This is a genomic window from Reichenbachiella faecimaris, assembly GCF_900176375.1.
In the GTDB taxonomy this organism is placed as follows: domain Bacteria; phylum Bacteroidota; class Bacteroidia; order Cytophagales; family Cyclobacteriaceae; genus Reichenbachiella; species Reichenbachiella faecimaris.
In genome coordinates this window covers 1-57,671 of the sequence record NZ_FWYF01000002.1, presented here as the reverse complement: position 1 = coordinate 57,671, position 57,671 = coordinate 1, and the positions used below count along the sequence as shown (strand labels likewise).

Genomic DNA, 57,671 nt, shown 5'->3' with positions numbered 1-57,671 from the left:
TCAGAAGGAGACGGCCTCTTTTTTTGATAGGAGGGGAAGTATTGCTTTCTTTGTGAAAAATTCATCGTCATGTCTAAAAAAGGAAATTTCAAAAACCGGATTGGGGTCGTGTACTCCACAAGCGAAAGTTTTGATTATATAGAGGAGTCTGAATTAGAAGAAGAAACATTGGCACCCAAAGACCAAAAATTACGAGTAGAACTCGACAAGAAAAACCGCAAAGGGAAACAAGTCACTTTAGTCACTGGTTTTACTGGTATGACAGGAGATTTGAAAGAATTGGGCAAGTTGCTCAAAACGAAATGCGGCGTTGGAGGTAATGTGAAGGATCGTGAGATCATCATTCAAGGAGACTTGAGGGATAAGGTGGTAGAGATTCTACTCAAAGAAGGTTATCAGGCGAGGAAGATTTGAACCAGTTCAAAATTCAATAGTTAAAGTTAAAAATTGACTTTTGATCGGATTAAAGACATTTAAGAGTCATTTTTAGATAAGATCGAATCTTAAACCTTAAATCTTGAATTTATTTCACAGTGGGCTTTTACAAATGCTAAAGTTTTATCTATATTTGCACTCCGATTTTTTAAGGATCGCTAAAAGACTAGAAAAATGTCGAAAGTTTGTCAAATAACTGGTAAGAGACCACAAAGCGGAAACAACGTTTCCCACGCTAATAACAAAACAAAGAGAAGGTTCTATCCGAATCTATTCAAGAAGAGATTTTATCTTCCTGAAGAAGATAGATGGATTACTTTGAAAGTATCTTCAACAGCATTGAAAACCATCAATAAGAATGGTTTGGCTGCTACGTTGAAAAAGGCTAAAGAAAAAGGAACCCTTTCATTATAATAATTTAGAACGATGGCTAAGAGAGGTAATAGAGTTCAGGTAATATTAGAATGCACCGAGCATAAGACTACAGGTCAGCCAGGTACTTCTAGATATATTACGACAAAAAACAGGAAAAATACTCCTGACAGAATGGAATTGAGAAAATTCAATGCTGTTCTTAAGAAATATACTGTTCACAAAGAAATTAAATAACCATGGCTAAGAAGGTAGTTGCAACCCTGAAGAATAAGGATGGTGTAAAATATGCTAAGGTAATTAAGGCGGTGAAAACCAAATCAGGAGCATATTCATTCAGAGAAGAAATTGTCACTGAAGACAAAGTGAAAGAAGTATTGGCTGCGAAATAATTCAGCCCTTTAAGATATCTTTGAAAGTCTCCTGATTGTGTCAGGAGACTTTTTCTGTTTTTTACCTATCCACCAAACTGATTATGGGATTATTCAATATTTTTTCTAAAGAAAAGAAAGAGACACTTGATAAAGGTCTTGAAAAAACAAAAGAGAATTTCTTTTCTAAATTGGGTAAGGCTGTAGCTGGGAAATCTACAGTTGATGATGAGTTGCTCGATGAATTGGAAGAAGTATTGATTACCTCAGATGTAGGAGTAGATACTACAGTCAGAATAATCGAAAGGATAGAAGAGCGTGTAGCTAAGGATAAATACCTGAATGCTACTGAGCTTAATGTCATTCTTCGTGAAGAAATAGCTGGACTGCTAGAAGAAAACAATTCTGGTAATGCTGCTGAATTCGAATTGCCGGCAGATAAAAAACCTTATGTGTTGATGGTGGTAGGCGTGAATGGTGTGGGTAAAACAACGACCATTGGCAAACTGGCCTCTCAGTTTCAAAGAAGAGGCAAATCGGTTGTGCTAGGGGCAGCAGACACCTTCCGTGCAGCTGCAGTGGATCAGCTCAAACTTTGGGGTGAGCGAGTGAACGTGCCAGTGATTGCCCATGGCATGAATACGGATCCTTCAGCTGTAGCTTACGATGCAGTGAAGCATGCTGTGGAGCAGAAAGCTGATATTGTCATCATTGATACTGCAGGTAGATTACACACCAAAGTCAATCTGATGAATGAATTGACAAAGATCAAAAGAGTCATTCAGAAATTTGTAGCTGATGCTCCTCACGAGATCATGTTGGTGCTAGATGGTAGCACTGGGCAAAACGCCTTCATTCAGGCTCAGGAATTCACTAAGGCCACAGACGTTTCTTCTTTGGCCATCACCAAATTGGATGGAACGGCTAAGGGAGGTGTGGTCATTGGCATCTCTGATCAATTCAAAATCCCAGTCAAATACATTGGTGTGGGTGAAGGTATTGACGACCTTCAGGTTTTCAACAAGCATGAGTTTGTAGATTCCTTTTTTAATTAATAAAATCAATTCAACTTCTTATTGAGATCTTTCTAAATATTCATTGGAATTAACGGCTCTATTCATTTTATCTAACGTCAGCTGATTATATTGGGTGTAAGTTTAGCTCGATAGCACATGGCTCAGAAAGAAGAAATCCAACTCATAAAAGACGACCCTTGGTTAGCTCCCTACCAAGATGATATTGCCCAACGTATGAATTTTTTCAAACAGCGTTTGGATGATATGGTAAGTCATTCGGGTTCATTGTACGAGTTTGCAAATGGACATCATTATTTTGGTTTCAACTATGATAAAAAGGAAAAAGGCTGGTGGTATCGGGAGTGGGCGCCAGCTGCGGACGCACTTTCATTAATTGGTGATTTTAATGGCTGGAATGCTGAAAGACACCCTTTGACTCAGGATGAAAATGGTGTCTGGGGCATTTTTGTTCCAGACGGCAGCGAGTATCCTATGTCATCTTTGAGTCTCGTAAAAGTGAAAATCCAAAATGGATTAGCGGATCGAGATCGATTGCCGGCTTATATTCAATGCGCTATTCAAGATCCCAAGTCTTATGACTTTGCTGGACAGGTGGTATCCGAATCTAAATACAAATGGAAGGACTCGAAATTCGAGCTTGATATTAAAAATCCCATCATTTATGAGTGCCATGTGGGAATGGCTTTGGAAAAAGAGGGAGTAGGTACTTTTCGAGAGTTCACAGATTTGATCTTGCCCAGAATCGCCAAACAGGGATACAACTGTATTCAGATCATGGCTATCCAGGAGCACCCATATTATGGGTCTTTTGGTTATCATGTATCAAATTTTTATGCCCCATCTTCACGTTTTGGTACACCTGACGACCTGAGGTACATGGTTGATCATGCGCATCGGTTGGGTCTGGCAGTGGTCATGGACGCTGTTTATTCTCACGCAGTGAAAAATATTGCTGAAGGGTTGAATGACTTTGATGGATCTGATAATCAATATTTCCATAAAGGAGGTCGTGGTTATCATACAGGTTGGGATTCAAAACTGTTTGATTATGGAAGGACAGAAGTGCTTCAGTTTTTGCTATCCAATATTCGATACTGGATGGAGGAATTTCATTTTGATGGATTCCGTTTTGATGGTGTGACATCTATGCTTTACCACCACCATGGAGAGGGGGTGGGCTTTGATCATTATGACAAGTATTTCAAAGAAGGTGTTGATTGGGATGCCATTTGTTTTTTGCAACTGGCTAATGAATTGATTCATGAAATCAAAACAAATGCGATCTCTGTAGCGGAAGATATGAGCGGAATGCCAGGTATGTGTCGTCCAGTATCTGAAGGAGGGATTGGGTTCGATTATCGTTTGGGAATGGGGCTGCCTGATTATTGGATCAAACTGCTTAAGCATTCATCTGACGAAAATTGGAACATGAATGAACTTTGGGGAGTCATGGCCAATAGGCGCTACAAAGAAAAGACCATTGCCTACGCTGAATCTCATGATCAGGCATTGGTAGGGGACAAGACCTTGGCCTTTTGGCTCATGGACAAAGAGATGTACTTTCACATGACTAAATCAGACCATGATTTAGTAGTAGAACGAGGTATAGCCCTGCACAAAATGATTCGACTCATCACAGCAAGCCTAGGAGGAGAGGGTTATCTCAATTTTATAGGCAATGAATTTGGCCATCCCGAGTGGGTCGACTTCCCAAGAGAAGGTAATGACTGGAGTTATAAGTATGCACGTAGGCAATGGTCTCTGGTGGATAATGAAGACTTAAAGTATCAATGGCTCAACGATTTTGATCGGGCCATGTTAGCCATGTTAGATCAGGATAACGTGCTTTCTGCTTTGCCAGCGAATCAGTTGAATATAGATGAGGAGAACAAGGTCATCATCTTTGAACGTAACCTTTTAATTTTTGTGTTCAACTTCCATCCTGACAAATCCATTGCAGATTACAAATTTCATTTGCCAGAAAAAGGAGACTACAAAGTGATACTTAACACTGATGAACCTGAGTTTGGCGGCCACAGCAGGATTGATAGTTCCATTACATATCCAGCTATGCCCTACGAGCATGGATTTCAACTGTCTGTTTATTCGCCAAGCCGCACGGCCATGGTTTTAAAGAAAGTTTAGAGTTTCAAATGAAGATCACTCAGTATGTTGATGAGTGACTGGTACACATTGTAGCTGTTGTTTGTTTCACCTTGATCCAGATCTGGATTGAGACTTTTCAAAACCCCAATTGAGCCGAGTCTCGACCACTTCTTCTGTAAAGCTTCTGGTTTCTTGACCAACGAAGCTTCTAATCCATAGAGCTGCTTGATCCAACTTTCTTGAAGTGGGTAGTTTTTCAATTGATCCAAATCGACAGAACCATAGGCAGCACTGATGGGTTGCCGAATATTGTAAGTTTCGGTAGTAGAGGTTTTCATCTGTTTATTCAATGCCACTAACTCGGCCTTGGTCTTTGTTTTTCTGATCAGTTCATTCCAGCCACCAAAATCTTCCAGTTGCTGGCTACCGAGTTGCATGAAATTATTGACAACCTCATGGTCATGAAATAGTGTATCTCCTCCATCATGATTGACAAGCATGAGCATGAAGCCCTCATTGGATTTAGAACTGAAAACCCTTTGATTTTTTTTGTCTCCCAAATACCAATCTATTGCACCAGCAAAGGTTGATTTAAAATCAGAACTTTCAAGTTGTAATGCCAAGTCATTGAAATAGATATTTTCAGTATTGAAAAAATATATGGGCTTCACCCCAAAAAGATTTTTAACTAATTTCTGGTGCCAACTGACCTCTCTTTCGAAATGAGACTTTGAATATAAACTGGCTAATGAGTGATGATAAGTTCCGCCCAGGATGTTTATGTGTTTGGCAGACTTAATGGACTTGATTCTAGTGGGGTCGCAAATGGCTAACAGCTCCAAAAAAGAGCCGGAAAAATAAACAGACACAGGATGTTTGGCATCTATGACTTCGTCTAGCTGATTACTGATGCCCGAGATGTACCACTCATTAAACAGATTTTCCTCATCCTCTGCAAAATAAGATTTGCCCGATCTGACATCAAAAAATGAAAATTCTGATAAAGGACATTCCCAGTCATAAACTAAAACAAGTGATAGTAATTTGCTCATAATATCTTATCAACTACTGAAAGTACTTCAGCTGCTGACTTCTCCCAACTCAATTTTTTAATTTTTTCTCTATTGCTTTTAACCTGTAGTTTGCTCATGTTTTCATCTCCCAAAATGGCAATGATTTGATCTGCAAAATCATCAGTTGATGCTGGGTTAGCTTGATGTGCATCAGGCAACAATTCAGCTGCTCCGCATTTATCAGAAAGCACCAAGGGTACACCTGCATCAGCGGCTTCTACAGCTGCCAATCCAAAGGGTTCTGAAAAAGAGGGCATGCAATATACATGGGCTATAGCGTATAGTTTCTGAAGTTCTTCATGTTCAAGATAGCCTGTAATATGAAAGCGATCAGCAATTTCGCTTCCAGCACCAGCTTCAATTAATTTCTTGTACAACTCACCTTCTCCTGAAATGACAAATCTTGTGTCTGGATTTTGCTCAAAAACTTTCTCAGCAATTTCAAGAAATTGCATAGGGCCTTTTTGCCCTGATAATCGTCCTACGAAGAGTACTATTTTTTCGGCAAACGGACTTTTAGCTTTTACAGGATCAGTATGCGTATGTCCATGATAAATCACCTGAATTTTGTCTGGAGAAATACCATATTCACTTATCATCACTTGCTTGGAATATTCGCTGACTGCAATGATGGCATCTGCAGCCTGCATGGTTTTTTGTTCTAAATCGAAAATCCAAGATTTGGTCTGACCAAAATTTCTGTCAAAATCCAGTGAGTGGATATGCAACAACAAGGGCTTGCCAAACCTTTCTTTCAATTCCAGAGCCGCTTTGAACGTGATCCAATCGTGGGCATAGAGTACGTCGTAATCTATTTTTTCTCCTTCCAAAACCAGTTCGTCTGAATAAGTAGTCAGTTGTTTGTGTAGTTTCTGACTTTCTACTTTCTCCATGGTATGCGACTGAGTCACTTCATGGTAATCATAAGCAGAAAGCTGTGCTTCTATACTTACAGTAGCCAATTCCTTCAGTACGCTTAAATCCGAAAAAGAAGATTCCAGATTGACTTTAGGTTTTCCGAATTGATCGAATGACTTCGGCTCAATAATTTTTAAGCTTGTCTTTTTAGACAATTCTTCGGCAAGTTTTGCAGTGGCGACTCCCAAGCCACTAGTCAGACGACCTGGTGCGCCAGGTCCAAACATTAACAATTTTACGCTCATAGTTTTAGGTGTTTGATTTAGGTTCCTAGTGGGTCGTTCTCTATTGTTTAATGATTAATTGTTTAAAATTTTTGTCTATGGATAAACTCACTATGCCAGACTCAAGCTTAGCATTGGTGGTCACGTCTTCATTATCTACTACTACTTGTGATGGCATTTGTTGCAGTCCATGCAGTCTAATTTCATAGGTCTGATACGTAGAGGCAAATTCGCCATCCAGCACTTGAGAAATGAGCCAATAATTTCCTTCAATTGCAGATGTCAGTTGCTTTTTTACAAAGCCTTTGGACTCCAAATAGTCATAGCCATCTCCACTGTCTTCGTAAATGTAGGAAGCAGTGCTAGATGCCGGTTTGTAGCATTCCAGTGTCAGTTCGTCAAATACAAATTCATCTACATACTGCATCTTAGGCTGCTTAGGTATGATAGCTCCTTGTCTGATGAATATGGGTATCTGATTCAAGGGCGTGTCGACTTTGATCTCTAATCCACCATCGATCAGTTGATCAGACCAGTAGTTGTACCATTGACCTGACGTCAGATACATTCTCCTGCTGGATTTACCTGGCTCTGATACTGGGCATACCATGAGGTGATCTCCCAAGAAAAATTCCTCTTCACGATAAAATGTTTCTGGATCAATATGTCCTTCCAAGTGCAAGGAGCGAATCATTGGAATACCTGTTTCGCTATGATTTTGAAATACAGAATAAATGTAAGGCATCAATTCGTAGCGCATTTCGATAAAACGACGAACAATGTCTACATATTTTTGATCGAACTTCCAGGGTTCTTTGTCTCCGTGATCTCCAGAAGAGTGCGTTCTGAAGAATGGATGAAATACAGCCATCTGAATCCAGCGGGTATATAATTCGCCATCAGGTGAGCCAATAAATCCTCCGACATCTGATCCTGCGAAAGAGATACCTGAGGCAGCCAATCGCTGACATTGGATATTGGCAATTTTTAAGTGTTCCCACGAAGCCATGTTATCTCCCGTCCACACAGAGGCGTACTTTTGAATGCCTGCATAAGCTGATCTGGAGATAGTAAATGGTCTTTTGTTTTTCATGTACTGCTTCTGACCTGCCCATGTGGATTGTGCCATGAGCGAACCATATACATTGTGCCCTTTTCTGTGGCTACCTGGATGTCCGTCGAAATCATGGCGAACGTCATTCGGAAAGGTGCCATCTTCGAAAGTGGCTGGTTCATTCATATCATTCCACACCCCATCCACGCCATTTTCAATCAAACCATCAAACAGTGTAGCCCACCATTCACGTGTTTTCTTCTGAGTAAAGTCAGGGAAATGGCACAACCCAGGCCATACGCTGGCTTTGAGTAAGTCGCCATCCATTCTCTGGCAAAAATGATTGCCCTTCATGCCTTCTTGATAGACACGGTAATTTTTATCAATCTTGATCCCTGGATCAATGATCACCACAGTTTTAAATCCTTGATTTTTCAGATCACTGATCATCTTTTTTGGATTAGGGAATTTCTTATCATCCCACGTGAAGCACCTAAATTCGTCCATATAGTCGATATCTAAGTGGATGACGTCGCATGGTATCTCACGGCTTCTGAACTCGTCTCCAAGCTTTCTGACCACAGATTCTGGGTAGTAGCTCCACTTGCTTTGGTGATAGCCCAAAGCCCATTTTGGAGGAAGCTGTGGCTTTCCTGTCAGCCTGGCGTATTTGCTTACTACATCAATTAATTTTGGCCCATGGATATAGTAGTAGCGCATCTCACCTCCCTGTGACCAATAACTACAGACTGTTTTTCTTTCCTTTCCAAAATCGAAAAAGCTCCTGAAAGTGTTGTCCATAAAAATGCCATAACCCACCTGGCTGTGCTGTCCCATATAGAAGGGTATATTTTTGTAGACAGGATCTGATTCATTTCCATAGCCATAGCAATCTGTCCCCCACAGTTCTCGCTTGGTGCCAATCAGATTAAGATTTCCAGTTTTGTCACCCAAGCCATAGAATTTTTCACCTTCGTGCAGCACCCGAGTGCAAATACTGATATGACCACCATAGTGTTTGTGGTCTTGCCAGTGAAATCCCTTTTCATCTTCCAATACTGCCGTGCCGTCAAGCGTGACAATTTTGGTTTGCAGTGTAGTTTTACTGATATAGCATTTGAGTATATCAGTTTTGATGACAAAAGTGGCTTTTTGATCTTCAAACTTGTAATTCAGTTCTTCAGGCTGAAAAGAGGGATCAATGGAGTAAGAAAAATCATCTTCAAAATAGCCGCTTATTCCATGTCTAAATTTTAATATATCAGCAGCAATCACTCTGATTTCCAGAGAAGCCAATTCACCATGAAAGAGAAAGGCATCTTCTTGCTTTTCCCAAGTGACCAATGCGCCAGAGAAGAACTCCTCTACATTTTTGTCTTGGAATTTTTCTATATAATTACCAGAGAAGTCTGTTACGCCCTCTTTTTTGTTTTCTTCTGTAAGATTTTCCATTTCTTATTTTATCATGGAGAAATTTAAACTATTTTGAATGCCAATGGCCGTTTCTAAATTGAAGTTTAGCATAAACATGCCATCTTTCAGTTGATCAAAATATTTGTATGCAAAAATAGTTATGATTAACAACAAAAGGCTCTTTTTGCAAACTGCTTTTTAACAGATTGTATATTTTGTTAATTTTGCTCCAATGAATTATGCAATTTATTGAATATATCGTAATTCGCATTTGACTAATATTGCATTTCAAAAAATAGAATACTGCTGACCATGGCTCCAAAAACAAAAACTGTAGTTAGAAAAAACACAACCTTAGTGGAGGTAGCCTGGGAGGTTTGTAATCAGGTAGGAGGGATTTATACGGTAATCCGATCCAAAGTGCCCACAATGGTGCAGGGTTGGGGGACGAATTATATCCTTTTAGGCCCTAATGTGCATGCCAATGTGAATGCAGATTTTGAACCTGACGAATCTATAGACTCACCTGCAGTAGCCATTGTTAGAGAACTCAGGGCTATGGGTTGGGATGTGCAAATTGGATCATGGCTGGTATCAGGTCGGCCTACTACCGTGCTATTCAATCCTAAAAGTGTGATGGATAAGCTAGGTGATATCAAATACTTCTATTGGCAGAATCATCATATTTCTTTCAATCAGCACGATCCTCTAATGGATGAAGTGCTTGCTTTTGGATATATGGTTAAGGAATTTTTGTCCAGATATGCGCGTGTCTGTCTGGATCAAGATCATGATCTTTTGGCGCATTTTCATGAATGGATGGCTGGAACTGCGATCCCTGATTTGAAAAAGGAGCAAATACCTGTTCAGACCGTATTCACAACGCATGCGACTTTATTGGGAAGGTATTTGGCTATGAACGATCCTTTCTTTTATGATCATTTACCTTTTTTGGATTGGGCTTCAGAAGCGAAAAAATTTAATGTAGAGCCAACCGTACAATTGGAGCGTGCTTGTGCTCATGGAGCAAATGTGTTCACTACAGTCAGTGACGTGACTGCCAAGGAGTGTGTCCACCTACTGGGAAGAAATCCTGATTGTATTTTACCAAATGGCTTAAATATTGAGCGGTTTTCCGTATTGCACGAAGTGCAAAACTTGCACCACACATACAAGAAGCAGATAGAGCATTTTGTGATGGGACATTTTTTTCAATCCTACACTTTTGATCTCAACAATACGCTTTATTTTTTCACTTCAGGTCGGTTTGAATATAAAAACAAAGGGTATGATTTGACACTTGAAGCGCTCGCAAGATTAAATCATTACATGAAAGAAAAGAACATTAATAAGACAGTAGTGATGTTCTTTGTGACCAAACAACCCTATAGCAGCATCAATCAGGATGTACTCACCTCACGTGCGATCATGGAAGAGATTGATCACAACTGTGATGCAATCATGGAGCAGCTCAAAGAGCGCTTATTTGATGCTGCCGCAACAAATACAGATCATCGCCTGCCTGCACTCAATGAATTGGTAGATGATTATTGGAAATTGAGATACAGAAGAACGATTCAATCTTGGAAATCAGATCGATTGCCGAGTGTGGTTACGCACAATCTGGTGAATGATGCAGAGGATCCAGTGCTTAATTTCTTACGCGGAGCCAATTTACTCAATCATAAGGATGACAAAGTGAAAGTAGTATACCATCCAGACTTTGTGACTTCTACGAATCCATTATTTGGTATAGAGTATGGCCAGTTTGTGAGAGGATGCCACATGGGCATCTTTCCTAGTTATTATGAGCCTTGGGGATATACTCCTGTGGAGTGTTTGGCTCGTGGCGTTTCTGCGATCACTTCAGATCTGTCAGGCTTTGGCAATTATGTCAAAAAAATAAAAAAAGGAAATGAGGCACATGGGATGTATCTAATCGACAGAGAGGATCAAGATTTCCATTCGGCTGCAGATCAATTGGCCAACAAGATGTTGCAATTTGTGAATACAAATAGGAAATTTAGAATTCAAAGTAGAAATAAGGCGGAGGATCTTTCCGAAGAATTTGATTGGAAGAACCTCATCAAGCACTATGACAGAGCTTACGACAAAGCTTTGAATAATTATCCTACTAAATAAAAATTTAAGTATAAAGACAACTAAAAATGTTTTCAACTGACCAAGAGGAATTAATTGTATCTAGAGGAAGTGATATTAAAGTTATTGAAAGACAGATTATGGATTTTAAAACCGGATTTCCGTTTTTGAATCTTGACAGACCAGCTACGATTGACGATGGAATTGTGCGACTCACTCTCGAACGAATAAATACATTTTTAGAGCAATATGAGACGCTGACGTCTGGGAAAAAATTATTAAAATTTGTACCAGCTTCTGGTGCTGCGACCAGAATGTTCAAGGATTTATTTGAATATCTATCTACTGGTGAACTAAATACAGGCACAGAAAAATTTATAGAAGGACTCGGCAATTTTGCTTTTTATGGCGAGCTATCTGCATATCTGAAAAACCAGGGTCTTGATATAAAGGAATTAGTAGCATCAAAGGATTATAAAACGATTGTCAGTGCTTTGCTTAATGAAAATGGTCTTGGATATGGAAGCTTGCCTAAAGGACTTCTTACTTTTCATAAAACTGAAAATGGGGTTAAAACCCCAATAGAAGAGCATTTGGTAGAAGGAGCAAAATATGCCTCACAAGAGGGTCTGGTGTATTTACATTTTACGGTTTCGCCAGAGCATCAGCCAAAATTTGAAATTAAACTGCAGCGTGTGTTGTCAAAATATGAAAAGGAGCTAGGAGTAAAATATGAAGTGTCTTTTTCTCAGCAGAAGAAATCAACAGATACCATAGCAGTTGACTTGTCCAATGAACCCTTTCTGGACAATGACCAGATATTATTTAGGCCGGCCGGGCATGGTGCCTTATTAGAAAACTTGAATGAATTGAACGCTGATATCATTTTTGTAAAGAATATTGATAATGTAGTGCCTGATCATTTGAAAGAAGATACGATCACATACAAAAAGGCGATTGCTGGTATACTATTAGCTTTTCAAAGTGATTCGTTTGATTGGCAAAAGCGAATAGTGAGTGGTGAAGATTGTTTGAATGAGGCACTCAATACATTAAAATCCAAATACGGAATAGCACTTAACTTAAATAACACAAAAGAGTTGACTCAATACTTGAACAGACCTGTTCGTGTGTGTGGAATGGTGGAAAATACTGGCGAGCCAGGAGGAGGGCCATTTTGGGTGAAAGGAGATCAAAGTACTTCTCTTCAAATTGCAGAAACTGCACAGATTGACATGACTGATTCAGCACAGACTGAGATTTTAAAAAAATCCTCCCATTTTAATCCTGTGGATTTGGTATGTGGAGTAAAGGATTATAATGGAGAAAAATTTGACTTGTTAAAATACCGAGACGACAGGACTGGTTTTATTACACAGAAATCCAAGAATGGAAAAGACCTTAAAGCCATGGAGCTACCAGGTCTTTGGAATGGCGCCATGGCAGACTGGATTACACTCTTTGTGGAGGTGCCAATATCGACATTTAACCCAGTGAAAACTGTGAATGACCTGTTGAAACCAACTCATCAATAAGACTTAACAATTTTTAACAGCAACATCTGATCGATATCCGTCTTGGGTTTTAAAACTTACCCAAAGTGGATTAGTTTTGTTTGGTTAGAAAAGAATAATCTTCGAATATGGAAGCAACTGCAAGTGTAGATAGTAAAAAAGTGCATCAGGAAAAAATCAAGCAGATTTATACTGAAGTAAATAAGGTAGTAGTCGGTCAGAAGTATATGATCAATCGGCTGATGGTAGGCTTATTTACACAAGGACATATCCTTTTAGAAGGTGTCCCTGGTTTGGCAAAAACATTGACTGTAAATACGCTGGCTAATGTACTGCACCTTGATTTTAAGCGAATCCAGTTTACACCTGATTTGCTACCTGCTGATCTCTTGGGAACCATGATTTATAATCAAAAGGCTTCCAATTTCGAGGTGAAGAAAGGGCCGATTTTTGCCAATTTGATTTTAGCAGATGAAGTCAACAGATCACCAGCTAAAGTGCAGTCAGCATTGCTAGAATCTATGCAGGAGAAGCAGGTCACCATTGGTGAAACTACTTTCCAGCTGGATCGCCCTTTTTTAGTGTTGGCGACACAAAACCCAGTAGACCAAGAAGGAACCTACCCACTCCCGGAAGCACAGGTAGACAGGTTCATGATGAAAGTACATGTGGGCTACCCATCCAAAGATGAAGAGCTGGAAATCATGCGCAGAATGTCAAATATGACATTTGATAGTAAGGTGGATACCATATTGACCAAGGATGATATTTTTGCCATTCGAAATGAAATCAATAGTGTCAACTTATCAGAGTCGCTGGAGAAATATATTATTGAGTTAATTTTTGCTACCAGAGATCCTCAGGCCTATGGCATGAAGGAAGAAGCACATTACATTCAGTTTGGAGCATCTCCTAGAGCTTCCATTAATTTGAATTTGGCAGCTAAGGCCATTGCCTTCTTAGAAGGCCGTGATTTTGTGCTTCCCGAAGACATTAAGGAAGTGGCTCCAGATGTTCTCAATCACAGGATCATTCTTAACTATGAGGCAGAAGCTGATGGTATTACTACACATGATATTATCAATACCATTTTAAGTAAGGTCAATATCAGTATGGTCAAGTAATTGGCATCAACAAAAAGGAATTAAAAAGCAGCTTCAGCAACGGAGCTGCTTTTTTGCTTTATGTACTTCACATTCTCTTAACATTGTTAAAATAGCAATAACACCATTTGCTATTCTTTTAACAGAAAGGTAACTACTACTTCCACACCTGATAATATCACTTGTACAGTTTTGCAGTACAAATTTTGAAAAACATAATATCAGAATACTTAAAAGAAAAGAAATGAAAAAATTATTAGCACTATTATTCGTGTTTACTTCAATGGGATTGATGGTTTCATGTGATGACGATGATGATGAAATTGAGAAAACAGTAGAGGAATTACAACAAGAAGCAGTTGATGCTGCAGCTGTAGCAGTAGCTGCTGTTGTTTCTTCAGACGAAACAGCCACAGGAGCATCTGATGAAAGCGTATTTGACGATTGGACTTTAGTAGACCAAGCGGGTCAAACTGGTGGAAGAGTGAGAGATATTGCTGAAGAAATTGAAGTAACTGCAAATATCGAGCAAGATACTGAATGGACTAGCGACAACATATATGTGTTGAAGACAAGAGTAACTGTATTGGATGGAGCTACCTTAACTATAGAAGCAGGTACAGTTGTTAAAGGTGACGCCTCTTTATCTGGTGCAAATGCTGCCGTATTGATGATCGCCAAAGGCGGTAAATTGATGGCAGAAGGTACTGCTACTGCTCCGATTATTATGACTTCTACGGATGATGATATCCAACCAGGTGAAATAGCAGGAAGCGAGCTTGATCAAGACGACAAAGGAAGATGGGGTGGTTTGGTGATTTTGGGTAAAGCGCCTGTAAGTGCTAAAACTGAAAACCCTCAAATCGAAGGTGTAGATGCTGAAGATAGCAATGGTCAATATGGCGGAAGTGATGCAGCTGACAACTCTGGTGTAATCAAATATGTTTCTATCAGACATGGTGGAGCTGAAATTGCTGAAGGTAGCGAAATCAATGGTTTGACATTGGGTGGTGTAGGTACAGGAACTGTTATCGAAAACATCGAAGTTTATGCCAACTCTGATGATGGTGTTGAGTTTTTTGGAGGAACTGTGAATGTGACTAACCTTTTGGTTTACGCAGTAGGTGACGATGCAATTGATATTGATCAGTCATACGCTGGTACAGTTTCTAACTTCGTAGTATACGTTGATGAAAACTCTGATGAAGGTCTTGAAATTGATGGAAGAGAAGGTTCTTTAGACAAGTCATTTACTTTGATGAACGGATCTATTAACTCAATAGATGGTACGAATACCAATGCAGATTTTAAATCAAAAGCTAAAGGTTCAGTAACTAACGTAGTATTTGAAGACGGTAAAGTTAAGCTTTCAGCTTCTTTCGATTCAGAGACTTATCAAGAGTCTGAAGACGCTGCTTTAAACGTGGTGAACGAGTCCTTGACATTTAGCAAGGTAAGTGTTTCTTCTTTCGAAGTATACACGACTAGCTTTGACGAGTAATAGACTTCGTCATCAGATAAAAAATCAAAGATTCATTTTCTGAATATAGAGGCTCCGGCAGAAATGTCGGGGCCTTTTTGTTTCAAACTATTTTTTTCTGACTTGTTGAATTTAACATGAAATCCGGAGATCAAAAGTTAATCCAATGTTATCATCGTTAAAAAACGATTAAGACGATTGTGCAAGTATAAATGCGTGTTTTTGAATTCTGGCTATTCAGAGTCGATTTTTGTGTTAAGAAAATGTTAACCCCCTTCAATTAACCGACTGATTTTTAAACATTTCATAAAATCCTGAACACAGTCAAGGAATATGGGAGATCTAGTTTTGCGTTAAAATTAGAATATCAGAAAATGAACAAGATATTATTAACATTAGGATTAATCATTAGCGCGACCACACTATCATTAGCGCAACAGGGATTTTTAAGAGGGAAAGTAATAGACGGATCTAATGGCGAAGGGCTGTTTGGATCTACCATTACAAAACAGGGAACCACACAGGGTTCGGTTGCCGATTTTGATGGCAATTTCTCATTGGCACTAGAGGCAGGCACACACAATATTGTGATTCAATTTGTTTCCTATCAGCCACAGACTATTGAAGGTGTAGTGATCAAAGCAGGTGAAGTAACTAACATAAATGTTACGCTTTCAGAAGATGTACAGCAGCTAGAAGCTGTAGTGGTAACTGCCGAGCAAATCAGAGACAACGAAGTGGCGCTGATGTCTATTCAAAAGAAATCCGCCAACACGATTGATGGCATTTCTTCTGCTGCATTCAAAAAGGTAGGCGATAGCAATTTATCTTCTGCCATGAAGAGAGTAACAGGAGTAACCGTTCAGGGCGGAAAATATGTATATGTAAGAGGTTTGGGTGATCGATATACCAAGACATCTATGAATGGTATGATCGTCCCAGGGTTAGACCCTGATAGAAATGATGTGCAAATTGACATTTTTCCTACAGCCATTCTAGAAAATGTAATGGTTTACAAGACTTTCAGTCCTAACCTAAGTGGTGATTTTGCGGGTGGATTAGTTGACATTCAGACGAAGGCATTTCCAGATGAAAAAACGACATCAGTATCTGTTAGTATGGGCTACAATCCAGACATGCACTTCAAGTCTGACAATGTAAACTACCAAGGATCGGGCTCTGACTTTTTAGGATTTGATAATGGACAGAGAGATTTGCCGATTGCAGCAGGCACTGAAATTTCTACGCGCCCAGATGATTTTGTAGCTGAGACTACAAGAAAATTTGATCCCACCTTAGGAGTAGATCGTTCGAGGAACTTTATGAATACAGGACTTTCTGTGCTGCACAGAAATCAAATCCAAAGAGACAAGGTTACTTGGGGATACAATGCCATCTTTAACTACAAAAACACCAATACGTTCTACGACGGATTTGTAAGAAAAAGATATGAAAAGGACAGAACGACGAGCGAAGTTTCTTTGATCAGAGATTTTACAGGCGTAGGTGATTTGAGTACAAACAATGTGCTTTGGAGTGGATTAGGAACGCTGGCGGCTAAAACAGATAACCACACGATCGGCACGAGCTTGCTACATACCCAAAATGGTGTTTCGACTGCGCTAAAAAGAGAGATGAATTTCACAGCTCTAAATAATCCAACAAATATTAACAACGATATCTTGGCATATACTCAGCGCTCAATGACCAATAATATCACTTATGGTAAACATAACTTTGACAAGTTGAGAATTGAATGGTCAAACTCTTTATTGTTTTCAAAAATTAGTGATCCTGATTACAGGGATACAAGAATAAATGAAGACGACGGAGCGTATGGTTTTAAAAATGGTGGAGCCGTAAATCGTTTTTGGAGAGAATTGGATGAGGTAAGTGAGAGCTTCAAAGCAGACTTTACCTATAATTTGAACGAAAAGAATAAATTGAAATCTGGTGGATTAATGACTTTTAGAAATAGAAATTTCAATGTTTACCAGTATGCATACGAGCCATTGGAGGTCTTTGATGTAGCGTACAATGATCCAAATTGGATTCTGTCTGAAGACAATCTTTATGCTTCAACAAATGAAGATGGGCTTTATATCCAAGACAATAGCAACACTTACAACAATTACGAAGGTAGACAAACCATATTTGCTGGATACTTGATGAATGAAATGCAAGTGACACCTAAATTGAAATCAATCTATGGTGTGAGAGTAGAAAATGTACAAATGTATTATAGTGGAGTTCGCCTAAATGAAGACAATTCTAGCGAAGCTTTGGATAACGAAAAGACAATGAATCAAACTAACCTTTTGCCGTCTGTAAGCTTAGTATATGCATTAAGAGATGATATGAATTTGAGAGGCTCTTTCAACAAGACGGTAGCAAGACCATCCTTCAAAGAGAAGTCTTCTGCGTTCATTGAAGATCCAATTACAAGAACTAGATTTTCGGGAAATCTTGATGTTAAACAGGCTGAAATATTGAACTATGATTTGAGATGGGAATATTTCTTTACGGCCAGCGAAATGTTTTCTGTATCATTTTTCTACAAAGATTTCACAGATCATATTGCTTTGGTATTCTTTCCTAATAGTCCAGGCCAGTTAAAACCTAGAAATGTTGGTGAAGCTGCAGTATATGGTACTGAACTTGAAGTAAGAAAAAACCTTGGGGGCATTAGCCCACTGATGGAAAATTTTTCTGTAGGCGGCAATTTTTCGTATGTGATTTCTAAAGTGAATAGAAAAACAGTGGCAGTGAATGAAGAAGGTCAGTCGGAGTATGACAGTGAAGTGGCTTACAAAGGATCCGCTGAAGGCGTAGAGCAATACAGAGAAATGACTGGACAATCTCCATACGTTATGAATGGATATCTGAACTATGAGAATAACTTACTTGGCCTGACGGGTAACCTTTCTTATAACGTTCAAGGTGAAACCATTACCTTCATAGGTACCTCTAACGTTCCTGATGTTTACACCAAACCGTTTAATAGTTTGAACTTGAAAGTTTCAAAAACTTTTGGGGAGGCAGCCAATTCTCAGCTAAGTTTTAGTGCAAAGAACCTGCTGAGCGAAAAACAACAACAAGTTTACAAATTTGGTAATGAAGAGGAGTTGTTCTCTTTATATAAGCCAGGAAGACTTTTTGAACTAAAATACACTTACACATTTTAAGGTAAGATTAATCAAGAGCATTAAGGCAGCCAGTTGGCTGCCTTTTTCATTTTATAAGGGTCAGTTCTTTTTTGTATTGACCGAGCTTTTTCTGATTGGCGTTGAGTTTGACCTGTAGCTTTTCTATTTCTGCTGTATTGGTTTTTAATCTTGCCGTCAATTCATTTTTTTCTTCAGGTTTCTTTTCAATTCGCAACTGGAGCTTGCTGTTGTCCAACAAATATTTGTCCATTCGCTGACTAATTCTTTTTCCAGCTATTTCCTGTTCATTTATTTTGTTTTGAACTAAAGCCGTGAAGTAGTTCACCTTAAAATCTTTCAATAAGTTTTTAACCTGATTGCTTAATTGGGCCTGCTGATTCTCAGGTACCTCGTCTTTCACTAACGCCAATTTTAAGGTTGACAGATTTTTGTTTTTGTCTTCGATGAGTTGAGAAACAAATTTGAGTGGCTCGTTTGTATCCTTACCTTTAGCGGGAACGGTTAGAACCAGATGCGTTTTTTTGTTGAAAATAATGGTTCTGGCATTCACATATCTCCACCATTCTTTTTTCACCTCTTTGTAGGGCTGTACGAAATCTGTTGTATATCCATTAAAAATTTGACCTTCGAGAGTGAAATTAGAAGTGTTTATTTTTAATGAATAGACTTGTGCCAAAGATTGGAGACTCACTCCACACAGTGTCATGATACCAATAATGCAGATCAGAGATCGCTTACTTGTTAAGGAGAACAATTGAGTTATTGACATTTTAAAAAATCTCATACGAAGATAAAAACATTTGAATCAATCAATAATTTCGCCAATTCTCGTTCTGAAGTAAATTTCACCACATGCAAGAGATATATAATCCGCATAAAACGGTTGTTTTTCCATTATTGGATTATTTTTGCCCAAATAAGCTGAAAAATTTTATCTTACATGATCAATATTTTCGGCCGCTATTCCAAATGAACAAGATTTAATTTAGCTACGACCTGAATCAATGAATAATAGCTCTTCTCTAATTGCTAAGGCCAAATATCAATTTGATAATTATGTATCAAAGGGCACCATGACTCTTATTGGAGGTCTTGGTCTTTTGACTCTTATTCTTGTCATCATTTTAGCTGTCATATTAGTACTCACAGGCTTCGAAGTGGAAGTGGGCGAGAGTATAGGCTATCCAGAGTCTTTGTGGCAGAATATGATCCACATGCTCGATCCAGGGACTTTAGGCAACACTACCGGCGGCTGGTCACTTAGAGTGTATTTATTGGCAGTTACACTAGTGGGTGTAGTAGTACTCTCCACACTTATTGGTTTGGTGTCAAACGGTATCTTGACCAAACTCGAAGAATTGAGAAAAGGTCGTTCGTTCGTCATTGAAAAAGACCATACACTTATACTGGGCTGGTCTTCTAAGATTTTTACAATTATATCTGAATTGGTAGAAGCCAATGAAAACCTGAAGGAGGGAGTGATTGTAATTCTGGCAGAAAAAGATAAAGTAGAAATGGAAGACGAGATTCGTCTAAAAGTAGGAAACACTGCCAATACGAGAGTAATCTGTCGTACAGGTAGTCCCATTGATATTGACGATATTTATATTGCCAACCCGTTCAATTCCAAGTCCATCATTGTTCTGGATAAAGACAATGAAAATTCTGACTCCCAAATTATAAAAACAATTGTAGCGATTGTCACCAACCCAAACAGGAGAAAAGAACCTTACCATATTACAGCAGAGATACAGGACAGCAAGAACTACGAAGTAGCTAAAATGGTTGGCCAAGATGAAGTAGAGTTGATTTTATCTGACGATTTTATCTCTAGAATCATGGTTCAAACCAGTAGACAGTCTGGTTTGAGTGTCGTGTATATTGAATTAATGGACTACGATGGAGATGAAATTTATTTCTTGGAAGAACCTACATTGGTGGGAAGAACATTCCGAGAAATCATCTTTGCTTATGAGGACTCAGCGATCATGGGCATTCAGTTTGCGGATGGTACAGTGGCGATCAACCCACCCATGGACACGGTATTTAATGAAGGGGATCAGGTAATTGGTATCACTGAGGATGATGATACGTTGGTGCCATCAGGACTGGCGGATTATCAAATAGAAAGTAATAGGCTGTTGGAACGACCCGAAGAGGAAACCAACGAAGAGCAAATCTTGATCATTGGGTGGAATGACCGTGCAAAGAATATCATCAGAGAACTAGACCATTACGCACCCTTTGGATCTACTGTGAAAGTAGTCTCGAAATTTGAAGATCCGGTGACAGTCATCCAAAGAATCAAACCTTCTTTGAAAAACCTCACTGTGGAATTCAAAAGAGCAGAGACTACAGATAGAGAGACACTTGAGAAATTAGAAATTCCGACCTACGATTATATCATCTTGCTTTGTTATGAACAACATTTTCCAGTTCAAGAGGCAGATGCACAAACTTTAATTACACTGCTTCATATCAGAAGTATAGCAGAGCGAACAGACAAGCACTTGAATTTAGTAAGTGAAATGATCGATATGAAAAATCGATTATTGGCTGATATTACAAGCGCAGATGATTTTATTGTAAGTGACAAATTGCTTAGTTTGCTCATGACCCAGGTGTCAGAAAACAAGTTTTTGATGCGCGTATTCGAAGACTTGTTCGATGCGGATGGCTCTGAGATTTATATCAAACCTGCTAGCGAATATGTAGTCACTGGAGAACCAGTCAATTTCTACACCATACTGGAGTCTGCCGCAAGAAAGAACGAAGTAGCGCTGGGTTATCGTATTCTGGCCAAGAGTAAAGACCCGAACGCAGCCTATGGTGTAGTCGTCAACCCTAAGAAGTCTGAGTTGATAGAATTGACGGCTCAGGACGAAATCATCGTACTCTCAGAAGATTAAAAAGAAGTTTGCTGATTGAGAGCGGAGCGAATTTCGCTTATGGCTTTCTTTCTATAATTCTCTTCAGGTTGATTATTCAATGATGACATGTGTTTTACATATTGCATCACGTTATTCTTTTGATCAGTGTCCAGTGTTCTCACGTTTTGCATGATTTCCAAGACAGTTGCTAGTTGATCCATTTTCTGTTGTATTTAGTGAACTGATTGAATACTTAAATAGCTACTCCAAAATTAGAGCGAATAATCAATGAAATAAATACGCCTTTTACCTAAAATGAAATTTAGGTGAGATACGCATTTTTACACTTTGTGGAAAATGTTTTCTTAGGATTAGCCTGCAGAGTTGGGGCGAGAATATTTCGGATGCCTGAGTAGACTCACGAACTCAGCGTCATTCCGTAGCGCAGCCCAAGGATCTTATCAAGGTCGAGCAGAAGATTTGCCCCAGGTATTTACATGCTGCTATCAGCCAACGAGATTTCTCTGGTCGTACCTCCTGATGAAATGACTTTTAGTTCGCAAAGGTAATTGACTCAGGATTAAGTGACTGTTTAAAAACTGTAGGTTAGGATTGTCTAATCCCTCAGAAATATGGATTGACCCTTTTTTCTTTTGGTTAATTCTAGTACTTCAATGCCTTTTTGATTTGAGACAAAGCATTTTTTCGATAGCGATCCGTAACCTTTGAAGAATACTTATACCTGCTTCTGATATAGTCGAGCAAGTCCATTTGATCTTCCTTTTTTAGCATCCGAAGCGTATCTAGCAAATCGGGTGTTGGGTGCGTGTTCATATTTTTCTATGTTTTGTGGCTTAATCAAAGGAACGAATTCCATGAGCCAACAGCCAATGGGTTCAATTATCATTATTTTAATTAATGATTAATTGCATAGGTTGTTTTCTGTTGGTCACTTCTGATTATTTAATACTGGGATAAAATATCAAAGTTGAAGACAGGATTATGTGTTGGAATTAGCTAATATTGAAACAGATTTATAACCCAAAAATTTAATACCATGTCCAAGAACATGACTCAGGCCATTGATGCTTTCATGCAGAGCATATCGGCTAGAAATCCTGGCGAAACTGAATTTATTCAGGCCGTTCGTGAAGTAGCAGAAGTGATTATTCCTTTCAACGAAGAAAACAAAAAATATAAAGAAGCCAATATATTGGAAAGAATGTGCGAGCCAGAACGGGCCGTCATCTTCCGGGTGCCCTGGGTAGACGATCAGGGCAGAAATCAAATCAATCGTGGATTTCGGGTGCAGATGAATTCGGCCATAGGCCCGTACAAAGGAGGTTTAAGGTTTCACCCAACAGTGAATTTGAGTATACTCAAATTTTTGGCCTTTGAGCAAGTGTTTAAAAATAGCTTAACCACACTTCCTCTTGGAGGAGGTAAAGGAGGTAGTGATTTTGACCCTAAAGGTAAGTCTGACGCAGAGGTCATGCGTTTTTGTCAAAGTTTCATGACAGAGTTGTCTAAGCATATTGGTGGTTTTACTGACGTACCCGCAGGAGATATTGGCGTGGGTGGCAGAGAAATCGGTTACATGTTTGGACAGTACAAAAGATTGAGAAACGAATTTTCAGGCGTGCTGACCGGTAAGGGACTGCAATATGGTGGTAGTTTGATTCGAACGGAAGCCACCGGCTATGGTACAGTTTATTTTGCAGATGAGGTTTTAAAGGCTCATGGGCATTCCATGCACGGGAAGGTATGCGCAGTGTCTGGCAGCGGAAATGTGGCGCAGTACACCATAGAGAAGTTGTTGCACTTAGGAGCAAAACCAGTGACAGTCTCAGATTCTCAAGGCTATGTGTACGACCCAGAAGGGATCGACGAAGAAAAGCTGGCTTTCATTAAAGAACTGAAAAACGAAAAAAGAGGACGTATTAGCGAGTTTGCAGGTAAATATAAAAGTGCCACTTTTTATAAGGAGTTGACTCCATGGAATGCGAAAATCGATTTAGCTTTCCCATGTGCCACGCAAAATGAATTGCCAGACTATGACATGCAGACCTTGATAGACAACGGCTGTATAGGCGTGTTTGAAGGCGCCAATATGCCAACCACAGAAGGTGCCCTGGACTTGATTCGGAAAAATAGAATCTTATTTAGTCCAGGAAAAGCATCTAATGCTGGTGGTGTAGCTACCTCGGGTTTAGAAATGTCGCAAAACAGCATGCGTTTGAGTTGGAGCAGTGAAGAGGTGGATAAGAAGCTCAAAGAGATTATGGTTTCTATTCATGAGAACTGTGAGAGATATGGGCGTATTGATGATGATTATGTTGATTATGTAAAAGGCGCAAACATTGCTGGCTATGTGAAAGTAGCTGATGCCATGCTGGCTCAAGGGCACGTATAATTTTTGACAATAATATTGATCTGATTTGTGGTATGAAAAGAACGGATTATCTTTGACGTTCAAATTAAAATCTGGTTCGATATGACAATGATAATTTTAATTGCGGTTTTGTTTGTAGGCGCGGCTATTTGCCCTTTTGTGCTGCCAAACGAAAAAGTGAGCAATCATGAAAAAGACTGGGATACTTGGTAGGCCAGTCTTTTTTGTTTTCTATCCATTCTGTCTATTGAATTAAGACCCCTTTTTTGGTATCTTATAGATACTTTCCTCGTAAAAGGATTAATACTTTATTTCTAGGTCTATGAAAATTCAAAATACCAAAGCCCAAATCAGGCTCCCCCTTTTCCTATCTATTGCCATTGCAGCTGGGATCTTTATTGGTGCCAATATGACAAGCTCTGCAGATGGAGGGTCTGACTTGGCTCAATCACTTCAAAAATTCCGCGAAATCTTGAATTACGTAGATCGCAACTATGTAGATGAGGTCAAAACAGAGGATTTAGTAGAAAAGGCCATTGCGGATATGTTGGAAGAATTGGATCCGCATACAGCTTACATACCTAAAGAGGAGCAAGAGTATAGCCGCTCGCAACTTGAGGGTAATTTTGACGGGATTGGTATAGAATACAACATTTTTAGAGATACCATCTATGTAGTGGCTCCGCTCAGTGGAGGACCTTCCGAACGCGTAGGCCTGTTGACTGGAGATAAAATCATAAAAGTCGACACTGAAAACGTAGCGGGTATAGGTATTAAAACTCGTGGTGTACTGGATAGATTGAGGGGGCCAAAAGGAACGCAGGTGACTGTTTCCATTCTTAGAAAGAATAATGAGGATCTTTTGGACTTTGAAATCATTCGAGACAAAATTCCCCAGTTTTCTGTGGATGCTTCTTACATGATAGATGATGAAATTGGGTACATCAAAGTCAACAGATTTACGGCTACTACCTATGAAGAATTCAAATCTGCACTGGACAAATTGGACGAAAAAGGGCTGCAAAAATTGATATTAGACTTAACAGGTAATCCTGGCGGCTATATGAGTATGGCGATTCAAATGGCAGATGAATTCTTGCCGGGCGACCCGATGATTGTATTCACTAAAGGGAAAGAATTTCGATATAATCAGGAGCATAGAGCTGGTAACTCTGGGCTCTTTGAAGACCGACCTTTGATCGTATTGATTGATGAAGGAAGCGCATCTGCTTCGGAAATTGTTTCTGGCGCTATTCAGGATAACGACAGAGGGCTGGTAGTTGGAAGAAGGTCTTTCGGCAAAGGATTGGTGCAAATGCCAATTGATTTGTCCGACGGATCAGAATTGCGCCTAACGATTTCAAGGTATTACACACCAAGTGGAAGATCAATTCAACGATCTTACGAAGGAGGAAAAGATGATTATTACAGTGATATCTATAATAGATATACCTCGGGAGAATTGTATAATGCTGACAGCATCCACCAGAATGATACTTTGAAATATGAGACGGTAAAAGGCCGTACCGTGTATGGTGGTGGAGGTATCATGCCAGATTATTTCATTCCAATGGATACAGCAGGCAATTCAGCTTACCTCAATAGATTATTCACTACCAATGCCATTAGAGAGTATTCTCTGGCCTATTCTGATGGCAATAGAGCCAAACTGGAAAGTGATGGTTTCGATAAATACTTCACGGATTTTGAAATCAATGAAAAAATGTTGAAGGAATTGGTCGCAGTGGCTGAAGAAAGTGGACTGGCTTATAACGATGCTCAGTTCAAGCACTCCAAGAATTTGATCAAATTGTATTTGAAAGCTCAGATTGCTCGCGGCATTTGGAACAATGATGGTTTCTATCCGATTTACAACCAATCCAATGAAATTTACACGCAAGCCATCCAACTATTTGATCAAGCGGAAGCGATTATGGTGCGGAGCAACTAATGAAATAAAAATTAAGAAATCGCCTAAAAAGTTTTAATCCATCCTCCTATGGGTTGGAGAAGTAAAGTATTGCTCTTTAGGCGATCTCATTTTTAGCTACCTAATTCACCACAGTCAGTCTTTTTTTGATTACCTGATGAGGCAAGTTGACTTGGATGATATAGACACCATTTTGCCAACTGTTACTTTCAAGTGTAAGACTTTGCATGCCTATGGTGCTTCGAAGGTCAGTTTTGGCTTCAATTAGTCGCCCACTGATTCCTATTACCTGAATAGTATATTCTACCTCAGACGAAAAGACCAAATCTATGTTGACTATGCCAGACGTAGATGGATTGGGGTAGATCGATACCTTATTGGCTTGTGAGTTTTCGATGTCTTGGTTTTGTTCCCTAGACCTTGCCGAAGTTGAACTCCATCCAGACGAATACCATCCTTCACTACAGCGATTGAGATCTCCAGTTTGAGCACTACCATTATCATTAAACAATATATTGGCACATGAGGCATCTGCAATTGTAAAACTGTACCAGTCGTCTCCTTCAGGAGTCATACTTGGCCCAGGCCATTGCGAGGCATCTATGTCTGATGGAGTCACATCCCAAAAATGAATATTAGCCGTATTCCATGCGACTGGTTTTTTGAAATGAACAGTTAGCCCACTTCCTGGCTGGGGTTTCAAGTCGTACCAAGTACCTGCTTCATACCATCCTTCACTGCATCTGCTTAAGTCTGAAGTTTGGCTATTTCCATTGTTGTTAAAGATAACATTGGTGCAGTCAGCATTTTCTAAGGTATAACTATACCAGCCCTCACCTTCATCGCTCATAGTTATACCTGGCCAGATAGTGGATGCTCCACTTGGGGTAACAGCCCAAAAGTAGATTTCTGGGTCTGCGTAGCCATCTGGTTTAAAGTGAAGCGTAAGTCCTGGAGCCGGAGGCAAAAAGTTATAGGTCTCCGAAACGATACCTGAAGGCTGATTTATGTTATCAATAGCCAATGCACGGAGTGTGGTGGTAGTGGTAATAAGGATCGACCCATTGTAGGTTTGACTTTGATCGGTTGGCGTGCTGCCGTCCACAGTATAATAAATAGATGGTGCAAGCCCAGAATCATCACTAGCGCTGATAGTGACCGAAATTTGATCTCCAACAACAAAATTTCCACCTGCTATGTCTATAGATACAGATGGAGGGAGGTCTATTGGCGTTCGGGGGTCGGTATTACTCCAGGTGCCATTCTCATACCAGCCGTCTGCACTTCTACTCAAATCTTCGGTTTGATTGTTGCCATCATTGAAAATAAGGTTTGTGCTAGCTGCTTCGGCCAATGTATACTTGTACCAGCCGTCACCGTCATCCTGCATGGGTACACCTGGCCAATTGACACCTCCTGTGGCTTCAGTAGGTTGGACACCCCAGTAATAAATGTTTGGCTCACTCCAGCCTGAGTTGTTTTTGTAGTACACTGTGAGGCCACTGATTTCGCCAATAGCGTACGAATGAGTCACAACCGCTGAGTAATTGCCTAGCCCATCCACTGCTAAGGCCGATACTGTGCTATGAGTATCAATATTAAAAGGACTTTGGTAAATAGGGCTGTTGGTTGTAGGGGTGCTTCCGTCGGTAGTGTAATAGATGGTACTTGGTTCGTTTTGCGAAGAAGAATGCATTGTGATATTGATAGGATCCGTGTAATTGCCACCTGCAGGTGAAATACTTACTACAGGATTTCCTCCTCCAATACCAGATTGAAAATATCCAACACCATTTCCTCCGATCATTCCAGGTCCGTTGAGTACAAAAATACCAGCTGATCCAGAGGTGACGTCAAAACTGATAGAGCCATTAGTCACCTGTACTTCAGCACCTGTGACAGCGTCTCTGTAAGTGCCGTTTGTGAGTCCAGAAAAATTGAAAGTGGCGCCACCATCTTTGGCCAGTCCTACAGCTACTTCACTGTCGTTGTATTTTCTGACATAGCCCACGGCATTGCCGCCTGCATTGCCATCCCATCGCCAGCTACCTTTTTGCAAAGCAGGAATAGCTTTGCGAATGGCATTCAACTTTTTGATGTGTTGATAGATCACGTGGTTAGGCGCTTGGTCAAATTGATCCCCATAATAGGCTCTTCCAGTCAGGTCAATAGATTTGGTAATACCTGAGGCGTCATGAATATCTGCATATTCCCCTTTCATAAATTGAATCTCCGTACCATAGTACACCACAGGAATACCTCGCCAGGTAAACATGAAGTTCATACAGGCCGCCAGATTTTCTTCTGATCCGCCATATCGGGCATTCCAGTCATTGTTAGGACCAAAGTCGTGATTGTCAAGCCAGGTCAGAAGCGTGGAAGGGTCGCTATACAAGTGATCATATCGTGCAGCTGCCTGTACACCAGAAAAACCTCCCCCTTCTTCGAAAATGCCATGAAAAGTAGCTTCGGCATAAAAGTCGAGTACCGCTATATCAGAGTTTTCTGAATTGTTGACTGCACCACGCCAGGTGTACCAGTGTGGATTGATTTCTTCCACATTGTGCAGTTCATGTCTTTTTTGCGCCACTTCTCCAAAGATGAAGAGGTCTGGATTCACGGCATGGAAGGCGTCTTTGAAATACAATACATCTTCCTTGTCCATGTGCTTCATGGTGTCCCATCTGAATGCGTCCACTCCCATATTGATAAAGGTGGTGTAAGCCGCCACCAGATAGTCACGAACTACTTGGCTACCAGTATTCAAATCAGGTGTGTCTCCGGCCAGTGCCCGGTTATACAGATTTTCAGTGTCGTCCCATCCCTGTGCAAAGCCGTTGCCGGAATGATGATACCAATCTGGGTCTGTTGTATCCACATAGGACTGCGTAGAAGGCCAGTTGTAATTGGCTAGATTGCTATTATATGGTGGCGGCATGGTGGGCAGATTGGCACGGCTCCAGATTTTACCGTCATCCGGGTTTGGTGTAAGCCCGTCATAGGCCCAGTTTGGATTAGGCTGTAATACGCTTCCATTGGAATCCTGACCCCAAGGCTGTGTGGGATCGGTATTGTATTTTATTTCTGCTACATCTTTGATTCCAAATCGGCCAGCATGATTGGTCACTACGTCCAGAACGATTTTCATACCGCGTGCATGCACGGCATTGATCAAGTCTTGAAAGGTGGCTTCAGGAGATTCTAATCTTGGATCCACTTTAGTGAAATCATAAGCATGATAGCCGTGATAATCCAGAGGACTCCAGTTCTGAACAATAGGTGTGATCCAGATGGCAGTAAAACCAAGGTCTTGAATATAGTCCAGTTTCTCAATCAACCCTTTGAAATCCCCTCTCCAGGTGACATCGTTAGGATCAGTGATTTCAGGGTTTATTGTAGGGTCTGGATGATAAGAACTCCATTCGTTGGGTACATTGTTTGATGGGTCACCATCAAAAAATCTAGTGGTCAGTAGGAAGTAAATCGCTTCTTCCCTAAAATCCGTCTGGGCATTTGCGCCAAGTGGAACGAGCAAAACCTGTGCGGTCAGTAATAAAAATAGAATTGTTTTCATATAAATATTTAAAAGGTTTCTGTGTAGAAGTGGGTCTGAGGATTTTGCTTCATCTGTAAAGACGCGGGGGGATGCGATCTATGGTTTAAAATCCAACCTTAAATGTAAGGCGTGCCAAGGAAGTAATCGCTTCACTTCATCAAGTGGAACCTTTTTTCCATGAATTGAAACCTTTAAGAATGGTACAAGATGTTTTGCCTACTTATTCTGACGATGGTATAAGCCTATCAGTCGGTCTGTGAGATAAAAAGTGATTGCCAGAAAGAAAACATTGAGATGGATATTGAATATAAAAAAAGTGAGACAAGAGAGGAGGGTGAGCAAAATCAGATAACTCATAAAGCCAGCCAGGTAATTGGCTACCCTGACCGCACCAAAATACTTGGTGATGCGACTTTCCATATAATCCCCTTCTACAAATACCATGTAGCTCAGATAGGCATAGCTTGCAAGTATTAGCAGGAAAAACCAGAAGTTGACGTAGGTGTCACTTTCTTGAATCGTAAGAAAAGCATTGAGCAAAATGAGCGGGCCTGATGAAATTTCAAAAAGGGTTTCGTGCCTATCGTTTTCGAAAAAATCCCCAATCACAACAATTTTACCAGCCACAAAATTTTGGATATCCTGATCTTCCAGGAATAGCAGTTCGCCCATGTTGATAGGATTAAAACCAGCTTCAATGTTTTCAATATCCTTTTGGAGGAGTCTATAATTCATTACAAAATTGTTGGGTGTCCATCTGTCTCCAATTTTCACGAATGGACCATTTGGTTTTGCTTCTTGGTTTGAAAGATCCTCATAAACTTTGAGTGGCGTCAATTTCAGTGAGTCGTGGTGCAGTAGCTGATATTTATAAACCCCGTCAAATACACTGCCGATTACATAGTCAGATAATCCTCGATTGACATCTTTGAATATAGGGTATTCTATTTCTTCAAAGTCATTGAGGTGGTAGGAGATGATCAGGTTATCAAATTTTTGCAGTGTGGTATCCAGGCCAAAATCAGAAGCAGTCGAGTCCAGAAAATGAATGTCGCATATAATGTATTTAGGCGGATTTTCTGTCTTAGAAATGGCATCAAGAATGAGTGTCAATTTTTCTCGGTCAGTGATGACTCGTTGCCCAATAGGGAAACCGAAATCATCCAGACGATCAATGAGCTGTAAGTCATAAGAAGTGTTGATCAATGCGAAATCTTCTGAGGCCGGCATTTCTCGGTTGGCAAATTTAATGGCAGAGGTACTCCAGATCAGTAGCTTTTCGTCCCCGGCTAACCAAGGCAAACTCATGAAATAGAAAGTTAAAAAGATCATGGCCAAAGTATTGGCCATGATCCCCAACCACAGAAAAATTCGTTTTTTGATCATTAATTTGAAGCTTTTAAGATTGCTTGAATATCACTGAGCTCGCAAGAGCCATAGAGTGAGACAATAATTTCCTGCATGCTTTTGGCCTGTTCTTCTTTGCTTAAATCCTCTAGTGATTTTATTATGGCAGCAAACGCTGTGTCGTTCACAATTACGAAATCCAATGAGGTGATTTCTGTGGATTCTTCTTTTTGGCTGTCATAATAGAATAATTTGGCTGCTGAGGTTTGATTGGGGTCAATTGTGATGCCGTCTACTGCATAGAAAGTGCTCATATCAAATACCAATGATCCATTTTCAATATTCAATTTCTTATTGATGGTTTCACCATTGAAAGTATAACTGGCATAAAAAAATCTACTGTCGTCTGATGGATAGGACGTAGTAGAAATGGCTGCTGTGTATTTACCACCAACTATGGCAATTGGGCTTTCTCCGAACTTCTTGACAAAATCCATTTGATTGTTGATACCCCCAGATCGGGTACTCATTTTGCCTCTGGCTGGTGCCAGAACAGTCGACAATGAATAGACAAGGTCACTTCCATTGCTTTGATGGCTTTGTTGCTGGATGATGTATCTACCTCTTGATGAACTTAGGACTGCGGCTCGCGCATGAGCTGTTTCAAATTTAAGTTTGGAGTCTTCGCTCAACTTTGAACCGGATTTGAGATAGCTGTTCGTTTGGCTATTATAAATTTTACCTATCACATGGATGACAGTATATTGCTGCGCCTGTGCTGGCTGAAAGGCTATGATTAAAAATAAAATTACAATTATTCTCATGATGTGATTGTTAATAGATTCTGAAATCATTTTTCACGTTTTCTTCACGCGAAGTGGGTACTTGGTTACCCTTGCTTTTTTTGGTGACTTGTTCTCCCACCCATGCACGCATTTCAGAAATAGAATAACTTCTATCCCGATCGACATCTGCCCTTCTGGTGGTAATACCCTCAATGAAGCTGGCAGTGAACAGACCATTGGATGAGTTCATACCTTCGGCTGCAAATTCAGTGCCTCCAGCAGCTGATATGACTGTAGCACCAGTGCCTTTTCTCATATCACTGAAAAGGGACTTAGATAGTTCTAGTGTATTTTGTAGGCCGAAGCTGTTTTCTTTCAACTTCACAATACTACCTGTAGACCTAAAGGATACAGCCCCACTTTTTTTGGCTGAGGCCGTTACAGTTTGTACGTCTTCGTCATCCAGTTCGCCTGAGTGACAGGTGTCCATGAGCAATATCTTGTTTCTACAGTCTATACCATCTATGAGCGATTCTATTTGGGCATAAGACAATCCACCATTTGCTGGATTACTGAAATCCATATTATTGGTGGCGAAAAAATAATTATAGTCTTTGTCCAAAACGCCATGACCAGCAACAAAGATAGCCACTACGTCATCCGTTTTTGCCTGAGCTATGAAAGAGCGAACGGCCATAATGTTTGAACTTGTAGCATCTGCATTGATGAGTAATTTGGCATTAACCGTTTCATAGGCACTGGAGCCTGACAAGGTCTCAATCATATCTTGTGCGTCTTTGGCCGCAAAAGCCAGATTGTAGTCGGATTGTTGATAGTTGGATACGCCAATTCCCACAAGGTACAAGTCGGGTTTGTCCCAATCTGCTGTATATTGGATTTCAAATTTCTCAGGGATAGATTCTTGACCTTTTGCATTAGTGGCAGTTACTTTTATCTCATTGATGCCATTACTCAAAGGGAAGGATAGTTCCTTATTTATGATCTTGCCGTCTGATACAGAAACACCTTTCGATCCGAAAACTGGGACGTCATTGGCATATACCTGTAGTTGTTTGATTGGGTAAGTTTGATCTGTAGCAGTGACCTTAATTTTCATTGTCTTTTGATCTGTTTCCAGTGGTATGGAGGTGAAGTCTACTTTCACTTCGGGCAAATCAAAAGTATTCCCCAATTCCTCTTCTGTGTAACCGAGCCTTTTCAAGCGTCTGTCGTAAGCGGCCTTGTACGAAGAGATCAGTTTTTGTGGTGTGTATCCGATTCGCTTCGCAATAATATCAGGTCGATTGTATTTCAACTCAAGTTGCTCAAAAGGAAGGACTTTATTGTTGGATTTAAAGGCAATGGCCTTTGCTGCTCCTTTCGACGAGCTGTAGTACAAGTCTGGGGTATAAGAGATGAAATCATTGTTGCCGATGAGTGCCATACTTATGGTTCTTTGCTTAGTAGCCAAATTGTACAGGACAATTTCCCCGTTTTCATTTGTGGTAATGAGGTACTTATTGTCCTTGCTGAAGACAGCATCTGTCAATCTTCCATTTTGGATATCCGTGATGTACTCCGCATTCGATTTTTTGACTATGAGCTCATAGTTTTTCCAGCTCACTTTGAAGTCATTGTTTTTATACTTGTCTTCAAATAGAAGGTAGTCTCCTTTGATTTTCTTTTTGGCTTTGGACTCACTGATAGACCATATTTTGGCTTCTCCATCTGCTGTAGCGGCAAAGATTTGATCATCATCATCTGGATTGTACTTCACCCAGATCGTTTGTTTTTTTGTTTCTAAAAAAGACCTGAGCTGTCTTCCTGTCCTATAATTCCACATTTTGAAAAATTCGGTATTCACTGCAGCTGTCAGGAATGTTGTGCCATCGTCAGAGATGTCAATGCTACATACATCAGAAGACCTGTCAAAAGTCCGGACTAATTGGCCCGTATGGATATCCCAAACAGTAAGATTACGATCAAGTGAACCAACCATAATATGTTTGCCATCAGGTAAAATATCCACAGCAAGGGCAGGCTGAACGAAACCTTCCAAATCTCTAATCTTTCGGCCAGAGTGGTAATCCCACAGTTTTATCTTTCTATCATCATCGGCCGAAACGATCGTTCTGTAGTCAGGAGAAAGAGCTAATGCATTTAAGCCTAGTCCTGTTCCTTTTATTTCTTTTACCACAGGAGGAACATACTGAGTAGCTTCTTTTTTTCCAGGTTCTGGAAATTCAGCATTTTCAATATCATATACCTTCATGCTGTATTTTTCATTGACGATGACTTTGGTCTGATCTTGATTAAAGACAGCCACTGCTCTGGGATGACTAGATTGCCATCTAATGGGTTTCATCACTTCCGTGAATTGATTTTGATCCTTGGATAGTTCTATAATAGAGATACTGGACGAGCCTTCGCTGGTTTCTTCTCCTTTTGCAGCAGTGAGTGGCAGAAAGGTGTTTTGGGAGATTAATACTTTGCTTCCGTCATGCGTGAATTCGATATTGCTATAATTCATAATATAGAATGTCGTCATGCCTTTGCCTACATTGCCTTTGGCCAAATTCATAGCCAGTGCCACTGGGGTCATAATGGTTTTGGCGTAGGCTTGAGCAGCAGCAGCACCTTTCCAATGATTGAGCGCATCATCTATGATTTTTCCTTTGTCTAGGTCAATCAGTAGTAGTTCAACTCCATTGTTTTTGTAACCGCCAGATATGATTCTGGTGCCGTCTGGTGAGATTCCAATGGCTTGAATTGAAGCATTGAATCCCTTAATTGTTTTCAGTGTATCACCTTTCAAATTCCAAACTTTGAGCATTTTATCATCTCCACCTGAAACCATATATTGTTGATCTTTGGTGAATTTGACTGTGTTTACACTCCCCAGATGCGCTGATATAGTTGTTTTCACCAGACCAGTTTTGGCATCCCATAGCAATAGATTCCCTTGCAGATCTCCAGAGACTAATAACTGTCCATCTTCAGAAAGCTCCATGCACTTGACAGGAGCTGTGTGAGCGTTGAAGGTGCTAATGTCCACGCCAGTTTTTACATCCCACATTTTAATGGATTTGTCATCGCTGGCAGAATAGACCACATTTCCGTCAGGTCCATATTTCACGCTGTTTATGGCGGCTGTGTGCCCTTGGCGGACAATGAGTTGGTTTTCCTGTGCGTTTGTAAAAAAGCATAACAAGAAAAAGCTCAATAAGAGATAGGAGCGTAGCATAGTGAGTAGTTTTAGAATATAAGTGACTGCCTCGAATCAATCGAGACAGTCTTAACTATGGATTGATATTATAGAGAGTAGCTGATGATTTGCTTTTTGTCAGCCTTGAAGAACACCTGTCCAGAAATAGGATCGAAGTCATAAATGGGCTCTTTATCACCTAATTGAAGTGTTCCGAGTTCTTCACCTGTTGCCTTATCAACTTTTACAAGTCCAGAACTCTTGGCCTGTCCACCAGCACCTACTCGCGAAAGAATCATTTTAATATTACCCTTGGATTTGGATGCAGTGAAGAGTTTCTTGGCTTCATCTCCTAACATGCTAGCTCCTTTGGCAAGGTCTTCTGCTTGTTGTGCATACATTTTGGAATAATAGGTTTCTCCCCCATAGGCCGTGCGATACTGTGAAGAAGCTGCAGCCGAGCTGGCAGCCATAGCAACCATGGCAACTTGTCCTACTCTTAAGGCTATTTTGGCCGCCATGCTCATGCCTGGTGCTTCCCAGTATTTCTTCCATCGTAACGAACCATCTGTTTCGAACATGAAAAGGTTTTGACTGGAGCTTACCAAGTAGCCGCCATCGACTAGCTCAATACTTTCTGGTGATTCGTCACCTTCAAATTGTTTATCTAATTTCCCAACTAATACCTTATAATCTCCAGAAAAGAGATCAACATCATACAGATCCCCATCTATATACATCAACTCTCGGCCGAGTTCGACCTGATACCTAATGCTGGGCACATCAAGCATTCCCTTTTTGTCCCAAATTTTTTCGCCGTCGTATTGGATAACTCCCAATCTGCCTTTTGCGTCAGAGTACATGATTCCGTTACCAACAATGCGATCAATATTTATTCCAGAGATTTTTTCATCCCATTTGGCATCTCCAGTGGCTGGATCAAGCAATACCAGTCTTTTTTCTTTCTGAGTAATGGCAATACCATAGTCGCCAAGATCGATGACGGTTCCGTCTACTTTTTTGACTTTCCACTTTTCGGTACCAGATTTCAAATCATATAAACGAAGATTGCTTTCGTCCTTGGTTACTACCCCATAACTCATGGCGGTAAGTGATGGCACATCTTTTAATTTCAATTCTTGTTCCCAGAATTTTTTACCAGAGGCCATATCTACAGCTGATAGCGTACCGCTGTTTTTCTTTTTTTCAAAGAAATACCCAGTAGTTAGATCTAAGCTTAAGTCGAATTTTTCGAAGGTCTGATTTTTTAATGAAGTATTGTACTCCCATTTGATTTTACCAGTTTTTGAGTCCATGCGTGCAATTTTTGTTTTGCCAGGCATGATAATGTCAGTACCAACTACAAATGGAAAGTTTTCACTGGAGACTTGATCGCTTTCCCAAATCACCTTGGCACTTGGTAACTCGACCATTTTTGTGATCTGCATCCAAGGAGCACCTTTTTGCATGTAATCTTGCCATGAAGCTGAAATGATCACCATTCTCAATTCAGGAATATATCCTGTACCACTGTAGTTGAATGTTGGCATTTCTTTCCCGAAGAATTTAGTGATTGGCATTTCAGCTTTTCTTGGGCTAATCACTTCTTCTCCATTCTGGATATTGACAATGGCGTAATTCTTATATGCTGCATTGTCTGTGTATTTAATTTCAATGAAATCCCCCATCTCTGGATACTCTTCGTCCTCAATCACATAAATAAATTGCTCGAAAAGAGCAGAAGGGTCTTGTTTTTTGCCATCAGCACCTTTTACTGATCTGGCACCTTTCATAATGTCGTTACTCCATAGTTTGTTCCCATCCCGTGAGTCAATGCCGTGAAGTCCCATGTCGCTGGTACCCACAAGTAAGATGCCTGAATCCGTGATTTTGTTCCACGCGATTTCTTTGTCAAAGTCAAGTTGCCATAGCGCATCCTGCGCTTTTAGACTTCCCATAACGCAGAGAAGGCAGACAACTAAAATTCCATATTTTAGACTGTACATTTTCATAATGATTCCAATTTTTAGATTGTTTTTTCATTAAAATTAGAATGGTATGAAGCTGAGTTCAATCCGTATTGCTAGGTATATTGGTTGCCCTTTGGAGTAGATTTAAAGGATAAATTCTACCAGTTCTTCTTTTTGTCCAAGATGCGTGTGGGTCTTTTCTGTAAAAGTGATATGTTTTCCTTTTTTGAGCAGGGCAGTAGAACAGCGGGTGCCATAATTTTCAGTACTAATGAACATGGCGGAAAGTGCGCGTTCCCAATCCAAAGGGATGCCAGTACTAGGTAATTCTTGATCTGGTGCAATTGATTGGTCTTGTACCAGTGTTATTAATTCCTTGGGTGTGATTTGACCCTGACGTACGATCTGGTTCAGCTTTTGTTTCCCAGTTACCACCTTGGGCCAAGGATCATTGAGTAAGGCATTACTTAGCCCGTACAAGCCAGGTGAAAGGGAAACAATCTTGTGATTCAGATTACTATAATACCACAGGGAGTCATTATCTCCTACCAACAGATTAAATCCATTATAAGGGATTTTAACTGATTTAATTTCCTCTAGATAAGCTTGTGGAGAGATGTCCTTTGTGAGATATTTTTTAGTTAAATCTCCTCTTGATGGTGCATTTTCGTCAATATTTGCTGGGTCTCTGTAATTGGTTAAGGCGGCAAACTTGCCAGATTTTGTGATCCCCATCCAGGTACCACCAGCAGTCAGGTCTTTGCCTGCAATCAGCTCGGGGTGAGCCGTCCAGACATGCGCCTTCAGAGTTGGTCTCTTATAAAACTCATCTCTATTGGCTGCTAGAATCAGATCAAAGTGAGCGTGTTTTTTCCAAGCAAATAGAATGAGGCACATAGTTTTTTTCGTTTAAACATAAAAAAAGCTCTGGCCGTGAATATGGTACGGGTCAGAGCCTTAAATATTGTTAGTTTTTGGGACTATCTGAAATCAATGACTTCAGCTCCTGGGTATTTTGTCTTGTCGTACACAAATGTCTTATCAGTAATACTTGTATCTTCTTTGAAACTCAACACTTTGTATAGGTACCTGCTGCCAGATTTATCAAATACTTTGAAACTTTTCAATGACTTGTCGCTAGTCATTATTTCCATTCTGATCTTAAAATATTCCTTATCTCGATCTTCTGGCACCAAATCAACTACGTCAATGGTTCCATTGTTTCTAGATTCAGTATACACATATTTATATCCAATTTTGTAGATATTAAAAATGTTGGAAAGCGAAATTTCTTCTTCTTCAGGGTCATAACCTGAAATGGTGATTTCGTTCTCCTCCTTGAGATAGGTATAGATATCAGAGCCGTCGAACGTGACTTCCTGCTCATCCATAACCAACTTGTATTTGTCACCTCTTACTAATATAGTGCCTTTGAACCCCTCATCAATATCGTCACTATCATCTTCCATGGTATAAGAAAATTCAGCCTTGAAGGCTGGGATTTTTTGATACTTCGCACTCATGGCGTCGAGTACCTCTTTGGCTGCCGGGTCTTTTTGGGCTATAGCCTGGGTCAGCACGGCGATACTGAGTATAAATAGGAATTGGATCGACTTCATATTGTGTATGGTTTTAAAATGGGGTTGAAAATGATGCACAAATTGCACATTTCATGCCAAATATAAAAGTTAATTAAAATTCTTAAAGACCGTTAAGTTCATTGAGCAGTTGTTCGAGCGAGTGCTCATCAGTCACCAATACTTCTCGCGCCTTACTGCCTTCAAAGGCTCCTACAATACCTGCAGCTTCGAGCTGATCTATCAATCTCCCTGCTCTGTTGTAGCCTAGTTTGAGTTTTCGTTGTACCAACGAAGTACTACCTTGCTGGTGCATGACGATCAGACGAGCGGCATCTTCAAAAAGTACATCACGATCTTTAAGGTCAACCTCACCTATCGTGCTATCGCCTTCATCTCCTACATATTCTGGCAGCATATAGGCTGACTCATACCCTTGTTGATCTCCCACAAATTCGCAAATCCGATCTACTTCAGGTGTATCCACAAACCCACATTGCAGGCGTATGATATCAGATCCAAGAGACAAAAGCATGTCTCCCATACCCACCAATTGTTCGGCTCCTCCTGCATCCAAAATCGTTCTGGAGTCGATTTTAGAGGTCACTCTAAATGATAGTCGTGCTGGGAAGTTGGCTTTGATCACACCTGTAATTACGTTTACTGAGGGGCGTTGGGTGGCAACTACCAAGTGAATACCAATCGCTCTGGCTAATTGTGCCAGACGCGCTATGGGAGTTTCTACTTCTTTGCCAGCCGTCATCATCAAATCAGCCAATTCGTCTATTACCAGCACGATATATGGTAAGAACTTATGTCCCTTGTTTGGGTTAAGCTTTCTTTCAACAAATTTTTTGTTGTATTCTTTTAAGTTTCTACACCCTGCATTTTTTAATAGATCATATCGATTGTCCATTTCGATACAAAGCGAATTCAAAGTATAGATGACCTTTTTTGTATCTGTAATAATAGCTTCCTCAGTGCCTGGCAGCATGGCTAAGAAGTGCTTTTCTATTTTATTGAAAAGTGTCAGCTCCACTTTTTTGGGATCGACTAAAACAAACTTCAACTGTGAAGGGTGCTTTTTGTAGATCAGTGAGGTCAGAAGAATGTTGAGGCCTACAGATTTACCCTGACCTGTGGCACCAGCCATGAGCAGGTGTGGCATTTTAGCCAAGTCAGTCACATATACTTCATTGGAGATGGTTTTACCCAAGACCACAGGCAGTTCTGCGCTGCTCTTCATGAATTTGTCAGTAGTCAAGATAGATTTTACGTCTACCATCTCACGATTCTTATTAGGCACCTCTATACCAATAGTTCCCTTGCCTGGTATGGGTGCAATGATTCTAATCCCTAGTGCTGCTAAACTCAAGGCAATATCATCTTCAAGGTTTTTAATCTTCGAGATTTTAACTCCAGCCTCAGGTACAATTTCATAAAGGGTCACAGTGGGACCAATAGTAGCTTTGATACTCGAAATACCAATTTTGAAATTGATCAAGGTCTCTACTATGTTGTCCTTGTTTTGCTCAAGCTCTTCTTTGGATACCTGAACATTTTTTTCGGGATACTCAGTCAGTAAGTCTGGGGTAGGGTAGACGTATTTGGCCAGATCCAGGGTGGGATCATAGTTTTCAAGTTTGTCTGTAACCTTTTCTTTGGCTTCTGGCTTCTCTACCTCTAGCGCTAGATCATCTTCTTTTTCTATTATAGGAACCGCAGGCTCATTTTGAGAAACGGGTTCTTTTTTTGCCGTAGGTTCATCCACATCTAAAACCAATTCTGGCTTTTCTACCTGCTTAACTGCTGGCTTTTTTACCTCTACTTTCCATTCATCACTTTGATCTGATTGATTAGATTCGGCTTCTGCCTCTTCTTTTTCTACTTCCTCTTTGATGGCAGATACCACAGCAGCAATAGTGTCCGAGTCGTCTGGCTTGCCCTCATCTTCCTCAGAATCATATTTGTCTTCATCTTCAGCCAGATGGTCTAATCTGCTGTCTAATGAGGGTATTCCGCTAAGGCCTACCAATTTGGTGATATTGAAGAAGTAAACTGTAAATACAGCTAAGGCAAATAGCAGAAATAACAAGGTACCCCATCCCATGAGGCTGTCAAGCAAAATGGCTAATTCGAATCCTGTACCACCTCCTAAGAAACCCCAGATATTGATTTGCTCTGAGTTGATCATAAAGTAACCTATGAAAACACTAATCCAGAGAAGAAAGAAAATGGTAAACCAAAAAGATTTTGAAATTGGTAAAATTTCTCTATCAAAGACAATTTTATAACCAATCAGAAACAGAAAGGGCGGAATTAAAAATGAGGCGATGCCAAAAAACTGGTAGATAAAATAGTGTGCCGTGTAGGCTCCAAAAAGACCCAACCAATTTTCGGCCTCCAGACCTGAAGCTTTCAGTCCAGTTTCTACAATATTTCCCATCAGGCTTTGGTCAGCCTTGCCAGTAAATAGATAGGAGATAAAAGCAGTGAGTAAGAATAAGCTGGAAATAAGCGTCAAAAAACCTAGGGACAGGTGAAAACGTCTATCGTTCAAAAATCCGATTGAGATGGAGGGTAATCTAAACTGTCTTTTTTCTTTGGTTTTGCTCTTAAAAGTATTCTTGGCCATTGATGAGTATTTGGAATGTAAATTAATCAAAATGGGCACAAATGTGAACCCAAGAATCGATCATTTAGTATGCGTTTAGGCGAGGGTTTTATTGATTCTCGCAATCAATTTTGGGCCTTCATAGATGAATCCACTGTAGACCTGAACCAGACTTGCTCCAGCTTCTACTTTTTCCAACGCCGATTCACCAGAATTTATTCCACCCACACCTATAATTGGGAATGAGCCCTTGGATTTATCATGAAGAAACTTGATGACTTCAGTAGATTTGGATTGGACAGGTTTACCACTTAGCCCGCCTGCACCTATGGTTTCTACTTTAGCCTCAGAAGTTTTCAATCCAGCACGGTCAATGGTTGTGTTTGTTGCAATTACACCAGCTATCTGAGTTTCATTCACAATATCAATGATATCAACCAACTGTTCTTCGGAAAGATCTGGAGCGATTTTTAAGAGAATGGGCTTAGTCACTGGCCTTTTTTTGTTTTCCGCCATTAAGGTATTGAGGATATTTGAAAGTGGTTTTTTCTCTTGAAGTTCTCGTAAACCTGGTGTATTTGGTGAACTGACATTCACCACAAAATAATCTACTACGTCAAACAATTCATTGAAACAGATGATGTAGTCATTTACGGCCTCATTGTTTGGCGTTACTTTGTTTTTACCAATGTTGCCACCCACAAGGATATTGGACTTTCTCTTTTCTAATCTTTTTTTAATGACCACAACGCCATCATTGTTAAAACCCATGCGGTTGATCAAAGCTTGATCATCTTTGAGCCTGAAAAGTCTTGGCTTTGGATTTCCAGATTGTGGTTTTGGGGTGACCGTGCCAATTTCGACAAAACCAAAACCCATGGCAGCAAACATATCTATGGCTTCCGCATTTTTGTCCAATCCAGCTGCTAATCCCACTTTGTTGGGAAATTTCAAGCCAAAGAGTTCTGTTTCTTGTCCTTTGTTTTTTTGGCTGTATGCCAATGAAAAAATGGCTCTTCCAAGCGGGAGAACGTTGATAACCTTCATCATAAAGAAGGTCAGGTGGTGGGCATTTTCAGGTTGGAAGAGAAATAGAAATGGGCGTATCAGCGATTTGTACATAGTCAGTTTTTATCTGCCGCAAATGTACAATGATTGACGCATGGCTGACAACCAGCAACCCTAAAAAAGTAGTTGCTTTTTACTCCTTGACAAATCGTGATTGAATAACCTCGTCATTTGAAATCATTTTTAGCATGTAGATGCCTGGCATTAGCGAAGAAACATCAATCTGCCGTTTCGCTACAGTCAGGTTGATTTCTTTGCCACTGGCATTGTACAAGGCTACATGATCGACTTCAATGTCTGATTGGATATTTAAAAAATCTGAAGTAGGATTTGGGTGCAAAACCAAAGAAGAGTTAGAAGAGGTAGACGATACGACAGGAGAGAATTCTGTATAACCGTCATAATCCACCATTTTCAATCTATAGTAGGATTGGCCGACAATTGGGTCAAAATCTTTCCAGGTGTAGTTATTAATTGTTGTTGAATTGTGATGAGAACTGATTCGATCTAAGCCATCAAAGTTTTTCCCATCTGCACTTCTCTGAATTTCAAAATAATCATGATTGATTTCAGAAGCAGTTTGCCATTCTAATAATACATGGTTCAATTGTTTTGAAGCAGTGAGATAGGTAAGTTCTACCGGAAGGTTGGCTCCATTGTTTGCAATTGTAAAATTCCCAAAAGTAGTGACATTCAACGTCGCTATGACTCTTGGGTCTGTCACGCTTTCTAGAGGATCGAGTAAAAGATTCCAGTCGCCACCATTGTTATTAAAAATGGCTTGAGTGGTAATACCATTGTCCCAAATTGAGAACCAGTTAAATGTCAATACTTGTGAAGTTGGCGCATTATCCGAGGTAATAGTCCAGGTACAAGCAATGGACTCGTCCAAAGTAATCGCTCCAGTGACGATTCCATTTACACCTGTTGTTCTTGTAACAGTGACATTGCCGAGGTCATTTCCACCAGCGTTGGACGCTCCTAGTAAACTGAAAGTGCCTGTTCCAATAGCTCCTGCCTCTGCGACTACCGTTCCCTGAACATAGGAAGTAGCAGTTTCAATAATATTAGTGGCTGATGAGCTTAAATAAAAGGCACCTTGAGCATCGATAATTCCATTGGTTAAGGTGACGTTTCCTGTGATAGTCATATTAGCATCTGTAGTGAGTGTGGCACCATTATCTATCTCAATATTGGTAATAGTTATTGGATTACTATCTGAAGTAAAACTCAAGTCTTTATCGAAAGTAACAGATTCGTTGTAGGTGCCTGTACTTACAGAAATATATCCGTCTGACGGCGAGATATCCACGGCATCCTGGAGTACACCACTTGTATTCAAGTTGACAATACTTGCTGTTACATTCGATATTCCGATATCCGCACTTAAAGTAACCTGGCCTATATTCGGAGTGCCACCAGTACCAGAAATGTTGATGGCCTTATCTATGATTACATTTTCAAAGTAATTGTCTGCTGCGATAAATAGATTGTTTAATGCTGTAACAGTGGCAAGTCCAGCTGCTACTGTTTTTTTCGCGGTGCCTGGAGTCAACCCATCTCCGGAGTCATCAGGTCGAGTGCTGTCCACGTAGATGCTTTGGGCATTGACCATACATGGAATGATGACCAAAAGAAGAAACGCAGTTTTTCTTATAAAAGAACGCATGGTGGATTATTAAGGTAGTTATTAAGTAAAGATCAAATTTTGGGTATGATTGTTAGTATAAAAATAACGAATAAAATGAATACTTTATATTTAAAATATCATAAATCATATCTATCATCAATCGTTCAAATACTTTCTTGGCTGAATTTTTTTATAATTTGTTTTAGATAATCACGGTTTTAAATGCATGAAAAATTTTGGTAAGTAGAATGTTGTTGATGGTTCGACCTATCTCGACTCCTTTTGTGCTGAGGACAATCACATAGGTGTGAAACACACACATTTTAACTTTGATCTTGCCAAAGAATTATGAGTGGTGAACCAAGTAGACTGTTCTTTTTCATATTATATTTATGACTAAACGTTATTATAATATTTCATGACCTTACCTAAAAATGATTTTCAAGAGGCTATTGGCGAGCGACGGTCTCACCCCAGATTACCTTTGTTAATTGCTTATTTCACTGTATTTGTAGGCTTTTTGACTCTTATAGGGTGGGTCTTTAATGTAGAAGTACTTAAGAGACCCACCTCAGGTCTTGCAGCAGTTAATCCACTGACAGCGATTTGTTTTATTTTATCAGGACTAGGAATCATCTGCCTCGTGAAAAAATCTGGGTTTTCACTCCCACATTGGATAGTGAAACTGGTAGTTGTGTTGCTGATTGCCATAGGTTCAGTAAAAATGGCCAACCTGATGACCCAGTCAGCGTTTCAAATAGACCAGGTGATTTGCGCTGAACAGCTACAGGCTGATCTTGAAAAAGGCAAGCTTAACAGCATGGCTCCTAACACTGCACTGGGTTTCCTGCTGTTTGCTGCTGCTATGGTTTTGTCCATAAGAGATCGCGAGAAACATATCCAAATTGCCAATATCTTGTTGGTTTCTGTGTTTGTCGTAGGCTTTTTTTCTGTCATTGGCTATCTGTATCGCATTGGTGAGTTTCAAGGCATTCTGGCTTTCCTTCCCATGTCGTTTTATACGGCCGTTGGATTTGTCTTAATAGCCGTAGGCCAGTTGTTAGTTAACTCCAAAAGTGGCTTTATGAAAGTGATCAATAGCCCATATTCGGGAGGAAGAGTAGCTAAAATTTTGATCCCACTAATCATCATAATTCCTGTGCTATTTGGTTACCTCAGAATCCTGATGGAGGCCAATACGACAATGAGCACTGAGCTGGGCATATCTATCCTTATCGCGTGCATTATTGTTGGGTTGCTCATAACCACCTGGTTTTTAATCCTGGTTTTGAACAGGAGAGATAAAATTCAGGATAGCCTGAGACAAACACAGGAGCAGTTTAGGAGCGCTTTCGAATATTCTGCCATTGGGATGGCTCTGGTCTCAACCTCTGGTAAATGGCTGAGTACCAACAAGAAGTTAAGTGAAATCATAGGCTATCCCAGGGAGGAACTTATCAAAATGACCTTTCAAGATATAACACACCCGGAAGACTTGGAAAGAGACGTTGTACAGGTGCAGCAGTTGATCGCAGGGCAAATTGATGGCTATCAAATGGAAAAAAGGTATTTCCATAAAAATGGCGATTTGGTTTGGGCCCTGTTGAGCGTGTCTCTGGTAAGGGATGCGACTGATCGTCCGCTTCATTTTGTTTCACAAATTGAAAACATTACGCAAAGAAAGGAAGCTGAAATAGCCCTTAAAAGCGTATCTGACCGTTTGAAACTAGCTACTCAGGCAGCCAAAATTGGTATTTGGGAATATGATCTTCAGCAGAATCAGTTGGTATGGGACGATATCATGTATGAATTGTATGGCATCACCAAGGAAACCTTTGGAGGAGTTTATGACGCTTGGCGAAATGGTGTTCACCCAGATGATATAGCACGTGGTGATCTTGAGGTAGCCCAGGCCATCTCAGGAGAAAAGAAGTTTGATACTGAGTTTAGAGTCGTCTGGCCAGACAAATCTGTACATCACATTCGTGCGCAAGCTCTTGTAGAGCGCGACACCCATGGCGAGCCCATCCGTATGGTGGGAACCAATTGGGATATTACAGCTGATAAAAATTATAAGCAGGCTTTGCATGAAACCACGCAATTAGCAGAGGTGGCCAAGCAAGAAGCTTTGGCCTCTGCCAAAGCAAAAGAGAATTTTCTGTCGACTATGAGTCATGAGATACGTACTCCGCTCAATGCCATTTTGGGCGTAGCCAATTTGCTTTTGATGGAAGATATGAAAGAAGAGCATTTGGAGCATTTGAGATTACTCAAATTCTCAGGAGAAAACCTGCTTACCTTAATCAACGACATATTAGACTACAACAAAATAGACGCTGGAAAGATTGAGTTCGAACAAATCGATTTCAACCTGAAAACCTTGCTTGAACATATTCAGAAATCCATGCTTCTAAAAGTGGATGAGAAGGATTTAAGTCTGGAATTAAACTACGACAAGAAACTGCCGGAAGTGTTCATTGGAGATTCTGTGAGAGTTTCTCAGATTGTCAATAATTTGATGGGAAATGCGATAAAGTTTACTGAAAAAGGAAGAATTTCAGTCACTGTTTCAGCTGCCGAAATCGACCATGAAGCGGCCCGAATTCATTTTGAAATATCCGATACAGGTATTGGCATAGACCCTGAAAATCAAGCCATGATTTTTGAGAATTTTTCACAGGCTAGTGGAGATACAACTAGGAAGTTTGGAGGGACGGGACTGGGGTTAGCCATTACCAAAAAACTTTTGGAATACATGGGAAGCGATATCCATTTGACAAGCGAACTTGGCAAAGGATCTGTGTTTTCATTTGATATTTCTTTACCGCTAGGAGCAGTAAGGTCAAAGAATGATCATAGACAAGCAGACACCAATACCTTCGAAAGTCTAAGTGATCGAAACATCAATATACTGGTGGCCGAAGACAACAGAGCCAATCAGATCGTATTGGAGAAGTTTCTAGAGAAGTGGGGTGTCCAAGTGGAATTTGTAGAGAATGGGCTTCAGGCTGTTTCCAGATCAAAGACGGAACAATTTGACATGATTCTTATGGATCTTCAAATGCCGGAAATGGATGGCTATCAGGCGACCATCGAGATAAGGAAAAATAAGACCGAATATGCAGCCCATATACCCATCATAGCATTAACGGCTTCAGCCCTATTGGACGTCAGGAAGAAGGTGAAAGAATTGGGAATGACTGATTATATCACCAAACCTTTCAATCCCGAGGAGTTATATCGAAAAATATTGAAGTACCATAGCGTGGTTGACAGCAAACCAAAACCTGATGTGTCTAAGAATAAAATCTTCCTCAAACTGCAGGAGTATACTGGTGGAGATACTGTGTTTATGGATGAGTTGATCGCTCATTATACTGAAAACTACCAGTCGTTTTTATCCGCATTTGCAGAGGCGCTGAAGGGAGATGATCATGAGGCAGTCCGAAGTGCATGTGGTCAGATCAAGGTCAGTAATGAGGCATTAGGTGTAGATGATTTGGAAGAGGTATTGAAGGCGATAGATGCTTTTTTGGCTACATCAAAAGGGAAGGAAAAAGTGTTCAGCAAAGTAGAAACAGTTAGTAAAGAGGTGATTCAAAGCCTGGAGGAAGTAAAAAGGTACAATGCCCAATAAAAATTTCACCGAGTGATTGCTGCCAGTCAGCATCAAAGACTCCATTTTGACCGAGAATAAATTTTTGAGGCTATAGTAATATCTAGATTGCTCTAAATGATTGTAGCGGCAAAAAGAGAATTGAAGCATGAATGACGAATTTTATAAACGAGATATTTTGGGCAAATCTGCCCAGTTGGTTATACTCAATGCCAATGGCATATACCTGAAGTCTTGCCACACGTTAGAAAACTTGGCAAAATTCGAAGGGTCTATTTTTAAGAAAAGTCAATTCTTGAGTAGCAACAAGACACAAATCCTTGATCTCGAACCAGGAGAGGTACTCAATTTCTTTTGTGTCTCTGATCGATTTTTTAAATCTCAGATGATTTGCGACTATCGAATAGAGAAGGTAAAAAAAGGAGAAAATGAATTTATTCATTGGCTCATTCAGGATCACACGCAGCTGTACAAGGAGGTGATAGAGAGAGATTTGGCAGAGAAGGGGGTGGTTGGAGAATTGGAATCTCTGAGGCAACAAGTCATTGAGTTAGAACAAGAATTAAGGGTTAATCATGCGATTGGATCTAAACTGTATCATGAGATAAAAGCACCTATTGCGGGATTGAAATATATCTCTAAGTCAATTACTGATCAGCTGGAACCTGAGCTTAAAAAAAGATATCAGCAAAGCTGTGGCATCATTACGGGCTACCTCGAACACGCCATCAGTCAGATGGCATCCACAGAATTGAAGGAGACAAATACGCCCTTCAAGATAGACCAAATTATAGCGGCAGTGCAGGATACCTTTCTGAATGAGTCAGAGGCTCACCTGCTGTTTGAGAAAGAGTTTGAGTCATCAATTGTGATCGGCAATAAACACAAGGTGTACACAGGTATCGTTAGGCTACTAAGTATCATCAATGAAAGCAAACCTGATGGGCATGTGAAAATCAAATTCACCTATGATCAAGCCACAAGGTGTATTCGAATTGTTTTCAAATCCAATTTATTGAGGGACGCTATTAAAAGAATCATTGGAAAATATTCAGAAATCGACGGTTCTTATGAGTTGATAGAAGAAAAGGGTGCCATGGCCATGTTGTGCAATATTGAAGAAATAAAAATGCTAGAAATGAAGGCGGTCGATAGGGTCTCGAATGTAAAAACCCAAGCCATCACCAAGAAAGCATTTCCTTATTTGTATCAGATCACCAATCAAGATGAGGATATGGTCAGGGATATTGTAGAAGGAGTGCTTGATGTGGTCCCGTTCGAACTAGAAAAAATGAGTCTTCAGTATGAAGCGAGAGATTTCGATTCCTTGGCTAGGACTGCACATAAGGTAAAGCCGAATTTTGAAAATCTTGAACAAAAACAGTTCATTGATCAGATTTTTGGCATAGAAGAAGCAGCTCTTGAAAAAAATAGCACCTATCTACAGACTCATTTGGTCAGCTTTATTCGTGAAGCCAGTGCAAAACTTGAAGAATTGAAGGGAATTTATACCTGAATTCATTTATGATTTCCTTATTGTTGTTTCATGTTTCATCTAGCAGGTTGAGTTGGAGATGTAAAATAATTACTCAAGCAAAAACGAAGATATTTCAAGCTTTTATTGTAACTTTTATGTTGATGAAAAGGTTGAATCTTGATAGCCTTTTCGTATCAATCAGCAGCTGCTAACCTAAGAAAGAATGTCGAAAAAATTAACATGTGTTGCCATAGATGACGAGTTCATCGCGCTTAAAATCATTACTTCATTAATAGAACAAACGGGCTTTTTAGAGTTGTTGGGTTCGTATCAGAATGCCCTGGAGGGCACCAACGCCATTATCGAATTGGAGCCGGATATTGTGTTTCTTGATATTCAGATGCCTGAAGCCAGTGGTTTGGATATTATCAAATCTTTGAGCAAAAAGCCTGAAATTATTCTTATTACCTCTCAGGAAAAATATGCAGTGGAGGCCTTCAATTTTGATGTGACGGACTACTTGGTCAAGCCCATAGAAAGTTACCCACGTTTTGTCAAGGCAGTAACCAAGGCTAAAGAAAACATTGCGCTTAAAGAGCAAAAGACTGCCGGCAATGATGCTGTTTTCATGAAAGTTGATTTTTTACTGACCAAGGTGATGTATGAGACCATATTGTATGTGGAAGGTTATGGAGATTACATCAAGGTTCATACCGAGAAAAAAACCCATGTGGTGTATCACAAACTCAGTAGCATAGAGAAAAAATTGCCAAAAGAGCTCTTCTTGAGAGTGCATCGTTCCTATCTGGTTCAGATTAATAAAATAGATAATATAGATCAAAACAGTCTGTTGATTGGGGATGCCATAGTACCTGTAAGCGCGAAATACAAGCCCGAATTGCTGTCAAGAATTGAACTGCTATAAGGATTGATATTTTAAAGAGACCCATCTTTTCATTAGCAAAAGATGGGGAGAGTAAATTTCTAGTTGGCGGAAAAGAGAAAAATTAGTTTAATTTTAGTTCCGCATGAAAAAACCTGAAATACCTAGCAACGAAAAGGAAAGACTTGCCGAGTTAAAGTCCTATGAAATTCTTGACACAGCGCTTGAGCAGCGTTTTGATGATATCACCAAAATTGCTGCTTTTATCTGCGAGACACCAATTTCGTTGGTCAGCCTGATAGACAAAGACCGCCAGTGGTTCAAGTCTCGACATGGATTGAACGCCTCAGAGACTCCCAGAGATTTGGCCTATTGTGCACATGCCATTCACACACCCGAAGACATTTTAGAAGTACCTGACGCCTATGAGGATGAGCGGTTTTACGACAATCCTTTAGCTACAGGAGACCCACATGTCCGGTTCTATGCCGGAGCACCATTGGTTTCTTCTAATGGGTATTCATTGGGAACCTTATGCGTGATAGATCATGAGCCTAAGACGCTTAGTGATGCACAGCGAGAAGCCTTATGGGCACTTTCACGTCAAGTTACTGCTTTACTAGAACTGAGAAAAACCAATCTACATCTGGAGGAAAGCAAAAAGGAGCAGATTCATGCAGAAAAAACGTTTCGTGACAGGATCGAGCGAATAGGAGATATGGTTTACGAGTTAAACACGGAAGGGTACTTTATCTACGTAAATCCGGCCCTGGTCAGGGAATCTGGATTTTCTGAAAAACAATTACTCGAAATGCATTTTTCTGATCTTGTAGACTCAGGTGATGCGGAGAGAGTGTCGAAACATTATATTGATATCCTTAAAAATCATACCCGATCATCATACCTGGAATTTAAAATGAAAGGAGCCAATGGCCCATGTTGGGTGGGGCAAACCGTAGAGATAGAATTTCAGGATGACGTGGGCGTGCGAACATTTGGAGTGGCTAGAAATATTTCGGAAAGAAGAAAATATGATGAGGCCATTCAGGAAGCCATGCAGCTTGCTGAGAAGGCCAAGCAGGAGGCCATTGAATCTGCAAAAGCCAAGGAGAATTTTTTGTCCACCATGAGTCATGAGATTAGAACGCCGCTCAATGCCATTCTTGGAGTAACCAATTTGCTTCTCATGGAAGAACTCAAAAAGGAGCATTTAGAACATTTGAATCTTCTTAAGTTCTCAGGGGAGAATCTACTTTGTTTGATCAATGATATTTTGGATTACAATAAAATAGAATCGGGCAAGGTAGAGCTAGAAAAAGCGGAATTTAACCTAAAGGAAATCTTGACTGCCCTGAAGCAATCATTGGCGCCTGAGATTGGTAAAAAAGGCTTGGAAATGACCTTCATGTATGACGAGACCCTGCCCCAAAGATTTATTGGAGATTCAGTACGTATCACTCAGATCATTAACAATCTGCTCAGCAATGCTATAAAATTCACGGATGAGGGTTTTATTAAACTAAGTGTAACTCAGCTTGAAAAGAGAGGAGAGGAAGTCCAAGTTCATTTTGAAGTCCATGATTCGGGTATTGGAATAGAGAAGGCTAATCAGTCTATTATATTTGAAAATTTCGAACAAGCAAGTGATGATACCACACGCAAATTTGGTGGTACAGGTCTGGGGCTGGCCATTTCAAAAAAACTATTGCAGCTGATGGATAGCCAGATCGAGCTAGATAGTGCATTAGGTTTTGGCTCTATTTTTTCTTTTGATTTGATATTGCCTATAGGAAATCAGAAAAGCCCTGAATCAAATGAGAAATTCGTTCAGCCGGAGTTTGACAATTTGGCTGATTTAAAAATTCATATTCTTGTGGCAGAAGACAACAGAGCCAATCAGATTGTATTGGAGAAATTTTTGGTAAAGTGGGGGATCAAAATGGAATTTGTTGAAAATGGCAGATTGGCACTAGAACGATCAAAAACTGAACTATATGACTTGATATTAATGGATCTTCAAATGCCAGAAATGGACGGTTATCAGGCCACAAAAGCCATTAGAAAACTAAACTCTGTCTATGCGCAAAATTTACCCATAGTTGCACTGACTGCTTCTGCCTTGCTCCATGTACGGAAAAAAGTAAAGGAATTGGGGATGACTGACTATATCACCAAGCCCTTTGATCCTGAAGAGCTCTACAAAAAAATATTGAAATATCGAGGCAAGGTCATGAAGAAACATGCAGTTTCTACTGATCATCCCATTGGACTCAAGCTACTCAAGTTGGCCGACAATGATCAGGATTTTGTTAAAGAGTTGGCAGAGCACTATTTAGAAATCTATCAAAATTTCCTCTCCGACTTCTTGGAGGCTATGGATAACGCCGATGAGAAATTGATCAAACAAACCTGCGACTCCATTAAAACCAGCAATGAAGTTTTGGGCATTTCCAGCTTGCCCCAATTAATGAATGAAGTTCCACGCATTTTACTTGAAAAAGGTAATAAAAAGGGTCAGTTGATAGAAAAAATCAAAAAGGCATGTGAGGAGATCACAGCCGCCTTGCGCCACATCATGTCTATTTCGGAATAGAACATAACTTCAATTATTGGGAAAGAAAGCACTCTTTTAAGTCTCGAATTGATTAAATTATAGGACAACCTTTTATTTTTTCTAGCCTAGCCTTCGTACTGAACTCACCGAGTATTTATTCACTTTCACCGAGTCTCTATTCATACATGATTCAGGCGGTCTAAATTCGGGGCTATTAGATATTAACCTCAGTTTAACCTGTTATGAACGAGAAACGAAGTATAATACTCATTACCGTAATCCTTATTTTAGGCCTTAGTTTGAATTCCACTGCCCAAACTCCCGGACTGATTTACAAACCAGCCGATGGAGGGCAGTCGGTTTTAGATCCTAACCTCGATGGTTATACCTCAGAGACAGATCAAGGATTTGGCGCTGATGATGAGACCTCATCCGAAATCCCTTTTGTTCCATTACCTGTAGTTGGCACGGGAGAACCGTCCAGCGACAATTCAGCAGGCCCGAGCTGTGGGTTCGTGGATTTGGTTCGCTCCGATGAAGATGAAACCATCTATACCTATTCTGATGGAACAAATCTTATGTTTCGTTTTCGTTTAGGTGGTACAGCAGAAAATTCTAAAGGTTATACCATTCTCGTTGATACCGACCAATTGTTTGGTTCAGGATCTGATCTTGATTATGTATCAGGGAATCCTGGTTTTGAGTACGAAATAACTTTACGAACGAATTTCGGTGTGAGTATCTATGACATTGACAACAATACACTTACAAGTACCGAAATTGGTGATGGAACTGTAGATCGCCCTTATGAAGATTTCGCTCAAAAATCCATAGCAGGTTCTACCATTTGTGGAACAGATTATTTTTACGATTTTTATGTGCCTTATGCGGATCTACCCTTTAGTAGCTCCACACCCGTTAGAATGGTGGGAGGCACCACCATTGCACCCAAAGAATCAACAGGATTCAAAATGGCGGATTTGGGAGGTGTCGATGATGACTTGGGAGTTACTGATAATTTGTTTCAGGATTTGATTGATGTTTTTCCACCTACCTCAGGTGACGACCTGAGTAATGGGGAAGCGATAAACCCTAGAGCGGAGTGCCCCACTATTACTGGGCCAATTGCTGTAGATGCTACTTCTGTTTCAGGGACTACCACCGAAGTAGATGGCGCCACCATAGAACTTTTTAGAGATGGCGATCCAATAGGCACCACCTTGGCTTCTGGAGGAGCATGGACAGTGTCGGGTATCTCAGCAGTAGTTGCTTCTGAGGAATTTACTGCGACTGCTAAAGTAGGTGCTACTGCAGCCGCTGCAACTGCAACTAAAGAAAAATCAACTTCTTATTCGTCGTGTAATTCAACTATTGCGGGGGCAGTCTGCGCTAATGCAGCTCATACGTTGTCTATTACTGGTAATTCGAGTGGAGTTAATTTTTCCATCACTGATGCTGCAAACACTTCATACACAGTGTCTTTATACGATGAGGGCACTGGAAATTTGATTGCAGGAGCGAAATGGGCACCTGCTGAAAATCCTATAACAGTTGTTACAGATGGTACAGGAAACTTCACAGGAGCCGTAGATGCAAATCAGGGGTCTGCCGTTCCAACTGGCGTCTATTACATCATTGTTCAAGGAAGCGGATGTGCATCAAGCCGTGCCTATGTGTGCCAAGGTACAGGTACGACCGCTACACCTACTATTACAGAAACGGAAATATTAACGACAGCAACGGAAATCAATGGTACAAAAGCCTTAGCAGCAACGGTCGAATTATACATCGATGGGGTTGGGACTGGAACTACCTACTCTACAGCAGGAACAACATTTTCTGCCCTTCCTTTGCCCACACTCACAGTTGGTCAGGTAGTTTCGGTATACGCAACCGAGACCTCTTTATGTCCATCCGAATCAAGTGGTGTTGCGGTGACTGCAGCTCCAGTACAGTCTGCAACACCAACCTTAGATATAGATGGAGAATATTGTGTAGATGGAGGAACGAATATTACGTCTGTGAGTGGCTTTTCATCCGAACCCGACGGATCAACGATTACAGTCTATTCAAGAGTAATTAGTGGAGGCGCAGAGACTTCCGTTGGAAGCACTACAACTATTGCCTCAAACGGAGCTTGGACGGTATCTACTAGTAATATTCCTGCAACTTCATATATCACCGCCACTGCTCAGGCATCTGGAGATTTAATAAGTGATTTTGCTACTGAAGTATTTGTTAATACAAAAACTCCAGACCCAACGAATAAACTAACACTTGATTCTCCAATTGCGGAAGGTGATGACGAAGTGAGTGGGACAACTCTGGTTAGTGGAACAGATAATTTAGTGATTCAACTGTATATCGACGATGTAGAGATTGAAGGAGCTATTTATAATGTTCCGCCAAGTCTTAACTCTTTAGATCCATGGACCATTACGGGCTTATCGACCCCATTTAATAAGCTATTCGCTGGAGGGTCTGCTACGACAACAGTGACCAATGAAAGTGGAGGTCTCTGTGAAAGCAATCATTCGAATGCGGTTCTTATTGATTGTCAGGCACCCGATGTTGCAATGGAATTTGTAGCTACTTCAGCTACGACTATATGTGCAGGCGAAACCATAGATTTTTCGGTGAGTTATACGGAAAATTTGATTGTTTATGAATTGCAAGATCAAGATGATAATGGTATAGGTCCAGCTTCACTTGGAGATGGCAATACCCTCGCTTTGACTTCTTATGCTATTGACGCTTCTGTCACTTCCATTAAATTAGTGGCTTCACGTATTGGAACCGTTTGCCAGGAAATCGTTGGAACAATCAATGTGTCTCCAGAAGAAATTAATCTTACGCATGTAATCACAACCCAACCGACAAATTGCCCTTCGCCTGATGGAGTAATAACCCTCTCTGGCCTGACTGCTTCTGAAAATTATACACTCGATTATTCTCTAGATGGAGAGGCAGTGCCTTCTGCCATTATCACGGCAAATGGAAGTGGAGATTATGCCATGACAGGACTAGCGCCAGGAGATTACTCAAATATTACAATTAGCGGAACCGCAGTTACGTTGATTTGTGATAACGTCATTGTTGGACCTGTAAGTCTGGTCAACGCTGGTGCTGCTACGCTTGCAGTGGGAGTTGAAATGGAACCCTCTACCTGTGGCGGTTCTGACGGAAGTATCACCTTTACAAGTACCGAATTCAGTACCAATTATACACTCAACTATGTTTTAGATGGAGTACCAGGATCTGCAGCTGTTAGTAGTGATGGTACAGGGGCTATTGCTGGTTTTACCGGATTATCGGCAGGTGTATACTCAAGTATCAGTATTACCAATACAGGTACGCTTTGTAAGTCGAACTCTATTGGCCCATTTACGCTAGCAGTTCCGAACCCAACCATTGCAATTACAGGAAGCGCTAGCCCTAGCTCTTGTGGAGGAAATGGAACGATCAATTTCTCATTTACAGACATAACTGATGGAACTTATACGATTAATTACAATGGTGGAAGCTTTGCATCAGTGGCTGTAGCTTCGAACGCCGCGTCAGTTTCTGCTCCGGCAGGTAGTTATGTCGATCTCAATATAACAGATATAACCACTGGGTGTACCACAGACGAAAACCCGGATGTGGTACTCAATGACCCAGCTACGCATACCATTGCTGCAAGTCGAGTAAATCCAACCACATGTGGCGGTAATGGAAGCATTAATTTGACATTTACAGGAGTAGCTGTAGATGGCAATTATAATATCGATTATGACGGAGGGCAATTTACTAATGTGGCAATTGCATCCAATACTGCTACAATATCTACAGTAGCTGGTACTTATACTAACCTAAGTCTTACTTATGCCGGTTGCGTGAGCGCCGAATTTCCAGATGTGGTGTTGACAGATCCTACAAAACCAACAATTTCACTAGTATCTTCTTCAGGTCCAACAACTGCCGGAGGAACTGACGGTCAAATTGAACTGGTTGTTACAGGTGTTCCTGATGGCTCATATACCTTGAATTATCAAAATGAGGTGCCTAGTGTGCAAACTTTCACTGGTGTGTCAATAGCTTCAGGGTTAGCAACAATCACTGGATTAGCTGAAGGTTCTTATGACGATATTACAATTATTTATAATAACTGTACTTCGATTGCGGACATAGATGTTGTTCTTACAGACCCTGTCGTACTTACACCATCCATTACGGGGAGTACACCTTCAAACCCATCCACTTGTGGAGGTATTGATGGGTCGATTGCTTTGACATTTAATAACGTAGCAGCAGGTACTTATTCGTTAGATTATCACGATGGAGTAGGTACTGCTAGTTTTAGCGGAGTAGTAGTAGACGGGTCAGGAAATGCAACCGTTAGCAATCTCTCAGCAGGAACATATAATGACATTACCATTACAGTAAGTAGTAATACTTCTGTTGAGGATGTGGATATTGTATTAACTGATCCTGTTAAAGCAACCATAGCAGAGGGAACGCATACACAACCTACCAATTGCGCTGCTCCAAATGGAACGATTGTATTAACAGGTGTTACCTCTGGAACCTATGATGTTGATTTTTCATTTAATGGTACACCACAGTCCACCCAGTCTTTAACAGCAACTGCGTCGGGAATTTCAATAGCCGGACTGAATAATGGTGCTTATACAAGTTTAAGTATTACCAATCCCACTACGAATTGTCAATCCAATATCATAGCAGGGCCAATTAATCTAGCAAATTCTAGTGCACCTAGTGGAGCGAGCATCTCACCTAGTGCGACGACCTTGAACTGTACTGTTACGACAGCGACCTTGACTGCGAGTGCAACGGACAATGCAGGGACGAGCAATTTGATTTATGCCTGGACGACGGCTGACGGTACAATCGATTCAGGAGCTGCCACAGCTACTGCCACGATTAGTGCAGCGGGTACTTATACGGTAACCATTACTGACCCAGACAATAGCTGTACTACCAGTACTAGTCAAGTAATCAGTGAAGATGTATCTGCCCCAAACGGAGCGAGCATCACACCAACTTCAACAGTATTGTCAACTACAGTCACTACCGCAGATCTAACGGCTAGTGCAACTGACAATTCGGGAACCATTAATTTGACATATGCATGGACTACTGCTGATGGTACTATAGACTCTGGGGCGGCAACAGCAACAGCTACCGTTAGTTCAGGAGGTACATATACAGTCACTATATCAGATCCGGACAATTGGTGTTCGACCACCGCACAACAAGTAATAACAGAAGATTTTGTGGCACCAAGCACGACAATCAGTGGCGAGCCATCCGCGGTCAACAGCACGGCCCCTTATGATGTGACGGTCGACTTCGGGGAAATCGTGACCGGTTTTGTATTGGGAGATGTAGTCGTAGGCAACGGCAGTGCCACAGACTTCACCGACAATGGTGACGGCACTTACACGGTAGAAATCACGCCAAGTGGGGCAGGCGACATCAGCGTAGATGTCGGGGCGAACGAGGCCCAAGACGCGGCGGGCAACAACAACACGGCCGCCACGACAGTGACGACAGTTTATGATGTGAGCGCACCAGAAATTGTGATAGCTATTATAGCTGAAGATGATATCATTAATGCGCTTGAAGACGACGTGGATCTGACAGTAAGTGGTACAACTACAGATGTGGAAGACGGACAGGTAATCACCATTACGCTTAACGGAATTGATTATACGGCAGTAGTTGTAGGTAATGCCTGGACACTGGACATCCCAGCAGCAGATGTACAAGCCTTGACCGAAGGCGACAACGACATCACTGCGAATGTATCAGACGTAGCCGGCAACCC

At 40.5% G+C, this 57,671-nt stretch carries 35 protein-coding genes; 19 read left to right on the top strand and 16 right to left on the bottom strand.

Features of this window, described 5'->3' with window-relative positions; genetic code table 11:
• The first annotated feature begins 69 nt into the window (after nucleotides 1-69).
• From B9A58_RS08065 to B9A58_RS08040, 6 genes are all read left to right on the top strand, one after another.
• Nucleotides 70-414, top strand: coding sequence for a translation initiation factor (locus B9A58_RS08065; RefSeq protein ID WP_084372150.1), 345 nt, complete (start codon nucleotides 70-72; stop codon nucleotides 412-414).
• A 195-nt stretch (nucleotides 415-609) separates the two neighbouring features.
• Entirely contained in the window at nucleotides 610-849 is a 240-nt protein-coding gene (gene rpmB / locus B9A58_RS08060) for a 50S ribosomal protein L28 (RefSeq protein ID WP_084372148.1), read from the top strand.
• A 12-nt stretch (nucleotides 850-861) separates the two neighbouring features.
• A complete protein-coding gene (gene rpmG, locus B9A58_RS08055) occupies nucleotides 862-1,044 on the top strand; it encodes a 50S ribosomal protein L33 (RefSeq protein WP_084372146.1) in 183 nt (60 codons plus the stop codon).
• Nucleotides 1,045-1,046: 2 nt separating this feature from the next.
• The gene (locus B9A58_RS08050; RefSeq protein WP_084372144.1) at nucleotides 1,047-1,199 is read left to right on the top strand and encodes a DUF4295 family protein; all 153 of its coding nucleotides are present in this window, start codon (nucleotides 1,047-1,049) and stop codon (nucleotides 1,197-1,199) included.
• Between the two features lie 83 nt (nucleotides 1,200-1,282).
• On the top strand, nucleotides 1,283-2,233 hold the full coding sequence (ftsY, locus tag B9A58_RS08045) for a signal recognition particle-docking protein FtsY (RefSeq protein ID WP_084372142.1): 951 nt from the start codon (nucleotides 1,283-1,285) through the stop codon (nucleotides 2,231-2,233).
• A gap of 117 nt (nucleotides 2,234-2,350) precedes the next feature.
• A complete protein-coding gene (locus B9A58_RS08040) occupies nucleotides 2,351-4,360 on the top strand; it encodes an alpha amylase C-terminal domain-containing protein (RefSeq protein ID WP_084372140.1) in 2,010 nt (669 codons plus the stop codon).
• On the opposite strand, the gene B9A58_RS08035 is transcribed toward B9A58_RS08040, so the two are convergent.
• The 3 genes from B9A58_RS08035 to B9A58_RS08025 are packed head-to-tail and all read right to left on the bottom strand — an operon-like array spanning nucleotide 4,357 to nucleotide 9,042.
• Nucleotides 4,357-5,373 (bottom strand): polysaccharide deacetylase family protein, encoded by a 1,017-nt coding sequence (locus B9A58_RS08035; protein ID WP_084372138.1) that lies wholly within the window; start codon nucleotides 5,371-5,373, stop codon nucleotides 4,357-4,359. The two genes, B9A58_RS08040 and B9A58_RS08035, sit on opposite strands and share 4 nt — an antisense overlap.
• Complete coding sequence (locus tag B9A58_RS08030; protein ID WP_084372136.1) at nucleotides 5,370-6,557, bottom strand: glycosyltransferase family 4 protein; 1,188 nt, start codon at nucleotides 6,555-6,557, stop codon at nucleotides 5,370-5,372. Before B9A58_RS08030 ends, B9A58_RS08035 begins: the two co-directional genes overlap by 4 nt.
• 40 nt (nucleotides 6,558-6,597) lie before the next feature.
• Entirely contained in the window at nucleotides 6,598-9,042 is a 2,445-nt protein-coding gene (locus tag B9A58_RS08025; protein WP_084372134.1) for a glycoside hydrolase family 31 protein, read from the bottom strand.
• A 273-nt stretch (nucleotides 9,043-9,315) separates the two neighbouring features.
• On the opposite strand from B9A58_RS08025, the gene B9A58_RS08020 reads away from it, so the two are divergent.
• From B9A58_RS08020 to B9A58_RS08000, 5 genes are all read left to right on the top strand, one after another.
• The gene (locus B9A58_RS08020; RefSeq protein WP_084372132.1) at nucleotides 9,316-11,145 is read left to right on the top strand and encodes a glycosyltransferase family protein; all 1,830 of its coding nucleotides are present in this window, start codon (nucleotides 9,316-9,318) and stop codon (nucleotides 11,143-11,145) included.
• A gap of 26 nt (nucleotides 11,146-11,171) precedes the next feature.
• Nucleotides 11,172-12,638, top strand: coding sequence for a DUF4301 family protein (locus tag B9A58_RS08015; protein WP_084372130.1), 1,467 nt, complete (start codon nucleotides 11,172-11,174; stop codon nucleotides 12,636-12,638).
• Between the two features lie 140 nt (nucleotides 12,639-12,778).
• On the top strand, nucleotides 12,779-13,741 hold the full coding sequence (locus B9A58_RS08010) for an AAA family ATPase (protein WP_084373181.1): 963 nt from the start codon (nucleotides 12,779-12,781) through the stop codon (nucleotides 13,739-13,741).
• 223 nt (nucleotides 13,742-13,964) lie between these two features.
• Complete coding sequence (locus B9A58_RS08005) at nucleotides 13,965-15,221, top strand: hypothetical protein (RefSeq protein WP_084372128.1); 1,257 nt, start codon at nucleotides 13,965-13,967, stop codon at nucleotides 15,219-15,221.
• A gap of 353 nt (nucleotides 15,222-15,574) precedes the next feature.
• On the top strand, nucleotides 15,575-18,385 hold the full coding sequence (locus B9A58_RS08000) for a TonB-dependent receptor domain-containing protein (RefSeq protein ID WP_084372126.1): 2,811 nt from the start codon (nucleotides 15,575-15,577) through the stop codon (nucleotides 18,383-18,385).
• Nucleotides 18,386-18,431: 46 nt separating this feature from the next.
• Here B9A58_RS08000 and B9A58_RS07995 read toward each other — a convergent pair whose 3' ends face one another.
• Nucleotides 18,432-19,151: a hypothetical protein gene (locus B9A58_RS07995; RefSeq protein WP_221407839.1), complete on the bottom strand. Its 720-nt coding sequence runs from the start codon at nucleotides 19,149-19,151 to the stop codon at nucleotides 18,432-18,434.
• Between the two features lie 220 nt (nucleotides 19,152-19,371).
• Here B9A58_RS07995 and B9A58_RS07990 point away from each other — a divergent pair, with 220 nt between their 5' ends.
• Nucleotides 19,372-21,276, top strand: a complete 1,905-nt coding sequence (locus B9A58_RS07990; protein WP_084372122.1) for a CASTOR/POLLUX-related putative ion channel — start codon at nucleotides 19,372-19,374, stop codon at nucleotides 21,274-21,276.
• Here the strand turns inward: B9A58_RS07990 and B9A58_RS07985 are convergent.
• Entirely contained in the window at nucleotides 21,273-21,458 is a 186-nt protein-coding gene (locus tag B9A58_RS07985; RefSeq protein WP_084372120.1) for a hypothetical protein, read from the bottom strand. The genes B9A58_RS07990 and B9A58_RS07985 overlap by 4 nt on opposite strands.
• Before the next feature lie 442 nt (nucleotides 21,459-21,900).
• Nucleotides 21,901-22,071 (bottom strand): hypothetical protein, encoded by a 171-nt coding sequence (locus B9A58_RS20355; RefSeq protein WP_176214721.1) that lies wholly within the window; start codon nucleotides 22,069-22,071, stop codon nucleotides 21,901-21,903.
• 223 nt (nucleotides 22,072-22,294) lie between these two features.
• Here B9A58_RS20355 and gdhA point away from each other — a divergent pair, with 223 nt between their 5' ends.
• Together gdhA and B9A58_RS07975 are read left to right on the top strand one after the other, a co-directional pair.
• Nucleotides 22,295-23,650 carry an NADP-specific glutamate dehydrogenase gene (gene gdhA / locus B9A58_RS07980; RefSeq protein WP_245827034.1) on the top strand — a complete coding sequence of 452 codons (1,356 nt, stop codon included), beginning with the start codon at nucleotides 22,295-22,297 and terminating at the stop codon, nucleotides 23,648-23,650.
• A gap of 301 nt (nucleotides 23,651-23,951) precedes the next feature.
• Nucleotides 23,952-25,580, top strand: a complete 1,629-nt coding sequence (locus B9A58_RS07975) for a S41 family peptidase (RefSeq protein ID WP_084372118.1) — start codon at nucleotides 23,952-23,954, stop codon at nucleotides 25,578-25,580.
• A gap of 100 nt (nucleotides 25,581-25,680) precedes the next feature.
• Here the strand turns inward: B9A58_RS07975 and B9A58_RS07970 are convergent, their stop codons facing one another.
• The 10 genes from B9A58_RS07970 to B9A58_RS07925 form a co-directional block, all read right to left on the bottom strand.
• Nucleotides 25,681-29,133 (bottom strand): starch-binding protein, encoded by a 3,453-nt coding sequence (locus B9A58_RS07970; RefSeq protein WP_084372116.1) that lies wholly within the window; start codon nucleotides 29,131-29,133, stop codon nucleotides 25,681-25,683.
• A 198-nt stretch (nucleotides 29,134-29,331) separates the two neighbouring features.
• Nucleotides 29,332-30,501, bottom strand: a complete 1,170-nt coding sequence (locus B9A58_RS07965) for a hypothetical protein (protein WP_084372114.1) — start codon at nucleotides 30,499-30,501, stop codon at nucleotides 29,332-29,334.
• On the bottom strand, nucleotides 30,501-31,286 hold the full coding sequence (locus B9A58_RS07960) for a hypothetical protein (protein WP_139793803.1): 786 nt from the start codon (nucleotides 31,284-31,286) through the stop codon (nucleotides 30,501-30,503). The genes B9A58_RS07965 and B9A58_RS07960 overlap by 1 nt, the downstream gene beginning before the upstream one ends.
• A gap of 10 nt (nucleotides 31,287-31,296) precedes the next feature.
• Nucleotides 31,297-34,491 (bottom strand): caspase family protein, encoded by a 3,195-nt coding sequence (locus B9A58_RS07955; protein ID WP_084372111.1) that lies wholly within the window; start codon nucleotides 34,489-34,491, stop codon nucleotides 31,297-31,299.
• 68 nt (nucleotides 34,492-34,559) lie between these two features.
• Nucleotides 34,560-36,410: an outer membrane protein assembly factor BamB family protein gene (locus B9A58_RS07950; RefSeq protein ID WP_176214720.1), complete on the bottom strand. Its 1,851-nt coding sequence runs from the start codon at nucleotides 36,408-36,410 to the stop codon at nucleotides 34,560-34,562.
• 156 nt (nucleotides 36,411-36,566) lie between these two features.
• Complete coding sequence (locus tag B9A58_RS07945) at nucleotides 36,567-37,319, bottom strand: NRDE family protein (RefSeq protein ID WP_084372107.1); 753 nt, start codon at nucleotides 37,317-37,319, stop codon at nucleotides 36,567-36,569.
• Between the two features lie 83 nt (nucleotides 37,320-37,402).
• Entirely contained in the window at nucleotides 37,403-38,041 is a 639-nt protein-coding gene (locus B9A58_RS07940) for an outer membrane lipoprotein periplasmic chaperone LolA1 (RefSeq protein ID WP_084372105.1), read from the bottom strand.
• Between the two features lie 82 nt (nucleotides 38,042-38,123).
• Nucleotides 38,124-40,634 carry an FtsK/SpoIIIE family DNA translocase gene (locus B9A58_RS07935; protein ID WP_084372103.1) on the bottom strand — a complete coding sequence of 837 codons (2,511 nt, stop codon included), beginning with the start codon at nucleotides 40,632-40,634 and terminating at the stop codon, nucleotides 38,124-38,126.
• 75 nt (nucleotides 40,635-40,709) lie between these two features.
• On the bottom strand, nucleotides 40,710-41,735 hold the full coding sequence (locus B9A58_RS07930) for a quinone-dependent dihydroorotate dehydrogenase (protein WP_084372101.1): 1,026 nt from the start codon (nucleotides 41,733-41,735) through the stop codon (nucleotides 40,710-40,712).
• A gap of 79 nt (nucleotides 41,736-41,814) precedes the next feature.
• Complete coding sequence (locus B9A58_RS07925; RefSeq protein ID WP_084372099.1) at nucleotides 41,815-43,350, bottom strand: T9SS type A sorting domain-containing protein; 1,536 nt, start codon at nucleotides 43,348-43,350, stop codon at nucleotides 41,815-41,817.
• 379 nt (nucleotides 43,351-43,729) lie between these two features.
• On the opposite strand from B9A58_RS07925, the gene B9A58_RS07920 reads away from it, so the two are divergent.
• The 5 genes from B9A58_RS07920 to B9A58_RS07900 form a co-directional block, all read left to right on the top strand.
• A complete protein-coding gene (locus tag B9A58_RS07920) occupies nucleotides 43,730-46,948 on the top strand; it encodes a PAS domain S-box protein (protein WP_084372097.1) in 3,219 nt (1,072 codons plus the stop codon).
• Nucleotides 46,949-47,075: 127 nt separating this feature from the next.
• Nucleotides 47,076-48,443, top strand: a complete 1,368-nt coding sequence (locus B9A58_RS07915) for a hypothetical protein (protein ID WP_084372095.1) — start codon at nucleotides 47,076-47,078, stop codon at nucleotides 48,441-48,443.
• A gap of 184 nt (nucleotides 48,444-48,627) precedes the next feature.
• Entirely contained in the window at nucleotides 48,628-49,329 is a 702-nt protein-coding gene (locus tag B9A58_RS07910) for a LytR/AlgR family response regulator transcription factor (protein WP_084372093.1), read from the top strand.
• A gap of 103 nt (nucleotides 49,330-49,432) precedes the next feature.
• The gene (locus tag B9A58_RS07905) at nucleotides 49,433-51,880 is read left to right on the top strand and encodes a GAF domain-containing hybrid sensor histidine kinase/response regulator (RefSeq protein ID WP_084372091.1); all 2,448 of its coding nucleotides are present in this window, start codon (nucleotides 49,433-49,435) and stop codon (nucleotides 51,878-51,880) included.
• A gap of 203 nt (nucleotides 51,881-52,083) precedes the next feature.
• On the top strand, nucleotides 52,084-57,671 hold a 5,588-nt coding region (locus tag B9A58_RS07900), incomplete at its 3' end, for a beta strand repeat-containing protein (protein WP_139793802.1).

Bases quoted from the DNA above. Each gene is read 5' to 3' on its own strand.
- B9A58_RS08065 (WP_084372150.1), top strand. From the start codon at position 70: ATGTCTAAAAAAGGAAATTTCAAAAACCGGATTGGGGTCGTGTACTCC.
- rpmB (WP_084372148.1), top strand. From the start codon at position 610: ATGTCGAAAGTTTGTCAAATAACTGGTAAGAGACCACAAAGCGGAAAC.
- rpmG (WP_084372146.1), top strand. From the start codon at position 862: ATGGCTAAGAGAGGTAATAGAGTTCAGGTAATATTAGAATGCACCGAG.
- B9A58_RS08050 (WP_084372144.1), top strand. From the start codon at position 1,047: ATGGCTAAGAAGGTAGTTGCAACCCTGAAGAATAAGGATGGTGTAAAA.
- ftsY (WP_084372142.1), top strand. From the start codon at position 1,283: ATGGGATTATTCAATATTTTTTCTAAAGAAAAGAAAGAGACACTTGAT.
- B9A58_RS08040 (WP_084372140.1), top strand. From the start codon at position 2,351: ATGGCTCAGAAAGAAGAAATCCAACTCATAAAAGACGACCCTTGGTTA.
- B9A58_RS08035 (WP_084372138.1), bottom strand. From the start codon at position 5,373: ATGAGCAAATTACTATCACTTGTTTTAGTTTATGACTGGGAATGTCCT.
- B9A58_RS08030 (WP_084372136.1), bottom strand. From the start codon at position 6,557: ATGAGCGTAAAATTGTTAATGTTTGGACCTGGCGCACCAGGTCGTCTG.
- B9A58_RS08025 (WP_084372134.1), bottom strand. From the start codon at position 9,042: ATGGAAAATCTTACAGAAGAAAACAAAAAAGAGGGCGTAACAGACTTC.
- B9A58_RS08020 (WP_084372132.1), top strand. From the start codon at position 9,316: ATGGCTCCAAAAACAAAAACTGTAGTTAGAAAAAACACAACCTTAGTG.
- B9A58_RS08015 (WP_084372130.1), top strand. From the start codon at position 11,172: ATGTTTTCAACTGACCAAGAGGAATTAATTGTATCTAGAGGAAGTGAT.
- B9A58_RS08005 (WP_084372128.1), top strand. From the start codon at position 13,965: ATGAAAAAATTATTAGCACTATTATTCGTGTTTACTTCAATGGGATTG.
- B9A58_RS08000 (WP_084372126.1), top strand. From the start codon at position 15,575: ATGAACAAGATATTATTAACATTAGGATTAATCATTAGCGCGACCACA.
- B9A58_RS07995 (WP_221407839.1), bottom strand. From the start codon at position 19,151: ATGAGATTTTTTAAAATGTCAATAACTCAATTGTTCTCCTTAACAAGT.
- B9A58_RS07990 (WP_084372122.1), top strand. From the start codon at position 19,372: ATGAATAATAGCTCTTCTCTAATTGCTAAGGCCAAATATCAATTTGAT.
- B9A58_RS07985 (WP_084372120.1), bottom strand. From the start codon at position 21,458: ATGGATCAACTAGCAACTGTCTTGGAAATCATGCAAAACGTGAGAACA.
- B9A58_RS20355 (WP_176214721.1), bottom strand. From the start codon at position 22,071: ATGAACACGCACCCAACACCCGATTTGCTAGATACGCTTCGGATGCTA.
- gdhA (WP_245827034.1), top strand. From the start codon at position 22,295: ATGTCCAAGAACATGACTCAGGCCATTGATGCTTTCATGCAGAGCATA.
- B9A58_RS07975 (WP_084372118.1), top strand. From the start codon at position 23,952: ATGAAAATTCAAAATACCAAAGCCCAAATCAGGCTCCCCCTTTTCCTA.
- B9A58_RS07970 (WP_084372116.1), bottom strand. From the start codon at position 29,133: ATGAAAACAATTCTATTTTTATTACTGACCGCACAGGTTTTGCTCGTT.
- B9A58_RS07965 (WP_084372114.1), bottom strand. From the start codon at position 30,501: ATGATCAAAAAACGAATTTTTCTGTGGTTGGGGATCATGGCCAATACT.
- B9A58_RS07960 (WP_139793803.1), bottom strand. From the start codon at position 31,286: ATGAGAATAATTGTAATTTTATTTTTAATCATAGCCTTTCAGCCAGCA.
- B9A58_RS07955 (WP_084372111.1), bottom strand. From the start codon at position 34,491: ATGCTACGCTCCTATCTCTTATTGAGCTTTTTCTTGTTATGCTTTTTT.
- B9A58_RS07950 (WP_176214720.1), bottom strand. From the start codon at position 36,410: ATGGGAAGTCTAAAAGCGCAGGATGCGCTATGGCAACTTGACTTTGAC.
- B9A58_RS07945 (WP_084372107.1), bottom strand. From the start codon at position 37,319: ATGTGCCTCATTCTATTTGCTTGGAAAAAACACGCTCACTTTGATCTG.
- B9A58_RS07940 (WP_084372105.1), bottom strand. From the start codon at position 38,041: ATGAAGTCGATCCAATTCCTATTTATACTCAGTATCGCCGTGCTGACC.
- B9A58_RS07935 (WP_084372103.1), bottom strand. From the start codon at position 40,634: ATGGCCAAGAATACTTTTAAGAGCAAAACCAAAGAAAAAAGACAGTTT.
- B9A58_RS07930 (WP_084372101.1), bottom strand. From the start codon at position 41,735: ATGTACAAATCGCTGATACGCCCATTTCTATTTCTCTTCCAACCTGAA.
- B9A58_RS07925 (WP_084372099.1), bottom strand. From the start codon at position 43,350: ATGCGTTCTTTTATAAGAAAAACTGCGTTTCTTCTTTTGGTCATCATT.
- B9A58_RS07920 (WP_084372097.1), top strand. From the start codon at position 43,730: ATGACCTTACCTAAAAATGATTTTCAAGAGGCTATTGGCGAGCGACGG.
- B9A58_RS07915 (WP_084372095.1), top strand. From the start codon at position 47,076: ATGAATGACGAATTTTATAAACGAGATATTTTGGGCAAATCTGCCCAG.
- B9A58_RS07910 (WP_084372093.1), top strand. From the start codon at position 48,628: ATGTCGAAAAAATTAACATGTGTTGCCATAGATGACGAGTTCATCGCG.
- B9A58_RS07905 (WP_084372091.1), top strand. From the start codon at position 49,433: ATGAAAAAACCTGAAATACCTAGCAACGAAAAGGAAAGACTTGCCGAG.